The 50,188-nt window shown below is 42.8% G+C and carries 47 protein-coding genes and 3 pseudogenes; 39 read left to right on the forward strand and 11 right to left on the reverse strand.

The features are described 5' to 3' along the window. Positions 1-351 precede the first annotated feature (351 nt). From AC1DVJ_RS21665 to AC1DVJ_RS21675, 3 genes and pseudogenes are all read left to right on the forward strand, one after another. Positions 352-559: pseudogene (locus AC1DVJ_RS21665) on the forward strand (GNAT family N-acetyltransferase); the annotation flags it as partial. Positions 560-625: 66 nt separating this feature from the next. Further along, positions 626-1,042: a GNAT family N-acetyltransferase gene (locus tag AC1DVJ_RS21670; protein ID WP_477593284.1), complete on the forward strand. Its 417-nt coding sequence runs from the start codon at positions 626-628 to the stop codon at positions 1,040-1,042. 367 nt (positions 1,043-1,409) lie between these two features. Continuing rightward, positions 1,410-1,679, forward strand: a pseudogene (locus AC1DVJ_RS21675) (hypothetical protein); the annotation flags it as partial. A 452-nt stretch (positions 1,680-2,131) separates the two neighbouring features. Here the strand turns inward: AC1DVJ_RS21675 and AC1DVJ_RS21680 are convergent. Then, complete coding sequence (locus tag AC1DVJ_RS21680) at positions 2,132-2,695, reverse strand: HNH endonuclease (RefSeq protein WP_477593239.1); 564 nt, start codon at positions 2,693-2,695, stop codon at positions 2,132-2,134. A gap of 280 nt (positions 2,696-2,975) precedes the next feature. On the opposite strand from AC1DVJ_RS21680, the gene AC1DVJ_RS21685 reads away from it, so the two are divergent. The 6 genes from AC1DVJ_RS21685 to AC1DVJ_RS21710 all read left to right on the forward strand — a co-directional run bounded on the left by AC1DVJ_RS21685 (position 2,976) and on the right by AC1DVJ_RS21710 (position 7,431). After that, positions 2,976-3,884, forward strand: a complete 909-nt coding sequence (locus tag AC1DVJ_RS21685) for an alpha/beta fold hydrolase (protein WP_477593240.1) — start codon at positions 2,976-2,978, stop codon at positions 3,882-3,884. Positions 3,885-4,009: 125 nt separating this feature from the next. Next, positions 4,010-4,522, forward strand: coding sequence for a YiiX/YebB-like N1pC/P60 family cysteine hydrolase (locus AC1DVJ_RS21690; RefSeq protein WP_477593241.1), 513 nt, complete (start codon positions 4,010-4,012; stop codon positions 4,520-4,522). A gap of 24 nt (positions 4,523-4,546) precedes the next feature. After that, complete coding sequence (gene desB / locus AC1DVJ_RS21695; protein WP_477593242.1) at positions 4,547-5,626, forward strand: Delta(10) desaturase DesB; 1,080 nt, start codon at positions 4,547-4,549, stop codon at positions 5,624-5,626. 334 nt (positions 5,627-5,960) lie between these two features. Continuing rightward, positions 5,961-6,392 carry a hypothetical protein gene (locus tag AC1DVJ_RS21700; RefSeq protein ID WP_477593243.1) on the forward strand — a complete coding sequence of 144 codons (432 nt, stop codon included), beginning with the start codon at positions 5,961-5,963 and terminating at the stop codon, positions 6,390-6,392. A gap of 31 nt (positions 6,393-6,423) precedes the next feature. Then, positions 6,424-6,816 carry a DUF2569 family protein gene (locus AC1DVJ_RS21705; RefSeq protein WP_477593244.1) on the forward strand — a complete coding sequence of 131 codons (393 nt, stop codon included), beginning with the start codon at positions 6,424-6,426 and terminating at the stop codon, positions 6,814-6,816. 267 nt (positions 6,817-7,083) lie between these two features. Continuing rightward, on the forward strand, positions 7,084-7,431 hold the full coding sequence (locus AC1DVJ_RS21710; protein WP_477593245.1) for a DUF3139 domain-containing protein: 348 nt from the start codon (positions 7,084-7,086) through the stop codon (positions 7,429-7,431). Between the two features lie 260 nt (positions 7,432-7,691). Here the strand turns inward: AC1DVJ_RS21710 and AC1DVJ_RS21715 are convergent, their stop codons facing one another. Next, positions 7,692-8,093 (reverse strand): VOC family protein, encoded by a 402-nt coding sequence (locus tag AC1DVJ_RS21715; RefSeq protein WP_477593246.1) that lies wholly within the window; start codon positions 8,091-8,093, stop codon positions 7,692-7,694. 288 nt (positions 8,094-8,381) lie between these two features. Here AC1DVJ_RS21715 and AC1DVJ_RS21720 point away from each other — a divergent pair, with 288 nt between their 5' ends. Together AC1DVJ_RS21720 and AC1DVJ_RS21725 are read left to right on the forward strand one after the other, a co-directional pair. After that, positions 8,382-8,810, forward strand: coding sequence for a hypothetical protein (locus AC1DVJ_RS21720; protein ID WP_477593247.1), 429 nt, complete (start codon positions 8,382-8,384; stop codon positions 8,808-8,810). Positions 8,811-8,967: 157 nt separating this feature from the next. Further along, the gene (locus AC1DVJ_RS21725) at positions 8,968-9,747 is read left to right on the forward strand and encodes an Hcp family type VI secretion system effector (RefSeq protein ID WP_477593248.1); all 780 of its coding nucleotides are present in this window, start codon (positions 8,968-8,970) and stop codon (positions 9,745-9,747) included. Between the two features lie 229 nt (positions 9,748-9,976). Here the strand turns inward: AC1DVJ_RS21725 and AC1DVJ_RS21730 are convergent, their stop codons facing one another. After that, positions 9,977-10,663 carry a nuclease-related domain-containing protein gene (locus AC1DVJ_RS21730; protein WP_477593249.1) on the reverse strand — a complete coding sequence of 229 codons (687 nt, stop codon included), beginning with the start codon at positions 10,661-10,663 and terminating at the stop codon, positions 9,977-9,979. Positions 10,664-11,495: 832 nt separating this feature from the next. Between AC1DVJ_RS21730 and AC1DVJ_RS21735 the strand changes: the two genes are divergently transcribed. The 5 genes from AC1DVJ_RS21735 (at position 11,496) to AC1DVJ_RS21755 (ending at position 16,569) form a co-directional block, all read left to right on the forward strand. After that, on the forward strand, positions 11,496-12,704 hold the full coding sequence (locus AC1DVJ_RS21735; RefSeq protein ID WP_477593250.1) for a branched-chain amino acid ABC transporter substrate-binding protein: 1,209 nt from the start codon (positions 11,496-11,498) through the stop codon (positions 12,702-12,704). Positions 12,705-12,795: 91 nt separating this feature from the next. Continuing rightward, positions 12,796-13,782: a branched-chain amino acid ABC transporter permease gene (locus AC1DVJ_RS21740; protein ID WP_477593251.1), complete on the forward strand. Its 987-nt coding sequence runs from the start codon at positions 12,796-12,798 to the stop codon at positions 13,780-13,782. A gap of 23 nt (positions 13,783-13,805) precedes the next feature. After that, on the forward strand, positions 13,806-15,083 hold the full coding sequence (locus AC1DVJ_RS21745; protein WP_477593285.1) for a branched-chain amino acid ABC transporter permease: 1,278 nt from the start codon (positions 13,806-13,808) through the stop codon (positions 15,081-15,083). Continuing rightward, positions 15,080-15,865, forward strand: coding sequence for an ABC transporter ATP-binding protein (locus tag AC1DVJ_RS21750; RefSeq protein ID WP_477593252.1), 786 nt, complete (start codon positions 15,080-15,082; stop codon positions 15,863-15,865). The genes AC1DVJ_RS21745 and AC1DVJ_RS21750 overlap by 4 nt, the downstream gene beginning before the upstream one ends. After that, positions 15,862-16,569 carry an ABC transporter ATP-binding protein gene (locus tag AC1DVJ_RS21755; RefSeq protein WP_477593253.1) on the forward strand — a complete coding sequence of 236 codons (708 nt, stop codon included), beginning with the start codon at positions 15,862-15,864 and terminating at the stop codon, positions 16,567-16,569. The genes AC1DVJ_RS21750 and AC1DVJ_RS21755 overlap by 4 nt, the downstream gene beginning before the upstream one ends. A gap of 310 nt (positions 16,570-16,879) precedes the next feature. On the opposite strand, the gene AC1DVJ_RS21760 is transcribed toward AC1DVJ_RS21755, so the two are convergent. Then, entirely contained in the window at positions 16,880-17,968 is a 1,089-nt protein-coding gene (locus tag AC1DVJ_RS21760) for a Gfo/Idh/MocA family protein (RefSeq protein WP_477593254.1), read from the reverse strand. A gap of 241 nt (positions 17,969-18,209) precedes the next feature. Here AC1DVJ_RS21760 and AC1DVJ_RS21765 point away from each other — a divergent pair, with 241 nt between their 5' ends. The 11 genes from AC1DVJ_RS21765 (at position 18,210) to AC1DVJ_RS21815 (ending at position 28,573) form a co-directional block, all read left to right on the forward strand. Next, positions 18,210-19,382, forward strand: a complete 1,173-nt coding sequence (locus tag AC1DVJ_RS21765) for a DUF4317 domain-containing protein (protein WP_477593255.1) — start codon at positions 18,210-18,212, stop codon at positions 19,380-19,382. 181 nt (positions 19,383-19,563) lie between these two features. Continuing rightward, complete coding sequence (locus AC1DVJ_RS21770) at positions 19,564-20,229, forward strand: class I SAM-dependent methyltransferase (RefSeq protein ID WP_477593256.1); 666 nt, start codon at positions 19,564-19,566, stop codon at positions 20,227-20,229. A 108-nt stretch (positions 20,230-20,337) separates the two neighbouring features. After that, entirely contained in the window at positions 20,338-21,585 is a 1,248-nt protein-coding gene (locus AC1DVJ_RS21775) for a hypothetical protein (protein ID WP_477593257.1), read from the forward strand. Between the two features lie 59 nt (positions 21,586-21,644). Next, complete coding sequence (locus AC1DVJ_RS21780; protein ID WP_477593258.1) at positions 21,645-22,370, forward strand: ABC transporter ATP-binding protein; 726 nt, start codon at positions 21,645-21,647, stop codon at positions 22,368-22,370. Next, positions 22,357-23,109, forward strand: coding sequence for an ABC transporter permease (locus tag AC1DVJ_RS21785; RefSeq protein WP_477593259.1), 753 nt, complete (start codon positions 22,357-22,359; stop codon positions 23,107-23,109). The genes AC1DVJ_RS21780 and AC1DVJ_RS21785 overlap by 14 nt, the downstream gene beginning before the upstream one ends. Positions 23,110-23,121: 12 nt before the next feature. Next, the gene (locus AC1DVJ_RS21790) at positions 23,122-24,546 is read left to right on the forward strand and encodes a sensor histidine kinase (protein ID WP_477593260.1); all 1,425 of its coding nucleotides are present in this window, start codon (positions 23,122-23,124) and stop codon (positions 24,544-24,546) included. Between the two features lie 18 nt (positions 24,547-24,564). After that, entirely contained in the window at positions 24,565-25,260 is a 696-nt protein-coding gene (locus tag AC1DVJ_RS21795; protein WP_477593261.1) for a response regulator transcription factor, read from the forward strand. 165 nt (positions 25,261-25,425) lie between these two features. After that, entirely contained in the window at positions 25,426-25,908 is a 483-nt protein-coding gene (locus tag AC1DVJ_RS21800) for a DUF2975 domain-containing protein (protein WP_477593262.1), read from the forward strand. A gap of 9 nt (positions 25,909-25,917) precedes the next feature. Further along, positions 25,918-26,139, forward strand: coding sequence for a helix-turn-helix domain-containing protein (locus tag AC1DVJ_RS21805; protein ID WP_477593263.1), 222 nt, complete (start codon positions 25,918-25,920; stop codon positions 26,137-26,139). A 12-nt stretch (positions 26,140-26,151) separates the two neighbouring features. Beyond that, positions 26,152-27,399: a DUF4153 domain-containing protein gene (locus AC1DVJ_RS21810; RefSeq protein ID WP_477593264.1), complete on the forward strand. Its 1,248-nt coding sequence runs from the start codon at positions 26,152-26,154 to the stop codon at positions 27,397-27,399. Positions 27,400-27,526: 127 nt separating this feature from the next. Further along, positions 27,527-28,573 (forward strand): YkvI family membrane protein, encoded by a 1,047-nt coding sequence (locus AC1DVJ_RS21815; protein WP_477593265.1) that lies wholly within the window; start codon positions 27,527-27,529, stop codon positions 28,571-28,573. Positions 28,574-28,836: 263 nt separating this feature from the next. Here AC1DVJ_RS21815 and AC1DVJ_RS21820 read toward each other — a convergent pair whose 3' ends face one another. Further along, a complete protein-coding gene (locus tag AC1DVJ_RS21820; protein WP_477593266.1) occupies positions 28,837-29,619 on the reverse strand; it encodes a hypothetical protein in 783 nt (260 codons plus the stop codon). A gap of 416 nt (positions 29,620-30,035) precedes the next feature. On the opposite strand from AC1DVJ_RS21820, the gene AC1DVJ_RS21825 reads away from it, so the two are divergent. The 3 genes from AC1DVJ_RS21825 (at position 30,036) to AC1DVJ_RS21835 (ending at position 33,783) form a co-directional block, all read left to right on the forward strand. Further along, on the forward strand, positions 30,036-30,665 hold the full coding sequence (locus AC1DVJ_RS21825; RefSeq protein ID WP_477593267.1) for an immunoglobulin-like domain-containing protein: 630 nt from the start codon (positions 30,036-30,038) through the stop codon (positions 30,663-30,665). Between the two features lie 163 nt (positions 30,666-30,828). Further along, the gene (locus AC1DVJ_RS21830) at positions 30,829-32,808 is read left to right on the forward strand and encodes a stalk domain-containing protein (protein ID WP_477593268.1); all 1,980 of its coding nucleotides are present in this window, start codon (positions 30,829-30,831) and stop codon (positions 32,806-32,808) included. Between the two features lie 390 nt (positions 32,809-33,198). Continuing rightward, positions 33,199-33,783 (forward strand): 5' nucleotidase, NT5C type, encoded by a 585-nt coding sequence (locus AC1DVJ_RS21835; protein WP_477593269.1) that lies wholly within the window; start codon positions 33,199-33,201, stop codon positions 33,781-33,783. On the opposite strand, the gene AC1DVJ_RS21840 is transcribed toward AC1DVJ_RS21835, so the two are convergent. The 3 genes and pseudogenes from AC1DVJ_RS21840 to AC1DVJ_RS21850 all read right to left on the reverse strand — a co-directional run bounded on the left by AC1DVJ_RS21840 (position 33,739) and on the right by AC1DVJ_RS21850 (position 34,962). After that, a complete protein-coding gene (locus tag AC1DVJ_RS21840; RefSeq protein WP_477593270.1) occupies positions 33,739-34,104 on the reverse strand; it encodes a DoxX family protein in 366 nt (121 codons plus the stop codon). The genes AC1DVJ_RS21835 and AC1DVJ_RS21840 overlap by 45 nt on opposite strands. 238 nt (positions 34,105-34,342) lie before the next feature. Then, positions 34,343-34,450, reverse strand: a pseudogene (locus tag AC1DVJ_RS21845) (zinc ribbon domain-containing protein); the annotation flags it as partial. Positions 34,451-34,482: 32 nt separating this feature from the next. Continuing rightward, positions 34,483-34,962 carry an SRPBCC family protein gene (locus AC1DVJ_RS21850; RefSeq protein ID WP_477593271.1) on the reverse strand — a complete coding sequence of 160 codons (480 nt, stop codon included), beginning with the start codon at positions 34,960-34,962 and terminating at the stop codon, positions 34,483-34,485. 306 nt (positions 34,963-35,268) lie between these two features. Here AC1DVJ_RS21850 and AC1DVJ_RS21855 point away from each other — a divergent pair, with 306 nt between their 5' ends. Continuing rightward, entirely contained in the window at positions 35,269-36,549 is a 1,281-nt protein-coding gene (locus AC1DVJ_RS21855; protein WP_477593272.1) for an ankyrin repeat domain-containing protein, read from the forward strand. Positions 36,550-36,605: 56 nt separating this feature from the next. Further along, positions 36,606-37,220, forward strand: coding sequence for a zinc dependent phospholipase C family protein (locus AC1DVJ_RS21860; protein ID WP_477593273.1), 615 nt, complete (start codon positions 36,606-36,608; stop codon positions 37,218-37,220). Here the strand turns inward: AC1DVJ_RS21860 and AC1DVJ_RS21865 are convergent. Beyond that, positions 37,201-38,364, reverse strand: a complete 1,164-nt coding sequence (locus AC1DVJ_RS21865; RefSeq protein ID WP_477593274.1) for an FAD-dependent monooxygenase — start codon at positions 38,362-38,364, stop codon at positions 37,201-37,203. The two genes, AC1DVJ_RS21860 and AC1DVJ_RS21865, sit on opposite strands and share 20 nt — an antisense overlap. Before the next feature lie 184 nt (positions 38,365-38,548). On the opposite strand from AC1DVJ_RS21865, the gene AC1DVJ_RS21870 reads away from it, so the two are divergent. Beyond that, positions 38,549-38,980 (forward strand): hypothetical protein, encoded by a 432-nt coding sequence (locus tag AC1DVJ_RS21870; protein WP_477593275.1) that lies wholly within the window; start codon positions 38,549-38,551, stop codon positions 38,978-38,980. 22 nt (positions 38,981-39,002) lie between these two features. After that, positions 39,003-39,557, forward strand: coding sequence for a QcrA and Rieske domain-containing protein (locus AC1DVJ_RS21875; RefSeq protein ID WP_477593276.1), 555 nt, complete (start codon positions 39,003-39,005; stop codon positions 39,555-39,557). Positions 39,558-39,609: 52 nt separating this feature from the next. Here the strand turns inward: AC1DVJ_RS21875 and AC1DVJ_RS21880 are convergent, their stop codons facing one another. Next, positions 39,610-40,053 (reverse strand): DUF4395 domain-containing protein, encoded by a 444-nt coding sequence (locus tag AC1DVJ_RS21880; protein ID WP_477593277.1) that lies wholly within the window; start codon positions 40,051-40,053, stop codon positions 39,610-39,612. 204 nt (positions 40,054-40,257) lie between these two features. Here AC1DVJ_RS21880 and AC1DVJ_RS21885 point away from each other — a divergent pair, with 204 nt between their 5' ends. The 5 genes from AC1DVJ_RS21885 (at position 40,258) to AC1DVJ_RS21905 (ending at position 49,528) form a co-directional block, all read left to right on the forward strand. Continuing rightward, positions 40,258-41,067 carry a phytanoyl-CoA dioxygenase family protein gene (locus tag AC1DVJ_RS21885; protein ID WP_477593278.1) on the forward strand — a complete coding sequence of 270 codons (810 nt, stop codon included), beginning with the start codon at positions 40,258-40,260 and terminating at the stop codon, positions 41,065-41,067. Positions 41,068-41,237: 170 nt separating this feature from the next. Next, positions 41,238-42,266: a LacI family DNA-binding transcriptional regulator gene (locus AC1DVJ_RS21890; protein ID WP_477593279.1), complete on the forward strand. Its 1,029-nt coding sequence runs from the start codon at positions 41,238-41,240 to the stop codon at positions 42,264-42,266. Positions 42,267-42,721: 455 nt separating this feature from the next. Then, the gene (locus tag AC1DVJ_RS21895; RefSeq protein ID WP_477593280.1) at positions 42,722-43,828 is read left to right on the forward strand and encodes a GntR family transcriptional regulator; all 1,107 of its coding nucleotides are present in this window, start codon (positions 42,722-42,724) and stop codon (positions 43,826-43,828) included. A 222-nt stretch (positions 43,829-44,050) separates the two neighbouring features. Then, complete coding sequence (locus tag AC1DVJ_RS21900) at positions 44,051-47,068, forward strand: alpha-mannosidase (protein ID WP_477593281.1); 3,018 nt, start codon at positions 44,051-44,053, stop codon at positions 47,066-47,068. A 96-nt stretch (positions 47,069-47,164) separates the two neighbouring features. Beyond that, the gene (locus AC1DVJ_RS21905; RefSeq protein ID WP_477593282.1) at positions 47,165-49,528 is read left to right on the forward strand and encodes a helix-turn-helix domain-containing protein; all 2,364 of its coding nucleotides are present in this window, start codon (positions 47,165-47,167) and stop codon (positions 49,526-49,528) included. Positions 49,529-49,977: 449 nt separating this feature from the next. On the opposite strand, the gene AC1DVJ_RS21910 is transcribed toward AC1DVJ_RS21905, so the two are convergent. After that, the coding region (locus AC1DVJ_RS21910) for an IS3 family transposase (RefSeq protein ID WP_477593283.1) at positions 49,978-50,188 on the reverse strand (211 nt) is incomplete at its 5' end.

Consider the following 50,188-nt stretch of genomic DNA (forward strand, 5'->3'; position numbering starts at 1 on the left):
AGCAAGCAAATATCTAAAAAGGTTCAACAAGTTACTGCAAATACAGGTAAGTAAGTTTTATTAAAATCCATAAGAAACCAAGATTTTCCTCGTTAGTTGAAAGCTATTTATTCAACTAACGAAGAACTATAGTTCCATCACTACATGACGGCAGCCGRCACATGATCGGCTGCCGTTGTCCGTTGAAGTAACGGGCAATCTGCATCGCATGACGAATGAAGGGTAACCAGATCCAAATTAACTATAGCCATACTATCCATTGATCTCGAGATCAAGTTCAAGGTATGGTGAATGAGATCTCTTTATTATCGTGAAAGGGTGGTAGTCAAGTTGTTGATTAAGGAATGCATTATGCATGAAGTGCAGCATCTCATTCAAGAATATGTTCGTACGCTATCTTCACCTTTTGATTCTTATTTGGAGGAGCATATTCGCGGGTCTACTTTTTATTTGTTAATGGATGAATTAGAAGAAGTCGGTTATTATGCGATTCACAACAATCAGCTGCTTACTCAATTTTTCATTCGGCCAATTTATCAAAACCTGTGATGAACTTTTCATAAGTCTAGCTTTAGATAAGGATTTTACCATAACTAAGCAGGCTTATTTTTTTCAAGATACTCGGGTGAGTATACCCGAGTATAAGGTATTCGAAGGTGATATTTTCGTTCTTGCTAATCTTAATGACCATTTACAAATCCAGCAGATTTGCGGAGATTTCCTCGATCATTATGAAAGAAGGATTGAGAATGGAGAAATCTTCACATATTATCGTGGGCCCGAGTTGCTTGGTATTGGCGTTCTTGAAAAAAGTAGTATGCTCGCGGGAATGGCGAGTATAGGCATGTTTACGAAAGAATCTTATAGAAAACAAGGCATTGGGCGCAACATTATTCTGAAATTGAAAGCATGGTGTTATGAACGCGATTTAACACCGATGTGCGGATGCTGGTATTACAATGAGGCGTCCAAACGGACATTAGAAAGTGCAGGTATGTTTACCAAAACCAGGTTGTTAAACATAAAGGTAAMGCAGACGTGAAAAAAGACATAAGTCACCGCGATCTGATTCTTACACTAAAGAGACACTCTTTTAGCTRTCRAGGAACTATAATATAGCGCAGGAGCTGCAGTGAAGCAGCTCTTTTTTTTCCATAAAAGTAACGGGCAGTAGAGCGCGGTGATAGCATATGTTCAAACTACCGCTTTTTTGAGCTGTTTGGAAGTGATACGCAACTATCAATGTCTTTGAAGCGTTTTAATATATGGGATTATTTGTTAGCAATGAGTTGTGTGTGGTTAATGTAGAGAGCAATCTGAGAGGTGAAATATAATGCAGAAGAGAGTGCGAAAAGGAGTAATATTGGGATTAGCCGGTGGGGTTAGTTTGGCAGTAGTTAACTATCTTTTGTGCGGGGGTCAGCCCGCTCGATGAGCCAGAAGACCATTCCCTCTACGCGTATATTACAATCATAGCCTCAGAGCAAGCTGAGCAATTCATACAATTGACCATGAAGCGTATGAGCCATCGAGTATTGGTATCCTTTGAACCAGCAAGGAATCGATATGACCTTTCATCCTTTTACATAGGCCACAACCGTTCTTTTTGCCTACTAGTTCAGGAAAGTGCGGAAACATTTGAATTTAAACCGTTTAACTACCCTGAAAATCTCACATAGTAGAGAACTAAAAATGGTAAGCTTATCGGTAGCCTATTCAACTAAAGGGCATATGTAAATTTGGGTGAAAACTAAAGGAGGAATTCCGTGGATATTTTATTTGCATTAATGGCTTTTTTCTTTATGTTGTTATTCCTAAGCACACTTCGTGCGTTGATAAATAAGGATGAAGTGAATAGTACACTACTTACTATTGCTYCCTCTGTTCTGTTTGGAGGTTTGTTTTGGGTGTGTATATTTATTTTTGCACGGTAGCTATTAGTTAAGCTCCCGGTGAACGATAGTTCAATTAATCGCCTTTATCAAGAGGCGGTTTTTCGTTTTGTTGAAAATCAAATTTATAGAATAACAAAGCCTTGATTTGAAAGGTAGGTTTCGATCCGCTAAACAATAAATTCCTCGAAAACAGGCAAAAGATAAAAACCGCCTCAAGGTGGTGAAGAATACTTACATCAGTTCGATCGACGATGGTTATGTTTAGCTTTAATGATGCGGTAACAGATCTTTATAGAATTCGGCACGGAAAGTGCTTTTTCTAAAAGATATGAGAACGCTGAACGGTTTCCTCGTTTCGTGTTGCATTCAATGCAAGAAGCAAGTAAGTTTTGGGGAAGATCTGAGCCCCCTTTGCTTGAAGGGACAATATGATCTACAGTCGTTGCGGGACGTCCACACCACAAACAAGTGTAATGATCCCGTTTTAATGCAGCTTTTCTATAGTCTCGAAATGAAAATGGGTTGTAAAGTAATTGGATTGTCTGCTCGTCGATCCAGACGGCACGGGCTCGATTAACTTCCCTCCAAGCCCGGTGAAGTAAACATGGGGTTAGTATTTGGCCATCCACATTGAGCACTCTTATCATAGTCAATCGCCTCCTAAGGCTAAAGTTAGTATAACCACAGACAATTTGATTATTTGATACGTGGTTATGTATGTTGGAGACGAGAGGAGTATCAGATATCTTTAATACCTTAACAGTTCGATAACGTCGAAGAAGCCTTGTATGGGAAAGCATCCCTGCAAGGCTTTTTTGATTTTGGCTCTGTTAATACCCGATGTTGATTTTATCATTAAGCTAAAGGGAGGATAGTACGAAAATCTGACTCCAATAAACACCATTCATGGTAAGTGGAAGAAAAAAAGGGGGGTCAAATTGGAAGTATAAAAGCATTTCGGACAACCCATGTTTACTTATATAGGTTTGTCGTGCATTGTCAATGAATAAGGGACAATATCCCTCGAATATGTATTACTGATTAGAGCCCTACTCATTTCGAATTGGAGCCGTGATGCGATTGAAGGAAACAGCGCAGCACCAAGAGATCGAGCTTGTCATGCACGGATATCGATATTTTGCACGAATGATCAAATGCGATAAAGAACTTATAGATCCTATTTTCTTTCTGGGCGGAGCTTTTCAGACCATGGATTCCTGGATTAAGTTCGTTGAGTTTTTTAAAGACAAAACTACCTTGATCTTAGTGGATTTGCCCGGCGGCGGGAATTCCGACGTCCTTCCCGAGGAGTATGGTTTCGATTTTATGGTAGAAAGCGTCGACAAGGTGTTGAACCACTATACCATTCCGAAAGTAAATCTGCTATCGGCATCCTATGGAACTCCGATCGCTTATGAATATGCCAAACGTCATCCTCATCGCGTATCTCATCTACTGCTTGCAGGAATCATGCGCGAGTTTCCCGATGACTTGGTCTCGGATGTCATCCCTACGTTTGCGCTGCTAAGAGAGAACCGCATGGACGAATTCGCCTCAGTTATCATTAACGGCATGCTTTGCGTGGATCCACTTAAAGAGATCAACAAAAGAAATTTTGTCTTGAAATTATTCAGAAAACAGCTGATGAATTTAAATTCCGATCAAATCGACAGGTATATCGGGAATACGCGGCGATTGTTTCGGCATAGTCCGTTAAATACGGACCATTCGCCCGGTATGCCCGCATTGGTGTTCACCGGCGAATATGACGTTTTTACCAAACCGGCATATTGTAAAGAGATTGCCGCTACGTTCAAGAACGCCGCGTACACGACGATCAAGAACTCCGATCATTTATTTCATCTCGAACAAATCGATACCGTGCTTCAGTTATGCTGCAGCTTCTTTTTCGATGAATCCTTGGAAGATATTCCGGGATGCAATGAGGTTGAATATTTCGGCGGTAAGAGCTCATCCGCTACGCCGTGATGAAATTGTTTAATAGAACGAAGTTTTACATAGTAAAAAATGACTTTGTTGATACTTTTAATGCCCATTTTAAAGAAACTAATTATTTGTGTTGCATCACTAATCACAATTAAGGGGGATGAGTAATGCGTTTTCAAAAAGGTGATGCTATTTTTATTTTAAATAAGTCATCATTGTTTTCGAAAACAGTTGCTTCTTGGGGGAAGAGTAAATATTCTCATGTAGGCATGGTGATTGAAGATGCAAACGGAGATATTGTATATATGGTAGAAGCTAGACCCTTTTTAAAAATAGGCACAAGGCGATACTCGGTGCAAAATCAAGAATATGGGTGTTATCGGATAACAGGCAACCAATCCCAAAGATTGAAGCTAGCGGTTACATATGCCAAGCAAAAGATTGGGATGCAATATGATTACTTGCACTTTATTAGTCTATTTTTTTATGGCGTTTTTAATTTTAACAAAAAGCGGGCATTAAATCTAAATAAAAAACTGGTTTGTACTTCGTTAATGGACATTTGTTATTTCAATGCAGGGATCAAACGAAGTGATACAAAGGATATTGGGAATATTACTCTAGAAGAATTATTAACCAAGTATGATTTCGAGAAAGTGGATTCGCCATCGCATGTGTAGATTCACAATGGAGGGAGTCTATTTATGAGGGAACTTCATTCACTTGGATGGTATTCAGCGCGAATATCCCCACATTTGCCAGAAGAGGCATTTAAACCTGTCCCTGCTCGCCTATTTGGCGGTCTAGCCTATTTGATGGTCGTTTTTTCGGGGATTCTTAGTATAGGTTTATTTGATTTGAATCTATGGATAAGTCTGATAATTGCTCTTCTATTAGGAGCCAGTTTTGCTGGAATGGGTATCCTAGGTCACGAGATTTTACATCATACAGTTGTAAGAAAACCTTGGCTCCAAGACATACTGGGTGCGATTGCTTTCTTTCCTTTAATAATCGGACCGAATCTCTGGCGAAAGTGGCATAATGCAACCCACCACGTTCACACTCAAAAAAATGAGCAAGATCCCGATTCATTACCAACCTTGGAAAAACTCGCTAAAAATCGTTTCTTGAGAAGGGCTTATCGACTTCCATTGTTTGTCCGGTCATGTATCAGTTTTGGTTATTTGATGATTGGGTTCAACGTCCACTCCAGCCGAATGTTTATTCGTTTTATTAAACAATTTAATCCAACGACACAATCAAAGGTTTGGTTTCAGTTCATTATTCCATTGGCGACATGGATTACCTTACTATTCTTAATGGGATTTGAAAAATGGTTTTTTGTATTTTTGCTTCCCTTATTCATTGGAAACTTTATATTAATGGCTTATATTTCAACACACCATTTTCTAAACCCGCATGTACCAATTAATGATCCATTGGCCAACAGCCTTACTGTAACAGTTCCGAAGTGGGTAGATGTTCTTCACTTTAACTTCTCATATCATACGGAGCATCATATATTCCCCGGTATCAGTTCCAAGTACTATCCGCTTGTCAAACAACACATTAAAACGATGTGGCCAGATCATTACCATGAAATGCCAATGGGTCAGGCGCTAAAGGCCCTTTGGGAAACCCCTAGAATCTACTATAAGAACAATGAGTTGATCGACCCTAGAGAAAATAATGTTTACGGCTCATTAGGAAATGGCTTAGATCCGGCTTTTATTCGATGTCGTAAAATAAATCTTGATGAAGAAAAAGCTGCTCCTAATAAATGAGCTCCTCTTGTCGAGCAGTGGGATAGTTCTGAATAAATACTTAGGCCTCCCAGTTTAGGGAGGCCTAAGTATTTATCATTTTATGAAAAGGTGGGGGCTATGAATCCCAGTAGAGACATGTTGCTAGTAAAGCATAGGAGCATACGGACATTGAATCTAACGGATAACGTTAGTGAGGGAGCCTGCCTCGGCGGCAGCTATTTTTTTGTTCATTCAAGTAACGTGCTGAATAGTTCAACAACCCAAGGTCTTGGTAAAAAGGGTAATATAGGTTTTTGATGCTGAAAGAGGGATATAATAAGAGAATTATTCTAGGTAAGGGGTAAATTGTTAGATGGACAGAGGCAAATTACAAAGCAAGTTTTTAAACGGAGAGATAAATGAAGTAGAAATAAAAAAGATTAAAAACGAATTCGTTGAGGCGATTAAAGAAATTGGATTTGAATTTGATCAAGACATTGTACTTTATGAAGAACATGAAAATATATTTAGATATATTAAAGATGGGAGTTTTTATATACGACTACAGACGTCCGCTTCCATTTATGAAGATGAGTATACTCCGCCTTTAACTAGCTGGGGTGAATGGCAAATAATTGACGATATTTCTAATTTGCCGGTATCGTCTATAGCTTATTATATTTCTCCAGCCGAAAAGACGAATGTCACATCGCCTGAAGGAGATGCAACAGCTTGTTATGGTTTTTGGATGGAGGGTGTAGAACAAATACCTGAATTCATTAAAAAATATAAGCAGTTCAAATAGGGTGTTTCATAAGAAAAAGGTGGCAACATACGTGCAAATACAGAAAAACCTAGCGGGAATCAGAGGCTGGCTTCTATTCTATGTGAGTTACTCAATTGTTGGAGTTTCGATCAATCCATATTACATTTTCAAGATGATAGAAGAGGTCCTAGAATGGGATGTTGAAAGTGTGTATGATGTTGTTTCTTACATTTTACTAGAAGTTCTTATTATCATGTCTCTTTTTAATTTATTAAAGAAGAACAAAAGTGCGCCATTGATTACAATCATAACTGAGTTAATAACAATAATATTTGCAATAATTGATTTCTTTTTCTCAAATAGAAGACAATATGATGTTCTTGAGTTGATGCTAATTATCATTGTAGGAGTAATATGGATTTTATATTTTAGATATTCAAAACGAGTAAACATAACATTTTAAAAGTGTCTCAAGAAGGCATTAATATCCGATAACACCGTATTCACGCTTCTGGCTAGCGCCCTTGGTCTGCCCGTGGTATTTCGGGGATGTAGAATATCAACTAACCGCATCGCGGCTTATGCGAGGAACGATAGTTCAATTTCGAAAGGGCTGCCGTGTGGCAGCCCTTTGCTCCGCTAACGGGCAATTATGCGAAATAGCCAGATTGGCGGTGGCAGCTCTGTTATTATTATATGAAGAGATATTTTCTTTATTAGGAGGATGGCAATGATTAAAAGGAGAGGGCTCTGGGGTAGCGTTTGTATAATCTTATTGTTAATAAGCTCGATATATATTTTTTTTGAAGTAAAAAAAAGCAAACTTGAGAAGGAATTACAAGCATATCTAATTAACGAAAAGCATTACGAAGTATCTGAAGTTTCTGAGATTAAAGCATATTTTGGGAAGGTGCCTCAAATGGGAGTATATGTACTTTTTAAAGATGAACCTGGCGTTTACTATACGTATACGGATAGAGGAGTAGGACAATGGATTCAGATTGGACCTAGTGACGCGGATATAATGAGAGGATTAAAATTCAATCATCTAGAAGAAGGACGTAAATATTTGCAGTAACGGGAAAGGATAGCATAAAAACAACACCTTCTGACGAGATACTGGGCAGCCTGTTCAAGTAATGGGCAGGTTAGTTCCAATATGTGTTAATATAGTTTATGTAAGGCTAATAAATTAACAGGGGCTAACCCAAGTGATTTGTATAGTTTAACCCACKAATTTTTCATTCTAAGCAACGATTTTGATTTGAATGACAGATATGAGATTATACGAGGTGTAAAAAAACGCCGGTGACCCTAAGCAGGTGACCGGCGTTTCCATTAACGTTTCGGCATTTTACTCTCATCCATGTACAGTAGGTTCCAGCGATGACCGTCCAGGTCGGCAAATCCTGCGCCGTACATCCAGCCGTCAATTTCACTCGGCTTGCCAAAGATGCTTCCTCCGGCAAACTCTACTTTTTGAATAAAGGCGTCTACTTCTTCTCTGCTTTCAGCACCAATGGAAAATATTACTTCTGCGCTATGGGAAGTATCTGCGGTTTTTGAACCTGTAAATTTCTCGAACACCTCATCCGGGAACAGTAGAATCGTTGTTTGGCCTATGGCAAGCTTGGCTCTCTCGTTACCAACGCTCACCGCATTGAATCCAATCTCATTGAAAAAGGCGGTTGACCTCTCAACATCTTTGACCGGCAGATTAATCCAAATTTCCTGTGACATGGCTGTAGCCTCCTGGAATATATTTTTAACTACTCCTACTATACTCTACTTCTGGCATCAGAATCGAATCTTATAAAAGAAACCGCAAGGAATTGTTTCAGTCAAGGTATCGTTCTTAACGGCCGGAAGTCCTTGCATGACGGACTTTTGAACTCACAGAATGCTAAGCTAACGGGTAACGATAGTTTAGGGGCATGCTTCCTGAGGCAGCTCCTCATTATTAATTCAAGTAACGGGCAAGATAACATCGGTAGACACCCATATATAAAGTGAATTGGAGCAATTTTCATGAAAAGAAAATATATTTTTATTTTAGGATTTTTGGAAATGGTTTTTGGTTTACTGGGTTTTATTTTCCATATTTATCTAAATTTCTTTACTTTCTCTTCATTTTTAGGAATTATGGTGAGTACTCATTCATTCTTAAGCGGGTTATTGATTTTTATCGGTAATAAAGTATCATTTAAGTGGTCAATTCTTACTCAATTAATTCAAATTGTAAGTATAAAATGGGGCTTTTTTTCATTTGCGTTATTATCAGGCGTGGGAACCTATCTCTCACTAAATATTGATATTTTTGAATCATCATTTAAAATCAAAGCGAGCTATGAAGTATTAAGTAAATTTTCTTTTGGTTCAATAAATAGCGAGTTTACATTAGGAATTAATATTATACCTATTGTTTTGCTGTATTTACTTATGAGAGAAGAGAGATGAACTAACGAAGAACGATAGTTGAATAGTACACATGAAAGCAGGCACGCAGCGGTCTGCTTGTTTTATTTAGCCAATGCCAAGATATTTAAAAACATAAAATTGTCTTCAGTTAATATACATAGAAATTGCATGCATTAACTAGGGGGAGCGATGTGTATTGTATATCAGCAAAAAAACGTTTGTGATTTTGTTTAGCGTCATGGTTCTGATTTTCTCATGCATTACCGTGTATGCGGCCGTAAAACCCGATTTCAGCGGTCAAACTATCTATGCGTGCGCTAAAGACAGCGGCCAGATCACATTGACAGATGGAAGCACATCATGCGGAATCAATGAACAGAAAATTTCATGGAATGTTGTGGGGCCGCAGGGACCGACTGGACTAACGGGTCCGCAAGGGCCAGCGGGCAAAGACGGTGTTAACGGCAAAGACGGTGTTAACGGCAAAGACGGAGCCGATGGCGCTGTCGGGCCTGCAGTTTACGGAACTGCTGTTAATAACTACGATGTATATATGAGAATAGGCGGCGTTAAAGGGGAGTCGACAGCGGAGCATTATGAAAATTGGATTGTACTTTCTGGCGTTCAAATTGATGCTTCTCAAACGGTAACGATAGGAAGCGGCGGCGGTGGCGGCGCTGGGAAAGCCGAATTCAATGAGTTTGTGGTCAAGAAACTATTCGACGCCTCTTCAATCCCTCTATTTATGGATATGCTACAAGGAAAACACTTGGCAGATGGCGAGATTGTGTTCGTATCTCGTGGTCCATCCCCCGCGCCCATTTTGAGAATTAAGTTAACTGATGTGTTGATCACCCATTATAACTTTGACAATACGAACGAAGCCATTAGTTTGAATTTTACAAAGATAGATTTGACTTACTCAGGTATAACGCCTCCGATTCAAGGCATTTTTGATATGAAATTGAATAAATAATTCTAATGAAAAAATAATCCCTTGCCTGTTGATCAGGTTCAGGGATTATTTTAGCTCATTTCTTCAATACCAAGAACACCTTTAAACTCATCTACGAACTAATAGTGATTATTAGGATTCGAAAGGTTGCCCAACTCGAAAAGGTGCATTAGCAGCTCAAGCCGATCCTCGCCAAGCTCGAGAGCGAAAAGGTGCCCACATCGAGCCTCTCGAGTAAATCAGTTATAGGTTATTGCTTCATCGAAGAAATCTGCATAATATGATTCGTTTTTATTTCCTCCGATACCATTGAAAACAACTTCAATTCATTATGTACACGATCTATTTCTTCTTTAGTCATTCGCTTTGGGACATCCGAGAGCAATTTCTTCATCAATCCTTTAATGTCTCCACGCTTGCGCACATAAACATTTGGGGACGTAACTTCAATCTTTTTCAGTTCACATCGTTCGCTAAATACTATCACCGATGTCATAGGTACATCCAAAGATACCTTTTTCTGCAGTGCATCCATATGGGTTTTGTTCTGCTTAATTGGATTATAAAAGAACTGCTTCTTCCCTCTTGGGAAAGATTGACACCATTTATAGTTTTCTTCGTCACCAAATATCCAGCCACTATAATTCTTCGATTCCATCACATAGATGCCTGTTTCATGAATGAAAATCAAATCTATTTCAGTCGTCTGTTCTTCACCTGTAGGAATATAGCAGTTGAGAACCATGCGATGATAACCAGGAACTTTTTGCAAGATGGAAGCCGTAAGATATTCTCCATAATCCCCCTTGTTTTTTCTAACTTTGAAGAAACCCTTTTTGGTTTCTTTGCTGTACTCGCTTGTGTAAAATTTGCTGATTACCCATACAAAGCTTATGATGATTGGCGAACATAAGATCAGAAGCATCAAAAGAATCATATTGAGCGCCCACTCCACTCCAATTTTTTAATCATGTTCAACATTTTTAATCCCCTTTAAAAATATTAATTTCACATTAAAGCTGAATTAATGAACTGTCTTCCAGCATACTTGAAATCAATTGTATTAAAGTGAAGTAATACCCGCAATAATGCATGTATAGTATATTCCCATTCACGTACTCATATATAATCCACAAATTCAAGGTGATGTGCTGGAAAGTGTCGTAGTTAAAGATGAAGCGATGATCTAAACAGTTATTAGAACAAGTAACAAGCATCATCATTAGATGGTGCTTGTTTTATGCCAATCTAACTCGCCACAGCTTCCTTACAAGAGCTTGGTCGTATACTAGGAAATAAGTAACCAGCCCTCGTTATCATTGCAACTGATCATGCCAGAATCACCTATAATGGTCATTTCTAAAGAAGGAATTGGTCCATTCCCTAATAAAGCCTTTTCCACATAGCTACCGATGAACTTCTTGATCTCTGGAATATTACGGTTAGTCAGCCGGATATTGCGGTTGGCTTATTTTTCGAGGTTATTTCTAAAATTAAAAATAATAACGGATATTTTGTCGATTTATGATAGATTATATATCAAAGTATGTCATATAAAATAAAAAATCAGAATAAATTCATAGAAATATATTATTTATGTCAGCTATATTGACATAAATTTCCGATTTCATTATTATAATTCTGTAAGGTTCATGTTATTCAAAAACGCCGATAGAGTAGATTTGTATGAACTTCGTCTCTTAATAGAAGTTCTGAACGCTGCGATATCGGGTATTTTTGCGTAATAAACTATCTGAGGGGGTTGTATCATGATTTTGAAGAAAACGTTTAATATGATCTCATTATCGGCGCTTGCCCTAGGTTTGTTGGCGGGGTGCGGAACTGGAACAAGCACAACTACGAGCACAAGTGCAAGTCCTCAAACAGCCAGTAAGAAGGTCATCAAAATTGCGACCCAATCCCCATTATCGGGAGGCAGCGCCGTTCAAGGGGAAGCAATTAAGCTAGGTGCTCAGCTGTCATTAGATGACCATAAAGCGGAATTTGAGAAGCTGGGTTTTGAGTTGCAACTTGTCCCTTATGACGACCAAGGAGATCCAAAGAAAGGCGTAGCGAACGCCGAGATCATCAGCGCTGATCAAGGGATCCTCGGTATCGTCGGTCATATGAACTCTGGTGTAGCTATTCCTTCCTCCGTCGTCTATGAGAAGAACAATATTGTCATGGTTTCGCCGTCCAACACGGCAACGGAAGTAACCGACCGTAATCTGAAAGTGGTAAACCGAATCGTTGCAAGGGATGATTTCCAAGGACCTGCCGCTGCTGATTATGCGATTAAAACCGTGAAAGCCAAAAACATTTTCGTCATTCAAGACAAAACAGCGTATGGACAAGGCTTGGCAGAAGCATTTAAAGACGCTGCTACGAAGCAGGGGGCAACCGTTGTCGGTTATGAAGGCATTACCGTTGGCGAGAAGGATTTCAACGGTGTGCTTAACATTGCGCTTAGCAAGAAACCGGATTTTATCTTCTTCGGAGGATTATATGCGGAGGGAGGTCTACTCATCAAACAGGCCCGCGACAAAGGAATCATGGTTCCATTCATGGGGGCTGACGGATGGGATACGCAAGGTTTGGTTGATGTAGCCGGCGATAAAGTTAAAGATGCCTTGTACGCTTCCATCTCCACGGATATTACCAAAACAGCAGACGGCAAGAAATGGGCCGATCAATACAAGGCCAAATTCGGCAAAGCTCCGGATGGTTACTCCGCATACGCTTATGACTGTATGACGATCATTCTTAACGGCATTAAAACGGCAAGCAGTGTAGACGGTGGGAAAGTCCCTGCCCGCGACAAGGTTCGTGATGCGGTGCGCGCCACCAAAGACTTCCAAGGCGTTGCCACAAAGGTTTCCTTTGATGGGAAAGGCGACAATACATTCGCCAAAGTATTTATCTACAAATTTGAAGGTGCGAAATATCCGGGTACCATGATTTCCGAAGTAGGGAAGTAAACCTGATCTCATTATAACTTAAAGGTAAAGAGGTATGTGCTTCATAGATATACCTCTTTACAGTTTGTTCACCTACGAAAGGAGAAGCTTCATGATCCTAAACATCCTGCACTCACTTCCCCAAGTATTGATCGACGGGCTTGCTTTAGGAGCTATTTATGCGGTCGTTGCCTTAGGCTATACCATGGTATACGGTATTCTTGAATTGATCAATTTTGCGCATGGCGAGATTTTTATGACGGGAGCGTTCGTCGGGACCGGGGTATTGTTCCTTTTTCATACGACAGGGTGGCTTAGTGGCATGCCGGGATGGGTTGCATACCTACTAATCCTCATTATTGCTATGCTGTTTACGGGATTGTTGGGGGTCGGAATTGAACGTATTGCTTATAAGCCTCTTCGAAATGCGCCTAAGCTAATTACATTGATCTCCGCAATTGGTGTTTCATTCGTGGTTCAAGATCTCGTACGCTTTATCTCCGAATTGAGAACAGGAAACTACATCGTAAGCGGTATTACTTTATTTGATAAAAATATGACCATCAGCACTTCTTCTCTTGGACCATGGATGGGAGACGCTTCTTTGAAAACCAATACGATCATCATCATCGCAGTGGCTATATTATTGATGATCAGTCTTGATTTTTTTATCAATCGTACCAAATGGGGAGTAGCCATGCGTGCGGTTGCGCAAGATCGTGAAACGGCGTCACTGATGTCAATCAACGTGAATAAAATCATTATTCTAACCTTTTTTATCGGTTCAGCTTTAGGCGGTGCTACTGGGGTATTATTTGCGCAGCAATACGGTACGATCGATCCATATATCGGTTATATATTAGGGTTGAAAGCGTTCACTGCAGCTGTGCTTGGTGGTATTGGAAACATTCGCGGCGCCATGTTCGGCGGACTGGTGATTGGAATATTAGAGATGTTCGCTTCTTCTAATCTGGGCTTACTAACGAACGGAAACTTCGGTTCCGAGTATAAAGATGTGTTTGCTTTTATGGTTCTAATCATCGTATTGATTTTTAAACCCGAAGGTCTGTTTGGCAAAGCTGTCAAAGAGAAAGTGTAGGTGACCCGCCCAGTATGGATAAAATGAAACAGGCATTAGCGCAAAACTCTTACATGCAAGCCCTGATCCTTGTCCTTCTTGTTTCGGTTACAGCACTAAGTGTCTATATGACGGCTAAATCGGTCATAGCCTTTTTATTATTGCTGGCATCGTTACTTTTGCTTTACTACACCTCATTCTCCAATAAAGTCAAATGGATGCTCGGCGGAGTCATGCTCATTCTAGTTATTCCGTTTGCTTCATCGGGAGGTCCTGCCTACGAGTCTTACATGGAAGTTGCAACACAGAGCGGGATTTATATCGCGATGGCGCTCGGGCTGAATATCGTGGTCGGTTTCGCAGGGCTGCTAGACCTCGGTTTTGTCGCCTTTTTCGCGATTGGAGCTTATACCTATGGGATCTTCTCTACGGTTCAGGCGAATTACTTCCTTCCAGGGGATTTATTTCCTCTTTCGGGCTCTACGTTTTGGGTGTTTATTCTAATCGGTGGCTTTATAGCTGCGCTGTTCGGAGTCGTTCTCGGCCTGCCCGTCCTCAGGGTGAAAGGAGATTATCTGGCTATCGTGACCTTGGGCTTTGGGGAAATGATCCGTATCATCTTCAACAACCTGGAGAAGCCGGTTAACATTACCAATGGTGCCAAAGGTATATCCTCGATCAATCCTCCGAATCTGTTCGGATTTGAATTTACGCATCCTCATCAATTTTATTTCATTGTGATCGCGATCTTGGCCTTTGTGATTTTCGGAGTAAAAAGATTTGAACATTCCCGAATAGGTCGCTCATGGAAAGCTGTACGGGAGAATGAAATTGCTGCACAATCCATGGGGGTTCCGTTGATTCGCACGAAGTTGACCGCATTCGCAGTGGGGGCTTCCTTCTCCGGGATGATGGGAGTTGTCTTTGCAGCCAAGCAAACATTTATTGATCCGTCGAGCTTTACTTTGCTGGAGTCCATTACGATATTGGTCATGGTGGTGTTAGGAGGAATGGGGAGTGTTCCCGGCGTTATACTTGGAGCTGCACTCATCACGATTCTCAACATACAGGTGCTTACGGAACTTACCAATTGGCTAAATCAATTAACACAACAAGGTGTTGTTCGCATTCCTTATGCCTTATCTCCATCCAAGATGCAGCGGTTTATTTTCGGGGCAATTCTCATCCTCTTTGCCGTATTTAGGCCGAATGGATTGATTTCCGCGAGGAATCGTAAAGTGAACGAAAAGCTCATTCAGGACCGGGCTTCATCAACTGCCGTGCAGCAAGTAAATCCTCATAGCGGAGGGATCGCCAAATGACCGTTTTGCGTGTCCATAATTTGGTCAAACGCTTTGGCGGACTGGTAGCCGTTAACGGTGTTCATTTTGAATTTCAAAAGGGTAAAATCTCTGCTGTTATCGGTCCGAACGGTGCCGGGAAAACAACTTTTTTTAATATGATCACCGGTATTTATTCGCCTGATGAGGGTGTTATTGAATTGGAAGGGAAATCGCTCCTGAAGGTGAAGCCGGAACGAATTACAGCCATGGGCATAGCACGTACTTTTCAAAATATTAGACTGTTTGGAAATATGACTGTTCTTGAAAATGTGATGGTCGGCATGCACATTCATCTAAAAGGCGGAGTCGTAAGCACGTTACTTGGTCTTCGTAAAATTCGGATTGAGGAACAAAATGCGATGGATGAAGGCTACCGATTATTACAATATGTGGGTCTCGAGTCTCAACTCAATGAGAATGCAAACAGCCTTTCTTACGGCGCGCAGAGACGGCTTGAAATCGCAAGAGCGCTTGCCGTTAAACCGAAAATACTACTGCTGGATGAACCCGCCGCAGGAATGAATCCGCGTGAAACCAATGAACTGACCGAGCTTATTCGCAGTATTAGGCAGGAGTTGGGCATGTCCATTATATTAATTGAGCACGATATGAAGCTCGTGATGAAGATTTCCGATCACATTCTAGTTCTGGATCACGGCGAAAAGATAGCGGAAGGATCCCCTGATGAGATTCGTTCGAATCCGCGTGTGATTGAAGCATATTTAGGGAAAAGTGCCTTAAGTCAAGAGGTGAAATCATGAGCTTACTGCAGCTTCTAGAGGTCCAAGCTTACTATGGAGGTATTCAAGCATTAAAGGGAATTTCACTGCATGTCAATGAAGGGGAAATTGTCACGTTGATCGGTTGTAACGGAGCGGGGAAATCCACAACACTTAAATCCATATGCGGTCAGGTGAAAACGAAGGGCTCCATCCTATTTAATGAGCGCAACATATCGGCTTGGCCGCCCCATCAAACAGCGCTGGAAGGCATTGCGCATGTCCCGGAGGGCAGGCGCATATTCCCGAGGCTAACAGTTAAGGAAAATCTGGAAATGGGCGCATTTTCAGTTAAAGATAAAAAAGTGATTAAAGAGCGTATGGAACAGTCCTTCGAATACTTCCCGCGTTTGAGAGAACGTCTGCACCAGGCAGGTGGCACCATGAGTGGAGGCGAACAACAAATGCTTGCCATAGCACGTGCGCTCATGATGAAGCCTAAGCTGTTGTTGCTCGACGAGCCGTCGATGGGCTTGGCTCCAGTCATCGTGGATCAAATCTTTGAAATCATCCAGGAGATGAACCGCATCGGGATGACGATTCTGCTTGTAGAACAGAACGCCTACCAAGCGTTGCAAATCGCCCACCGCGGCTATGTCATTCAGACCGGTGAAATTATTTTGGAGGACGATGCCCAGACATTGCTTGTTAATGATCAAGTGAAGGAAGCTTATTTGGCGGGATGAATCCGGGATGCTTTCTTGCATCCTATTCATCGTACCCTCAATCATTTTTATATTCAAAGAATGCATGGTTGGTATGGGACATGAAACTCACTCCTTTAGATGATATTTTTTTACTCGCTGAGGGGTGAGAAAGACTTAGAGAAGTCTGGGGAAATTGGAGCGATAACTTCAAAATGTTAGATCGGAAATCAGGTTAGAGGTTACACAACAACATTTTAGAATGACTCTACACGATGGGGGAAGTGAAAAGTGACCAGTACCACTCTAACGGCCAAATGTAATGGCACCCGAATGGGGGTGCCATTACTTATCATTCGTTATCAGCCCATGGTTGTCGAATCGACATTACTGTCTTCCCGGATCTAATAGCCTGCTCAATCAGCATGCCGATATAGTGGTCCTGAGAAGCTTCCGGAAGACCATAAAATCCGGGTCCTCCCGCGGCATAAACCGCCATCTTCTTCAAACAGACTGCAATAGCAATTTCATCGTCATATAACCTAGCAGGTATGTAGGGATTTTCATATACCCATTGTTCTCCCGCCATAATTCCTTTAAGGAAATAGCCTTCCGCGTTCTCATACTCACCTTTATTGATGCGCTTTAATTCCATTTGAATCTGTTTACAGAATGGATCTTGTATGCTAATCCGATTATCGAATATTTCCCCCCGTTCCCCCCTAATACATAGATGGTTTGAACGGGTCCATGAACGATGTTGATCCTTGGTGAAATCGTAAATCCCCAGCTTTCCACCAAAATCCAACCAAGCTAAATCTCTCTCTGACTTGATTAATTTATCTTCTGTAGGCGGACCACTTCGGTTCGGCCCAGCGACCCAATCGGATTCAAATCTCATTCCCTTAATACTGACTTCTTCAAAGCGCACTCCTAACATTTTCCGTATTAAGCTTACTGCATGATAGAACTGAGATATGGATACTGTCACTTGATTAACATTGCCTAATTGTCCTGACATAATAATCTTATGTCGGGCTTCTTGTATAGGATGAAATTGGTATTGTTCAGCAATTTGAATTCGCGCGCCTTGACGGGTAAGGTTGTTGTGCAGCTGCAGCAAACCATCCAGATTAGGTGCAGGAGGTGTTTCTGTAAGTACAGGAATTCCTCGTTTCGCCAGCTGCAGCATATAATCGATAGCGGCCGATGCATTGATAGATAGTACAACAAAGTCCGGTTGTTCATTTACTAAGAGCTGATCCAGTGTCCGATAAGTAGTCACTTGCCATAAGTCTTCCATCGCCCTGCCCTTGGATTCGTCACGAATTACCATTCCGCTAACACAAAATTGTTCTGGAAGAGCCTTTGCAATTCTTAGAAAATACTGTGCGCGAAAGCCTCCACCACCTATAATGCTGAATGTTATTGGTTTCCCCATCAATTACACCGCCTTCTTTAGTCGTAGCATCGTTTTATCAAATATAAATTTCTTAGTCAAGCTTTACTCTTCGGATACAGACATGTTTGTTTGTCACTTTCTACTCGCCACATATTGAAAGTGTTGCATACTTGGCTTGAAGACACCATAATAAAAAAGTAAAAAGTGAGATGCCCTTCTCTGAAGGGCATTTGCTTTTGTGACCGTTTCATAAAACTAGTTGGGGGTTGTCTGAAGGACCATGAACAAAAAGGAACTCGCGCATATTCGAAAGCAGCTTAAGTTGGACCACGAATTGTTAAAGATATACGATATCCTTAACGTATATATCATGAAGGATAGCAGCGAGATTTATCATCACGAACGTCAGCCGTTTGCGATGTTGGATAGGGAAAAGCAGGAGCTATATATGGGCAATTTCAAGAAACTGCTGACTGGCGAATTGGATCAGAAGATGATCGAGTTAGAGTTCCAGCACGAAGCGGAGGAGCCTTCGCGTGAACTACTTCATCAAGCGCTGGTGACCGGTGATCCGGAAGAATGGCAAGATCTGATGATCCTGTTGGTAGAGAAAATGCTGAAGGATACCAAGTATGAACGAGATATGGTGGTTACTTTTGTTCGCGGCCAAGTGGCCCGTCCGACCAAGAAAAGGAACGAAGCTGCCGAGGAGAGCGAGAAGGACGAGATGTTCTCGCATCTGTTCATTTTGTGCAGCGTGAATTCCACGGAGCAACAGCGTAAAATCCTCATGTTCGATTATGTCGAGAGGGAATATAAGTACAATGTCTTCGTCGATCCTATCATCAAATTGAACACGCCGGAGCAAGGATTTTTATATCCAAGTGTGACGGACAACTACTCTGACGTGAATCGCATATTGTATTGCATGGGGAAAGCCAATGAGCCGAATTGGCAGTTCATCGATCAAGTATTGAATGCCGAGAAGACTGTGACGGCGCATGAAGAAAGAGCTATTTTCGAGGAAATCGTGAAGGAAGTGGCGGGAGCACAGCTTGATGCCTCCACGATCGCTCATGTGTACGAGGCAGTACATAAAATTGTAGAGTCTAATGAGGGGGAAGAGCCTCCGAAGCTGGATTATGTCGACGTGGAACGCATGCTGACGGCGAGTGGCGTAGAGAACGTGACGAAGGAAAAGGTGGAACAAGCGTTCCAGACGGTCGTTGATGACAGAAACTATGAGTTCAAAGCGAGCAGTGTTATTCCCAAGTTTACTTCGAAATCGATAAAGATTGATACGAAGGTAGCTACGATTTCGATCAGTCCGCAAGACTTGAAGTACGTGAAACAGGTGAATTATCAGGGGAAACGATGCATTTTGATTGAGGTTGACGAGGATGCCGTGATCGAAGGCTTTACGCTTAATACGGAGATGTTGTTCCCAGGTTGAGTGCAGAATGACAATCAATTTAAACACTTAACGATGAACTATAGTTCAATCACGACATGACGGCAGCTGGTTTATCGGCTGTCTTTTTCCATTGAACATCCGGATAACAGATTTGGTACGTAAATTTATTTCGTGGATAAAATACCCAAAAATGAAACTTTATAAGAATTAAAGTGTCTATATGGAGAGGCTTGAGGTAAACTACGATCGAAATAGTAGGGGAGTGAATATAGCACTGGAGAAATATTGGAATCACAATACTGTATTTCACGAGGAGTTAGTGGAAGACGCAAAGGTACGCGGTGGACGAGTGCTCGACATCGGGTGTGGTGATGGATTGCTACTTCAACGTCTCGCACCTTTCGCTCAACAGGTTATCGGTATCGACCCCGATACGATAGCTATTGAGCGCGCGCAAACGCGACTTGCTGCAGCATCGAATGTGTCGCTCGTAAACACGGACTTCCTCGCCATGCCAGTCCCCTCACAAGAGGAATGTTATTCTACGGTCATCTGTGTAGCGACATTGCACCATATGGAACTGAGAAGCGCACTGTTACAAATGCGCCAAGTTCTCGCACCTGGCGGTCGGCTCCTCATTGTTGGTATTGCAGCTGACAAATCTATTATGGATTTGGTCATCTCCGGACTTTTTCTTCTCCCAATCCGTATCGTGGACCGACTCCATGGCGGGATGCAAGATCCTGGTGTTCGGATGACAGATCCTAAAGAGTCACTAAATGAGATTCGCCAATTGGCACATGAGGTACTTCCCGGGGCAATTATTCGACGCCGATTTTATTACCGTTACTTTATTTCCTGGGATAAACCGATGGTTAACGGGTAAAAAGAGTTAATACTTTGTTAATAATCCATTCATATGGATTCAATAAGCTTGTATTAGAATAAAAGTAAGGAAACGTTTCCCGAAAATTGTGTTTAAAGGAGCAAAGAGATGAAACTTAGCAAAAAATCAATTACTGTACTTTCATTTACGGTTGGAGCCTGTCTATTCGTATCTACCGCTTTCGCTGATGCGCTGCTTGGATCTGGGTATGACCGTTTGAAGGATTCAGCCAAAAATACGGCTGCAATGATGGAAAATGGCTTGAACAACTTTACGGTAGAGACGCTGTATACTTTGAAAGATAATGATCAAACCTTGCTTCAATCTTCCTCGTTCTCGAAAATGGACACGGTAAACCAGGTGTCAGAGAACACCGAGGTAACTAAAAATGCCAAGGGTGAGACCACATCCAATTATTCGTATTCCGACAAGCAGCAATCCATTAATAAAAACGCATTGGATAATACATATTACGTATTTGAAAATCCGGCTTATATGAACCGTGACCTTAAAGGTCCAGCTGAATTCAGAAACCCTTTTAAAGAAAACGGAGCTGCAGAGGTAGAGAAAATTGTTGACGCTGTGGTTGGCTCTTTGAAAGATTATGTACAAGTAGAGGAAGGGACGGATGGCGGCAAAGTGTATTCGGGAAGTTTGTCCGAGGCACAGGTGCCGGCCATCGTGAATGCTGTCAGCTCATTCGGCATCAAACAAATGCTTGATAATGAGAGAGACTTACCGGCCATCGAGAGCGATATTTTCGTGAAAAAGGTTGTAGGTACGGCCTCTGAAAATAAAGCAGGCTATCTGGAAAATCTGACGGGTGATATAACGCTGTCAGGAAAAGATAAAAATGGTGTTCAGCATGACTTGAACCTAAATATCATGGTTAAGCTTTCTGAGATTGGCAGTACGAAGATTACGAAGCCTGACCTAGCTACTGCAAAAGTTGAGAAAGTTAGCCGTACAAACGGATTCAGCAGTAAATATGTGGGAACCTATAAGAATGATATCGTTTTGGACAAAGACGGTAAGTTCGTGAAAATTGGCGAGAGAACCGTTGAAATCACAAGTGTAGAAGGCGACAAAGTAACAGGAAAGTATTCCGAATCTGTAAAACCAGGTTTTGAAAGCGAGTATCCAAACAAGGATGCCTTTAACTTTGAATACAATCCAGCGACATCTCCAACATTTACTTACACAGATGCGAAGGGTGAGCAAAAAAGTGGCATGATTCATCCAAACCCTGCTGGCAAGATTTATTTGAACATAAATATAGGTAGTGCGGATGGAAACATGATTAAATCTAGCGTAAAAGCTTCGTATGACGGAGAATTTACACGCGTATTTGAATAGAAATGATTCTCAGGAGGCTGCTGATGCGGCTTCCTGAGCATTTTTAGGGAGATGATGAATTGACAGTCAAGGCGATTGAAATTAAAGGCTTAACCAAGTCATTTAAGAATGGCCGGGGTATCAGCGAGTTGAACTTAGATGTAGATCAAGGGGATATCTTCGGTTTTCTAGGACCCAATGGTGCAGGGAAGACCACAGCCATGAAGATGATCACAGGACTTATGAAGCCGGATCGCGGCGATGTGAAGATTTTCGGAGCGAGCGTCTCAGAAGACTATGTCAATGCGATGAAACATGTTGGCTGTCTGATTGAAACAGCAGAATCGTATCCCTATTTGACGGCTAATGATAATCTGAAAGTGTTTGCGAGATTCTATCCAGAAGTTGATCAGCGAAGAATTGATGAATGTCTTGAAATCACGGGGATGCTGAAATATAAAAATGAGAAATCACAAAAGTTCTCACTCGGGATGAAACAAAGACTGGGGATCGCGGCGGCGATTCTATCGAGACCGAAACTGTTGATCTTGGACGAGCCTTTAAACGGATTGGATGTCGAGGGGATGCTGGAAATGAGGAAGTTGATCAAACAACTTTCCCAGGAAGGCACGACTTTTTTTATTTCCAGTCACTTGATTCACGATGTGGAATTAACGTGCTCAAGAATCGGGATCATTTACGGAGGCAAGCTGGTCAACGTGGAATACACCAAAAATATATTGTCTGATTATTCGTCGCTTGAGAATTATTTTGTTAGTGAGGTGGACAGGAATGGTAGGGTTTAAAGCTGCGTTTATAAATGAAGCTGTGAAGCTGCTTAAGAAGAAAAAAATCATGGCAGCCGCGATATTGTCCATTCTTGCCGTCATCATTGGTCAAATTGCAGTAACTACGATCAAGCATGGCCTTGGACTAAGAGTTGTGGGCAGTGTTGAATTTCCTATAGCCGTACTGTCGTTTATTGCATATACACTGTTACCGCTGTTTGCTATTTTTGTGGCGATCGATATGTTTAACGGAGAATCCTCATCGAATACGATGAAAATAACACTGTTAAGACCAGTCTCCCGATTCGGTGTATTTAGTGCGAAGGTTTTGAATTTAGCGATATTTATAGCTGGGAACCTGTTATTTATCATGGTACTATCACTTATCGCTGGTTTTATATTTAACCCTTCGTCCRCCAGTCTGGTTGGGATTATTAAGGTCATTGTATCCTATGGCTTAACTTTCTTTCCTATCTTTGTGTTTGCGCTTATCGTCGTGCTGTTATCCAATCTGATTCAGGGCGGACTAGCCGTATTTTTCCTCTCCATTCTTGTGTTTATTGGCTTTAATTTTCTGGGCATTGTGTTCTCATCCTATTCGAGCTTTTTTATCACATCGATGTTCGACTGGTATACCCTCTGGATTTCTGAAACGATCAATTTCTTCAAAATATTCCGCCAGATTCTAATCATGTCCGGTTGTGGTATCATGTTATTTACTACGGGGTATTACTTGTTTGACAGCAAGGACATTTAGAAAGGAATCTACATGCACTTAACGAAACGTTTTTTCACGATGAATGCGCTGGCTGTGCTGCTTTCCATTGGTTTGACGATCCTGGCCGTCATTATTTTTGTTGCTGCGTATACGAAAGTGTTTGGCCGCGAAGTAGATATGAAGGCGTTTCAACAAGCGTTCGAGGTCAGGACAGTAATCAGTGAGATCAAAAGAGAAGCGCAGACCTTGAGGTTCGAGGAACTTTTGGATAAGAAATATCAACAAGAGCTCGCAGATCGCGTGGACGTTTTGGGTGCCAGTGCCATCATTTTAGTCAATAGAGAGGTTCTGTATGCCACTCACAATTTTAATAAAATAGATATCGAGAAAATCCTAATGCTCTCCAGTGGGTCGAATCGAGATCAGATCGAGCTGGGTGGCAATTCGTATATGTTTAACCGTGCGGATTATAAGCTTCCGTCTGGCGATACGGGGATTCTGCTGTTGCTTGCACCAATCAAGGTAAAAACAAGCTTATTTGTGCTGCTTGGCATATTTACGGTCAGTTTTTTCACAGTTGTTTTTTTGCTGATGAATGTTTGGATTTCCTATAAGTTCTCACGCGGCATTATTTTGCCGATCGCCAGATTAAAGGACGCCGCGATATTAATCAGGGAAGGCGATCTAAGCAGCGAGATTTCCGAAGAGGGCGAAGGCGAAATTAGGGAATTAAGCAATACCTTGGAGTTAATGCGGATCAAGTTGAAGGAGTCTGTCTATGTACAGCAAAAATATGATGATAACCGGAAATTTTTAGTTTCGAGTATTTCTCATGACTTAAAGACGCCAGTGACTTCCATCAAAGGATATATCGAAGGCATTATCGATGGGGTAGCCAACACGCCTGAGAAAATGGAGGAGTATCTGGAAACTGCCCGATCCAAAGCTATTTTGGTCAATGCGATGATCGATGATCTCCTTTTATATTCAAAGCTCGATTTGAACCAGCTCCCTTACCATTTTGAAAAGAGTGATTTGGCGAGTTATTTCGAGGATTGCGTTGCGGATCATAAATATGAATGTGAAAAGGCTAATTTAACCTTAGCGTTAATAAATGAATTACAAGAGCCAGTCCAAGTATTAATTGATCGTGAACGATTAAAAAGGGTTGTTCAAAACATTCTGGATAATGCGATGACGTATGCAGAAAAGGCAAATGGAAAGATTGATATTATACTCAGGGAAACTAGAACGTCTGCGATTATTGAAATTAAAGACAATGGACAAGGTATACCCGAGGACAAGCTTCCCTTCATATTTGAACGGTTTTATCAGGTAGACCCTTCAAGAAAGAGCGGTAGTGGACTAGGTCTAGCGATAGCTAAACAAATTATAGAAGGCCACGACGGGAAAATTTGGGCTAAAAGCGCTGTAGGTGAGGGAACCGGGATCATGATATCGCTTAAAAAGTTCTAAACAGGAATGGAGGTTATGATGAAAAGAATTCTGATTATCGAAGATGACCAAAGTATTGCCAATCTGCAAAGGGATTACCTGGAGCTCAGCGGTTATTCCGTTAAGATGGTGAACAACGGCTCAGCTGGTTTGAGAGCGCTCAAAGAGGAAGCGTTTGAGCTGATTATCTTAGATATCATGCTGCCAGATATGGATGGCTTTGAAGTGTTAAAAACAATTCGTGAGCAGGATGATATTCCCGTGCTATTGGTATCGGCGAGAGCAGAGGAAATTTATAAAATTAACGGTTTAGGCCTCGGTGCGGACGATTATATTACGAAGCCGTTCAGCTCGGGTGAGCTGGTAGCACGGGTTGGTGCCCATCTGAAAAAGTTCGAGCGGATGAAGGAACGGTTTGGAAAAGGAACGGAAGGAAGCACGCTCCAGATTCGGGGCCTTGAGCTTCAAAAGGATGCCAGACGCGTTTTTGTAAACGGAAATGAAGTCGTTCTGGCCCAAAAGGAATTTGACCTGCTGCTATTTCTTGCGCAATTTCCCAATCGGGTATTTGGCAAGGAAGAGCTGTTTGAGCGGATCTGGGGAATGGATGCGATGAGCGATGCCTCTACGGTAACGGTGCATATTGCCAGAATCAGAGAGAAGATTGAGGAACTCCCATCGAAACCCCAGTACATAGGAACGGTTTGGGGATCGGGGTACAGGTTTATGGTTTGATACAATGAAATTACAAGGAAGGAGCTTGCCTCGCGGCGGCTCTTTTTTCTATTTCAAAGTGATATAAACAATAGAAATTAATTCAATAACAATTAAAATATATTGCAAAACGATAAATACTGTGATAAATTCATATTAAATTTAAACATAAGCGAGGGAGTTTATATGGAACGAGGAACAACACTTTTTTTAAAGGCAGCTGTTATTCTTATTGGCATCCCAGTTCTTGCTTTGTGCATATTTTTGGTACCGGAGATCGCGAATTATGCAGCAGAATTGTATCCAGATCATACGTATTTGAAATATCTTGTTTTTATCGATTTATTTGCAACGGCGATCCCTTTTTACTTTGCACTGTATCTGGCTTTTAAACTTTTAAGGTATATCGACAAGAATGAAGCATTCTCAGAACTATCTGTAGAAGCATTAAAGAAAATAAAATACTGCGCAATCTCATTCAGCGGGTTGTATGTGGTAGGCTTGCCACTCTTCTATCTCATGGCGGAAAGAGATGATGCCCCAGGTATCATCGTAATCGGAATGGTCTTGATTTTTGTCTCTTTGGTGGTTGCTGTTTTTGCTGCTGTTCTACAAAAGCTTTTAAAAGAGGCTATTGATATCAAATCAGAAAATGACTTGACGGTCTGAGGTGACTACATGGCGATTATAATCAATATTGATGTGATGTTGGCCAAAAGAAAAATGAGCGTAACCGAACTTTCGGAGCGAGTCGGAATCACAATGGCTAACATTTCCATACTGAAAAATGGAAAAGCCAAAGCGATTCGCGTATCGACGTTAGAGGCGATTTGTAAGGCGTTAGACTGTCAGCCTGGCGATGTTCTAGAATACAAAATGGACGAAGACACGGAAGAATAAGGAGGTATTATCATGGACAATACCAATTTGATTATTGCAAATATGGCTAACCCCCATGAGCTGGAGCGAATATTTCGAAAAGAGCCCGAAGCTTTCAAAAAGTCATTCTCATACGCCTGGGAACAAAACCCTGATTCGCAGCTTCTTGCCGCGTGGTATGAAAGATTGCATTTCAAGGAGACGGTACATACCGACAAAGCTTCCTTTCTTCAGAAAGATTTCATTTCCATGGGCATTTTAGCTATTCTGGCCGGGATCATGACAAGGATCCTATTTCATTTTGTGGAAAATGAAGCTATAGCCCCAATTAATCTTGCGTTTGGTGTGCTTCCCTTCATTGCCATCTATTTTGTAACCAAGAATATGCCGAATAAAAAGGTGCTGTACACCCTAGGATTGTCATTCCTACTCTCTGTGATCATTCTCAATCTGCTGCCGCTAGAGCAAACAGACAGTATTATCCTGGCCTATATACACTTACCCATCTTCTTATGGGTACTCGTAGGGCTTGCATTTACAGGAAATGATTATCGCAATGGCAGAACAAGATTAGCCTTTCTTAAGTTTAACGGTGAGTTCGGCATACTCTACGCCCCCATGGCAATTTGCGGAATGCTGCTATTTGGAATCACGATGCAGTTATTTACATTTCTCGGCATGAATATAGAAGATTTTTATTTTAGAAATGTCGTTGTATTCGGTGCTGCCGGTCTTTCTATCGTGGCTACCTACCTGGTATCAAGGAACCTTAAACTTGCGAAAAGTATTATTCCCTATATAGCCAAAATTTTTAGTCCTCTTGTGCTGGTAACCTTGTTGGTTTATCTGATAACGGTTATTGTGGTTGGGAAAAATCCATTCTTGGATCGCGATTTTCTCCTATCGTTCAACGGAATACTCCTGGGTGTATTGGCCGTTACCATATTCTCCATTACCGAAAGCGGCACCGACGAGAAAAAGAGCATTTCGGATTATATTAATGTTGGCCTCATTGTTCTCGCGCTTATCATTGACAGTGTGGCTTTATCCGCCATCGTGTTCAGGCTTTCATCGTATGGGATTACGCCCAATAGACTTGCTGTCCTTGGGGTAAACATACTGATTTGGGCCAATCTTCTTTGGATCATGGTTTCCTATATGCTTTTTCTACGAAACAAAACAGGACCGTTGGCCATCCAAGATACCGTTACGAAGTATTTGCCGGTTTACGGGGTTTGGGCAGCATTCGTTGCATTTATATTTCCTTTAATTTTCGATTAGAGTTCGCCCAACACTTTCCTAGGAARGTGTTGGGCGATCTTTGTTAACACTCCTAATAAATGGCATATCCTGTCTTGTCTTACATACAATGAGATGGTACAAGATACTGCTTGACTATGGGGGAGCCATGAATCCAAAAACGCTCATGATCTTACAAATCGCAGCTACTTACATGGGGACTGTGGTTGGTGCAGGCTTTGCCTCAGGGCAGTCCATCATGCATTTTTTCACGATATACGGTGCATATGGCAGCGTTGGCATATTGATTGCAACGTTCTTTTTTATATGGATTGGTACGAAAATGATGATACTTTCACATAGACTTAAGGCGTCGTCCTATCAGGAGCTCAACCATTATCTGTTCGGGGATTTTTTTGGGAAAGTCGCGAATACCTTGACGTTTATCATCTTATTTGGCGTAACCGCTGTGATGATGTCCGGCACTGGATCAATTTTTGAGGAGCAGCTAGGATTACCGTACCAGTTTGGCATCATCATTAGTATTTTACTGAGCTACCTGATCATGAGGAAAGAAATGAACGGCATTCTGGCGGCAAATTCGCTTGTAATGCCTTTGATGCTATTTTTCATGGTTCTTGTGATCATCCGTGTTGTTGGTGTGGATGGTATTGGGGAAGCTGCGAATTGGCAAGCGCAGCAATCGGTGAACCATTTGAAATGGATCATCAGTCCTTTTACCTATGTAGCCTTAAATTTTACCTTTGCTCAAGCAGTCTTGGTGCCTCTAGGCAGTGAGGTGAAAGATGAGAGCATATTGAAATGGGGCGGATTATGGGGCGGCATAGGGCTGGGCGTTATGCTATTGATTAGCCATTTTGCCATACACTCACGGATGCCGGAGATTTTGAATGTTGAGATTCCGATGGCTGAAATTATACGAGGTTTCGGGCGATTCTTTCATGTTTTATTCATATTAGTAATTTACGGGGAAATATTAACGACGATCATTGGCAACGTGTTTGGCATCACCCGACATATTGGGCGTATCTATCCGCTCCCGCGAAATTGGGTAGTTCTGGCCACATTGTTTACCTGTTTGTTAATCAGTCAGGTTGGTTTTACATCGCTCCTTACTTATCTGTACCCGCTGTTCGGGTATATGGGGATGATTCTTCTTATTTTTCTTATAGTAAGACCTGTGCCTGGTAAGTAAAATGTATCTGAGTGGTAGATATATGTATACATTGATTTATTCTGGGCAATAATACTATTTATTGCGTAAAAATGAAACAAGAAGTAAACCTGTTTACCGGATAATGTTCGAATAACTAATGTATCCATAATGGAATTGAAAATTGATGAAGTATCGCCTGCAATATGTTTAATTTCTCTTTTCGGATAAGACGCAAGAAAAGAAGCTGTGATCCATGATCCAGCTTCTTTTTCGTTGTTTTTTGAAGAAGTCTGCTGCCTGACTTATTTATCAAAAATGATTTGGTTGAAATCGGTGCAGGTACGTAAAATGTCAATAGGTGGTCCGATGCATGCTCTACCGCCCAAGATAAGTCTAAAATGACCATGAGCAAGGTCTCCAAATTCCCCTCTGAAACTCAATTCTAAAACGAAAAGACCAAATTCTCCGCCCAAGCTGAATGTTGGATTCTTCAAACTTATCGTTCCGGATAAAACAGGTACCCCGAACGTTCTCACAGTGATTTTAATACTTGGGTCGCTGGGATCAATATCTAAGTCTAGTCCTAACCCATCAATCAAGCGCACAGACACACATTGATGGCCCGGAGGGCATGAGACAATGGGTGGCTGAATTAAGCCATCAACAATACGTTGACTAAGAATAAGGTTCTTACTGATTCTTTTAAGTTGGTTATTAATCTTTCTCAATTGCGTTTTAATCTCGGCATTGTATTTCGTGCACGCTAAGAGACGATCAATCATCCTTTGATTCATAAGAACATTTCGGTTGATGGTTTGAAGTTGAGTTAGTATCCTTCTCAAGGCGACTTTATCGAATTTTTTCTTGGAGAGAACGAGTTTAGTTCCAATTGTGTGCTGATTTATGAGAACTCGATTGTTGATAGCCCTCAATTGCCTTCTGATCTGTAATAAATTTTGCATAGCATTTCTTGGGTAAGTCTCTTTAAATCCAATTATTTTCTTTCTATTGAGAAGAACGGCGTTGTTAATAGCTATAAGTTGTCTATTAATCCTTACTAGAGCATCTTGGTTTTTCACTGCCAATGCTAGCACCCCCTTTGCGATACAATACTATATGTCAAGTTTCATATTCTGATATAGGACAAACACTCAAATTGCTAGAGATTACGAGAAACAAACAGATGTCTAGTATTTTCCATACAACATTCTTGAGATCTTCGCGTCTTACTATAATGACAAGATTCATAAATCAACGAGAGACTGTGAGATGTAGAAATGAAAAAGATAGTTATGGTATTTGTATCGACCATTTTTATTATTGGCTGTATTGAAATGCTTACACTAGCTCCCAAAGAACCTGCAAGTCAGGAAATAAAGATTTTGAATGGACAAATAAAGAAGTTGATGAGAAAACGGGACATCCATCGCTACACACAGGGGAACAACTCAGGGCTTATTTCCCTTCACAATTTAAGGAACCTTGGACAGAAACCATAGCCATGCATTCGAAACCAGGTGAAGAACAAGGTGCTTATATAGAGGAATTTCCGATAGGAAAGCAAATACGAGTGATCTTAACCGAAGTAGACAATAATCTCAAAAAGAGACGTGTAGTAGCAGAGAAGATGTATAAAGAGGATGTAAGGAGTGCGGATGAAATCAGGAGGAAAATCCCTTTTCAAATAAGTATAATTGTGCCTCAGAAAAAGGATATCTTGTATACATTGCTCACTGAATTGATAGAGGAAGATGGAAAAGCCAGTGATTCCATCATAGGCGTAATCTACGTGCCAGGTGACGAGATTAATGCGATGCTGACGACAGATAAGCAAGTCTATACATCAGACGAGTCGTTACAAATGAAACTGATAGACTATGGACCAACATGGTTATTCCACGGAGGAAGTTACCTTTTAGAGATAGAGGAGAATGGTGCGTGGGTGCCTTTGAACAACAAAGGGACTGCGACTCTGGAAGGACATACTACGTCTCCGGGAAGAGATTATACCCTAGAGATCAAGCTCGACAAATATGCTCATGGCAAGTACAAGATTTCTAAATCTGTCGGCGTGGAAAAAGGCGACTTTGGTGCTACGTTGACGGCTAGCTTTGAAATTGTTGATAAATAAATGATTTAAACTGTTGATAGGAACTCCTTCAGGCCCCAAATTTTTCGTTGCGTATCCCCCATTCGGGGGAGGCGCTTTTGCTATGCCTTGATGTACAATAGGTGATAGTGTGACCAAAAGTGGAAATCATGTATCGTCGCTATTTAAACTAGGAGGAATAAAAATGCGAATAAAAATTAAAAAAGGAATAACCATCTTATTATTGATGGTAATGGCAATGGTCGGAGTGCTTGTACCTGAAGGAGATGATAGAGCCTATGCAGATGTGCTAGACACTAAAGGAAAGATCACAATGTTTTACGTTTTAGTTCCAAATCAAGGAAATGCCTACGGAACGATTGACGAATCGAACAAGAAGATTGTAGTGGACGTGCCGTATGGGACGGATGTAACGCATCTTGATTCGAGGGTGTACACAAATGGTGTTGAGTTCTTGAGCGCAGTCGAGTATAGAAAAAGATTAATAAGTAATTATATTCCTGAAGAAGGTGATTATAAAATATTAGATGCATTGTATAATGATCCAGATGGATTGATGTTTAATGATTCAGATATTTGGTATAATAATGTACTCGATAAAGTAATTAATGATTATATGAATAATTCAATGAAAGATTTTTTTGAAAATACTGATATTAAAGATGTAGATGCATTAAAAAAATACCCTGATGTATTTGAATATATCCAAAAACCACTATCGGTGGGACCACGGGACTTCACGCATCCAGTCATGGTTGGGATCGTAGCGCCTGATAATAGGTTAGAATCCTATGAAGTAACAGTTAGAGTAGCGGAATCGAAGTCCCAAGAGAAGTCGATTACAGCATTTGGCTTTGAAGGATTGAATACGGAAGTTACTTCATTCATTGACGAAGCGAACAAGGTGATCACATTAAAAGTTCCGGGTGGCACGAATGTAAAGGCGCTTGTTCCGACGTTTACAATTACGGGGACCAGTCTGATGACGAATGCACAATCATCCTTTTTATGGAGCGTCCCAGGTTCAATTCCACATCGAACATTCAATATTCCAGTCACTATACCGGTAAAACAAGTGAGCGGAAAGACAGTTCAGGATTTCACGAACCCGGTTCAGTACGATGTTATCGCAGCTGACCTAAGTACGTCGACCTATACGGTAACGGTACTGAAGGGTGAAGAGGCGAAGAAGATCACTTCTTATAAATTCGTAGGCTTGAACCCGGTCGTTACTGGTGTGGTTGACGAAGAGAAACATATGATTAAATTGGAAGTTCCGAATGGCACGGATATAAAGACGCTTGTTCCGACATTCACAACAACTGAAGGGGGAAGCGTGAGAGTAGGCAATGAATCACAAGTGAGCGGAATGACAGCTCAGGATTTCACGAATCCCGTAACGTATACCGTAGAGGGCCCCGATTCTAGAACTATGAACTATGACGTAATAGTATTAACTATGACAGAGGAACGAGAGAAGGCGCAAGAGAAGGCAATTACGGCATTTAGCTTTGAAGGGTTGAATCCCGGCGTAACGGGCACGGTGGACGAGAAGAACATGACGATCGAATTGACTGTGCCGTATGGCACGGATGTATCTGCGCTTGTTCCGACGTTTACCATTAAGGGAACCAGTGTGACGTCATTAGAATTAACGTCCCGAAGATTTGTAGGACCATTGAGTAGCGGAACGACAGCACTGGATTTCAGGGAACCGGTCTTTTTCTGGGTATTCGCAGCTGACCAAAGTGTGACGGCGGCCTACACAGTAACGGTAAAGGTATTGAAAGAAGGGGAAAAAGGGAAAGAAGAGCAGGGTAATGCTTCTATGACGCTGTATATAAACGGAGAGATAAAAGAGTCACCGACAATTGTTAACGACCATGCCATGGTGCCGTTGCGTATGGTTTCCGAAGCCCTCGGCGCTAAAGTCGATTGGGACGCTGACACAAAAACCATCACGATCACTAGCGGTAATACGACTATAGGTGTAACCATAGACAAGGATGTAGCGACAGTGAATGGTACCGTGGTGCCGCTTCCGGAGAAGCCGTTCGTTAATGAATTAGGAACGAGCTTGGTGCCGCTTCGTTTCATTTTTGAGGCGTTAGAGGCGAAAGTGGATTATAACGAAGAAACGAGAGCCATTCATGTTACAAAATAAAAGAAGAAGTTTGGTAAAGTTTCTATAAAAACAAAACAACAATGGAGTTGGTTGCTGCCAACTCCTTTCGCATTTTTTGCTGATATGAACGTTTAGGTGAACCTTACCATAAGTAACGGCAAATTTTATTCGAATTCAATCCATTAATTTACATATTTTACTTAAAATGATTGATGGCAAAAACATTGTCCGAATGCCGACAATTAAAAATGAACCGCTCAACTAAAGCAGAAACTATAGCTAATTGATTTTACAGGAGAAGGCTGCCGACAGCAATTGTTTCGGCAGCCTTCTCGGTTAACGGGAAGCTTATTTTATTAAGCTGCTTACCGAAATTGACTTTACATGGTAATGTAAGCTTATTACAGATTAATAGTAGGGGTTGTTATATTGCATATTGGAGTAGATTTAGATAACACAATTCTTGATGCGACTTCATCTTATTTGCATTTTTATAATAAGGCTTCTGGTTTATCGTTCACCCCTGAAGATGTCAACGATTTTTACTTTTATCGATTATATGGGTGGGACGATACGGAACGTGAAAAAATTTATCATAAATATGGTCATGATATTCATTGGAATTCATCACCTTACACGATGGCGGTAGAAATATTACGGGAATTGTTTATTCAGCATCATATATCCATTATTACTGCTCGTCCCTTAYTGTTTCGTGACGTTACCATGGGTTGGCTTGAACATAATGGGGTTAAATACCATAATCTAGTTTTTACTGAGAATAAATTGCAAGAATGTATGGACTCCAAAGTAGATGTGTTAATTGATGATGCTCCTCATTATGCCAATGAGTTTAAACTTAGAAATATGCCAGTTATTTTATTTGAGCAGCCATATAATGCTTCAGTTAAAGGGGACTTGGTTTATCGTGCTACCAGTTGGCTGGAGGTAAACAATATCATTACTGAATTAGATGTCGGTTTGAAAACGACTGATAGCAACAAATACAGCTAACGCGAAGAAGACAATGTTCACGCCGATCTCCCGGTATTCCTTACGTGTAACATGGAATAAGGCGCCGAAAAGAACGACCGCGGCAAGTCCCGTAGCGGCAATTGGCGTTAATATAGGTGTGATATTCAACGCTTGGGGCAGAATGAGTCCAAGTGCCCCCACTAATTCTGCTAACCCGATAAAGACGACGAATCCTTTTGAAACGTCTTTTACCCAACCCCAAGAGGCCTTGGCTTTATGATACTGAAACGCCTTCAACCACCCTGAGTAGACAAAACCTAGTGCTGCAAGCCCTTGAATGATCCATATTGTGATAGTCATGAACGGTGCCAACCTCCTGATTACTTTTTCGACATCCTCTACAGGTATAATATACACGCAGGTATTCGATTTCAGCACTTTTTCTAAACATAGTAATTGAACACTCCCCCACTTAGCTAACGCTTGAAGTGGGGGATTCTTGGGTAATCGAATCTCATCGAAGTTGACCAAGCGATCTCTGTGGTTCCCACAGTTTTACGTAAAAAATCGTTAGAATTTTCAAGCAGTCGAAGTGTTCCTACAGGGCAACTCTTTTAATATTGTGTGCGGCATTTTCGTCTCGATCATGGTGTGATTTGCACGAGGGACATTCCCACTCCCGCACACTGGGGTTTTTTAGTTCTTTAAATAAATCTAGGTGAACCATTGTCCTATCTCTTATTTTGAAGACATACTCGCCAAATGCTCCTCCAGACGATCCATGGTTTGTTCGGCACCTGGGACGGCATAGGTTTTCACCTTATCGAATACATCGGCACGTTCTTCAAAAAATGAGCTATACGTGAGTTTGGTCTTTCCGTCCAGATCTTCAAAGATCGCTGTCGCCTGAAAATGCGGAAACACATCATGCTTGATGACGATTCGCTCGGCTTTAACAACCTCGACAATGATGTTGGTGTTGGGGTAATTAACGCCATCGGGACCGTGCATGATAAACTGCCATGTGCCGCCCGGTTGCATATCAAATGTCTGAAACGTGGACGTAAAACCTTGAGGTCCCCACCACTTCGACAGGTGTTCCTCTTTCGTCCAAGCTTCAAATACAAGATCGCGCGGCGTATTGAAAATGCGGGTGATTACAATCTGGTTTTCACCTACTTGTGTTGCGATTTTGTTTGTTGTGTTGTTTTGGTCCATGTCCAACCCTCCAGAATGATTTGATTTTGACTTGTGCAAAATTTCTTCGTAACATTCAGTGCCCGTCCGGAACGTCACCGAGCTTGTCCAAGAATAGTTTCGTTCCGTGTTCCCGCTGTTCGGGCGTATCATGGTGCTAGCTTGTTACCAGTTTATTCAATATATACCGTTACGTATCGTAAGGGTCAAGTTTTTTAACTTCTTTATTCTGCTGAGGGGCAGATTACTTCAATAGAAACTGTACAGGAATCACGAAATCATCCTCGAATTAGTAGCATATACGATAGTTGAATGGAGAATACAGACATGAACGAGCAAAAGGCTATTGAACAGTTCAAACTGGCGATCATGAGCAATGATCCGGACGCAACGAGCCGATGCCTAAATGAGAACCCCTTTCTCGCCGAGAAAATTAACGAGCCGTGGTTTGCCTTCGATACGCCTGCGATCGTCGCCGCAGCTGCAAAGGGGAACCGTGAAACCGTGGACGTGCTGCTGGGGTACGGAGCCGATTTGCATGCGAAAAGCAGCTGGTGGGCCGGGGGATTCGGGGTGTTGCATCATGACCATCATGAGCTTGCTAGATACTTGATTGAACGAGGAGCTCCCGTCGATATACATGCGGCAGCTGCACTGGGAATGTTGGATACTTTAAAAGAATTGGTCGAGATGAATTCCGACGCTGTCAATCAGCGCGGACCCGATGGACAGGTTCCGCTTCATTTTGCCACTGAACATGAAATCATTGATTTTCTGCTCGCTCACGGCGCCGATATCGATATGCGTGATATCGATCATGGCAGCACGCCAGCTCAATGGGCGATCGATAATGCAGATAAATGCAGGTATCTTATTAAACGTGGCGCATCAGCTGATATTTTTATGGCGATCAATATGGGAGATGTGGAGCTGGTCCGCTCTCTAGTTAATACCACACCCGAGTGCCTTCAAGCTCAAGTCGGGCGGGGCAGCTTCACTTCTGGCGATTCGAATGGTGGACATATCTATGTGTACAAAATAGGCGCAAATACGCGACCGATCTCTCTTGCAGCGCGCCGTAATCATCCCGAGATCGTGGATCTGATCGCGAAGATTAGCCCATTAAAGCAGCGTCTGCTGCTTGCCTGTATGCTGGCCGATCCAGCTGCCGTCCGAACGCTGCTTAAGGAGGATTCGAATCTGGTACAGTCGCTCTCGCTAGTGGATCTAAGTTTAATTGCCGATGCCGCATGGGACAATGAGGTTCAAGTCATTCGTACTATGCTCGAAGCCGGCTTCCCTGCAGATTCCCGTCGCGAGTACAAGGATTTTACGGCGCTCCATAACGCGGCAATGCGAGGAAACAGCGAAGCGGTACAGTTACTGCTTTCGCACGGCGCATCCGCTCATCTTACCCACGGGCACGGCGGCAATGCATTGGATACCTGCCTGTGGGGGTCGGTTCACTGTCGAGATTCGGCCGGGGATTATCCAGCGGTCGTGGAGCTCCTCATTCATGCCGGCTCTCCCTTACCCAGCCAAGTGTCTGGCAGCGAAGCCGTAAAGGAAGTACTTGTGCGTCACGGAGTAGGGAAAGGAACCAAATAAAGAGACGCTTATTATTCATTAATCTGGACTGAATTGGTGAATGGGAGGACGATGATGTGGGTTCGAGAATTATGCACGTAATTATTGCAAATAGAATTGCAGAGCGTTTGTCGATCGAAGACAGAACACTTTTTTTACTTGGAAGCATTGCGCCAGATGCTGTTTCACCTAAAGACGCGTCGCACTTCTTTATAGGTGATATACGCGATTATTCAAGAAGCGTTGATTACCAAGGTTTTTTATATAAATATAGCTCGCAAGAAGAGAGTCATTACATATTGGGGTATTTTACACATTTAATCGCTGATCATATCTGGTTGAAAGGTTTTTATTTGCCTTGGTTGAGAAACAGAATGGAAGCGAATAAAGAAGTATTGAATTTATATCATAATGATTTCAGATTACTAAATGGCAAATTATTAGAGTACTATGGTTTTAAAAATGAATTGAGAAAAACGCTTTGTTATATGCCAACAATCCTTGATTTACAAGAGGTTAAGTCCAAAGATGTCGAAGATTTCATTCCTTATGTATTAGGCGATATGGAGTATGATAGTGAAGTCATGAATGAACAATTAAACGTATTTACACTAGATCAGATCGTTGGTTATATCGAGACTTCAGTTGAATTGGGGTTAAGGCATATAAAGCCTATACTTCATAGCCAATGATCGGATCGAAGCGGCTTATATATCGGGCATCAGACAAGGAAGCCAGCAGCTTATTGCGGCCGTAGATAAGGAGAGGGTTCTCCAGTTGTACCATTCGTCCCATCGACCTGGACATCCGCACGATCCGGTACGCCCGAGCCATTCGCTCCTTCTCATAGGCTGAAAGTGCAGCCGGAATATCCGGATGTTGCAGGCACCTTGCCAGGACGACAGCATCTTCAATCGCCTGTGCACCGCCCTGTCCCAAATTGGGCAGCATCGGATGTGCCGCATCGCCGAGGAGCGTCATTCTGCCGGAGCTCCACCTTGGTAAGGGGCGGCGGTCTTCGATGTTATGGGCCAGAATGGTCGATGCCTCCGTTGCTTCAATCGCAGACACGACCGGGCTGTACCAACCGTGAAATTGACGCAGCAGCTCCGTTTTTCTCTTCTCTACCGGCGGTATGCTCCCTTGAGGCGCATTAATTGCGGCAAACCAGAATACACGACCGTTGCCGAGGCGCGAGAGTCCAAAACGTTTGCCAGGTCCAAGCGCCTCGAATCCCCCGCCATGATTAGCATCGCCCGCCTCCTCAATTGAACATACACCTCTTAAAGCGATATATCCCGAGTAACGGAGCGGGCTATGACCGAAAAGTCGTTCGCGTACGGCGGAGTGAACCCCATCAGCACCGATAACGACATCCGCCTCTTCCTGCCTACCGTCTGCGAAAACAGCGATTACGCCTTGGTCACTCTGTTTCCCATCGACCCATTGTTTATTGGTATGAATAGGTCCTGTCGCCGTTACTGCTTGCACTAGAATGGATTGAAGGTCTGCTCTATGTATGACATAGCTTTGCGTGCCGTATAATGCCGCTTGTTTGGCAGCCGGAAGACTCGTAATGATTTTGCCATCCCAGGTTCGAATGTCAGCCTGAACGACAGGTGCCCCTACGTTCCTGACTGTTCCGCCGAGGCCAAGCAGATCGAGTGCTTTCATCGCGTTGGCTGCTAGCACGATTCCCGCGCCGGCTTCTCTCAGTGAGGCTGCCTTGTCATAAACCGATACTCGCCATCCCTGCAGCTGAAGCGACAATGCCGTGCATAATCCACCTATTCCGGCTCCAATTATGATCGCCTTCCGTCTCGATACTGTACCCATGTAGTTGACCTCCAACTTCAATAAATTGCGATATTTTACTTAGTTTCATCATACACAAAGAGGTGGGACGATGACCATCAACAAAGTGGCAGAAAAAGGATCTTTTCAATCGGCAACGAATTGTATTATTTTGGTATAAATGGACATAGGAATTTGAGGTAGAAGACAATGAGGGGGACGAAGAATGAGACATAACATCCTGCTATCATTTGTATTCCACATTCTGATCCTAGTAATGACGGGTATTTTATTTGCAATGGGGAATCACCCTGTATGGATCATTTGTGTGCTGCTGTTTGTCCTAATTGGATATATAACGCTTGGGAATGTCTTCCTTAGACCCATGAAATCGGCTGTTACTAATCTTTTATCTGTGTCATTGGTTAGCGTAGTCGGTTTCTTAGTTGGGTTATATGCTTGGATATTTCCTAGTATGATGGGATTTAACTGGATGATATTTTTGGGATATTACTTGTATATATTTGGATTTACAGATGCGTTTAATATGGATCCAGGACCACAGGTTACGTTTTGGTTTTTTATAGTTCCTACTTTATTCTTATGGATCGGTCTACAGCTAAAAGCATCTGGATATAACATTAAGCGTTATTCATAGTCTGAAGGAGTTGACCGTCTATATGACTGCACGTTTGCCGCGAAAGATCACAAGAAGAACCTTTCTGAGCTCATCTGGAAAATTGGTATTAGGTATATCTGGTGTATTACTTGGGAATACGACGTTGTTTTATTACGGGGCAGTCCATGGGAAAAAGCAAGAAGATCAGGGGCTTGGCGCCACTAGGGAAATTCCGAGTAGCTTCGTTAAGGTCGGTGAATTAGAGCAGCTGCATGCCATGACTAGCTACGAAAAGGTTAACTATAGCGCTACGATCGAGGACGCCTGGGTTAAGACGCCTAAACAAGGTTTCGTATATGTGACGAAAGACGAGAGCGGCGCGCTTGTCATTCTTTCATCGGCCTGCACACATCTGGGTTGTTCAGTGGAACCGGCTACAGAAGCGCAACGGAATAGAAAAAAGGAGCTTTTCTTTTGGTGTCCCTGTCATGGAGCTGAATTCGATATTGTAGGAAATGCTGTCGGTATTGTGCTGCCGGGATTGGAAAGGTATGAACCAATCATCATTGAGGGTTATGTGTATGTAGATATAGCGGCTCCTGAAAAGAGAACGTAATTGCAAAACAAAAAACCACAACCGCAACGGTTGTGGCTATCAACTTATGGGCTTAAGCATTTCTTCGCGCCCAATATTGCTTCCAGTGAAAATACATGAAGCATCCAAAACAAAATCCACTTAAAGCCAGCACGACAGCTATTGTGAGCATACATAGTGCGATGTAAGCAAGTGTCGTTATATTTAAAAGAAAAGCCGTTATAGTTACGATGAGAAAAAGAATGGCTAACATGTTGTTGAAACGCAAGAGCTCGCGGCTTTCGGTTCGTGTACTGACAGGAAAAAGCGGAGAGAACAGCCGGACGAATGGATTGTATTTTACACCATACGTTCGACTAATCAGCTGGACGATCAAAGGCAGGAGTAGAATCCATAGCTGCTGACTGAGAACACTGGCAATTATACTTAACAGGATTCCTAGTTGATTCCCCCGCACACGATGCAAGGGCACCTCGTCTACACAATCGTAATCACTAAGCAAAAGTTGGTTCGTCATGGTCATCCCTCATTCATGATGAATTGTTGTTATCATCATTATACGCTAATTCACAGTATTCTGATAGGATTAAAATAATATTTTTTTATGCTCTATGTAATAGCAGGATTGTAGGAATAATAAGCAAGATTATTACTTCTAAGTAACCGGTTATTCCGATATGCTAAAGACATAGAAAACAAGTTGATTACGGAGGTAAGAGCGATGTCGAAAGCACTATTGAAACTGACGAAGGAACAAAAACAGCATTTTGAGTCAGAGGGATACGTGATTGTGAAAGGGTTATTTTCGGAGGGGAATCTGGCAGAAATTGATGAAACCTTTGAACTGATCAGCCGTCAATCGATTCCAGGCTATTTCGAGCCTGAGCTGACGACCGAAGTCGTGGATCCCTTGAAACGCTACCCGCGTGTCATGCACCCGCATCGGTTTAATGAGACGGCTAGAACTTATATGCTGCATCAGCCTGTGTTAGACGTACTAGCAGATTTGTATGAGGAAGAGGCGCTGGCTGCTCAAAGTATGTTTTATTACAAACCGCCGGGCTCCAGGGGGCAAGCGCTTCATCAGGATAACTTTTATCTGAAGGTGGAACCAGGCAATTGTATTGCAGCATGGACGGCGATCGACGCGGCTGATGAGGAAAATGGGGGCTTGCTCGTTGTACCGAAAACGAACGCACTCGAAATTTCATGTCCCGACATCGCAGATGCGAAGGAATCATTTACGACCCACTATGTGAAGCCGCCTAAGGACGAGAAGGCGATGCCAGTCATCATGGACCGAGGCGACGTCCTCTTTTTCAATGGAAATTTGATTCATGGTTCTTATCGAAATAAGTCCAAGGATCGCTTCCGCCGTGCGTTCATCTGCCATTACGCCAATGCTTCTGCGACGCATATTAGTAATCATTACCGACCTTTGTATCGATCAAACGGGGAGACTGTCTCCTTAGAGATTAACCCAAATGGCGGTCCATGCGGCGATGAGTTTGAGACGGTGTACCCACATTAAACAGGAATAACCGATGACAGGAATCGTTTCTAAGGCAGCATTCATGGCCTGGGAACGATTCTTTTTTAAAATAGTTCTGGCCTTCCATCGTATTCCGCTTGACAGGCTTAACGGTTCAATTTAATCTGGAGGAGCATGTTAAGCGTTTAACTAATGGAGCTGAAACACATATGAGTAAACCGAAACAAGTCACCATTGTAGATGTTGCAGCAGCAGCGGGGGTATCGATTGCCACGGTCTCCAATGTGCTGAATCGCGGTGGGATTCGTTCATCCCAAGAAACGATTCGCAAAGTCGAATTGGCGGCAGCGCAATTGGGGTATCGACGCAACACCATGGCAGCAGGGTTAAGTCGGAACAAAACCTTCGAAATTGGCTTCATTGTTCCTGGGTTAACGAGTTATTACGGACGGTTAGCCGAGTTCTTACAACTGGAAGCTCACCATGCGGGTTATCATTTATCCGTCTTTTCCTCAGGTGGATTCGACCCGACGATTGAACGAAGGAATTTAGAGGTTTTGCTGCAGCGAAGAGTGGATGGACTCATCTGTCATGGGTTAGCAATGGGAAAAGATTCCACACGTGAAATCGTCAATAGCGGAACGCCTCTAGTGCTCATTAATGGCTGGGGTTGGCCGGAGGATATTGCCGTAGGGGCCGTAAATTTAGGTTTTGCCGAAGCTTGCCGACAATCAACGAAGCTGCTAGTGGATCGTGGCTGTGATTCACTTATTTATGTGGGCAGTAAGTACTCAAACGTGATTGATGAACAGCGCCGAAATGGCTATACGATGGGCATACAAGAGCTAGATGTGGAAATCCCCCATCGCATCGTTGAGATGAAGGATTTGGACTTGGATGTATTTCTCCAAGAGGTGATGGCTGGTCAGGCTCAGCGGACGGGGCTCATTGCTTTTGATGATCATGTTGCGCTAAAGCTGCTTTCAGCTGCCAATAAAGGTAAGATCGACATCCCAGGCCGACTTCAAATGATCGGTATTAATAACGATTATATTGCTGAGCATAGCTACCCTGGCATTTCAAGCTGGGACATACCTTACCAGCTTCAGGCCCAGATGGCCATCAATAAATTGCTTCATAAGTTTGGACATGACGTAAACACGGGTGAGGACCGAGAGTTTGAAGTTCCGCTTTCTTTCATAGAACGAGAGACAACCAAATTGACGGATATAGAGTGAGAAGAAATACGTCGCAGTCTCCTTTTGTGAGAGCTTGCGGCGTTTTTTGCTTCTCCGGTACCCATTAGTCCGAAATTATCGAATTAATCTCACTGTCCGCGACAACAAATCTTATTTAGTCCTAAATCGCCGAACTAAATCGCCTCAAACAACCTCCACGCAGTGAAAAGGGGTAATTAATTCGGCAGAATCGGACTAATTGTCCTTTTTAGAAAGGAATCCTCGTTTTAATTCGGATATATCGGACTAATGTCATGTGGAGAAGCCTACATGAATGGGCGTAAGGGGCGCCCTCCAGCCCAGAAAGAGATTGATGTGTTTAAGTGTGCTGAGAGCTGCAGATGTCGGTATAGAGCTAGGGTGGCAGAATGCTGATCAGTTATTGATCACCATTTGACACAGTTAATACAATTCCCCTATAGTCAAAGTATTCTGATCCAAAAGGCAGGACTACGATGACAACTTATCCCTATTCACGTATCAAGGATGAAATCAAAAAGCGGGTCATGGAAGGCGAATGGCTAGGCGACGCAAGGTTGCCATCTTCGCGGGATTTCGCTAAATACTATAGCTCCAGTGTGAATACGGTGGAGAAAGCGATCAAGGAATTGTGCACGGAAGGTTTGCTGAAGCGGGATAACCGCAGGGGCACTTATATAGACAAGGGTGTTACTTTCCCAGGCGACCAGATGAACCGCTCCGGGTTAGTGGCGGCATCCGTCATCGGGATTGATAATCCGCTATGGGCGACAGCCTTACGTGGTATTGAAGATGTGCTGCATCTGCATGGCTTCCATTTGTTAAGCTACAGCGATGATCGCAACTTTGATAAGTTGGAAGCCTTAATGAAAGGCGCGGTTGCCAAACGAGTAGATGGCGTGATCCTAAGCCCGATTTTTGATAAAAAGAATGAAGAACGCAATCAACGACTGTATCAATTACTGCAGACCAACGGCATCAAGGTTGTCTGCCTCGACCGCCATTTATATAACAGCGATCTCCCTTACGTCACTAGCGATAATGTGGCTGGGGCGTATAAGCTGACGAAAATGCTGCTGGCAAAAGGGCATAGACGTATTCTTTTCATACGTAATTCTGACGTGAGCACGTTTTTTGAACGTTTACTGGGCATGAAGCAAGCGTTCATGGATGAGGGTCTCCCGTTTGATGCGGATCAGGATGTGCTGATTGCAACTGCGTTTGAGGATTTTGAAGATGAGCTTGAAGCTTATAGTCATAAGGTTGCCGCGTTGATCAAAGAAACCACATGCACCGCTATTTTTGCGGCGAATGATCAAATCGCAGAGGCGGTTATCGCAGCCACAGAGCTGCTAGCTTTGTCTGTTCCACAGGATATCTCGCTCGTTACCTATGATGCTGTGAATGTGAATCGCAAATTGAAGCTCAATATTACGGGGGTCAATCAGCCTGTCTATGATATGGGTCGAGCCGCTGCGATGCAGCTTATGCACGATTTGAACGGGAAGAATCAGTACTCTGTACAGGGGCAGATCTGCAAGGCGGAAATCCACGAGGGAAACACAATTGAGACAGTGAAGTGATAGTATGAAGGGTTCTATTCATGGGATAGGGCTCTTTTTGTTGTGGATTTGCTGCGATTTAATTGTATCATCTGTATTAAAATAATGGAGATATTAAATATTTTATTGACACAGATTCAGGATGAACTTATTATTTAATTATATGAATAATACAGTTATTCATATCTGTATCAATAAAATTGATACAGATAATCATTGCTAATCGGACGGAGGCCCCCCATCATGCCAGCTAAAGAATTGCTTTTTCACATAGAGAAGTGGCTCAAAGAGAAAGATCAGCTCATCTACAGACCGATTGCTGATGTCGATTTTACATATACACTCGTTAACCAATGGCTTCCCTACGAGGAAGCTGTTCAAGGCTCGTTCCAAGCCATTCAACCAGGCACTCAATGGGGCAAAAGCTCGCACTACGGCTGGTTCAAAGCCACAGTGAGCATAACGCCAGCCTGCGCTGGCAAACGCGTTGAACTACATCTCAATATTGGCGGAGAAAGCACGATTTATGTCAATGGGAAGCTGGCGGGCGCAAGCGATTTGCAGCATACTGGCGTCACGCTATCAACGAATGCTGTCGAGGGGGAAGTCTACGAAATCCTAGCTGAGGTTTATGCAGGGCATGATCGTGCACTACCCGTTTACGGCACCTCAGATGTCGTAATCGTTCATGAAGAACTGTATCAGTTCTTCATCGACCTGCAAACCTTACTTCAACTCCGCAACGGGATGGAGCCTGCTTCCTTACGAGTTAGCGAGATTGATAAAGGCTTTCGCAAGCTCATAGCTACATTGGATTGGGGAACCTTCGACGATATCGAATTAGAGAAGTTAGCCCATCAAGGCCGACAAATTCTGAAACCGCTGCTAGAATGCGTTAACGGATCAACAGCGCCTAAATTATATATGATGGGCCAATCCCATTTAGATATCGCATGGTTATGGCCGATTGAAGAGACGAAGCGAAAGATTGCCCGCACCTTATCCAACCAGATGGCGCTTCTGGAGCAGTATCCAGCGTATAAATATGTGCAGAGCCAACCGTATTTGTTTCAAATAGTCAAAGATTTATACCCTGAACTTTACGGACGTATTAAGTATTACGTTGCGGAAGGCAGAATCATCCCGGAGGGCGGGATGTGGGTTGAACCGGATACGAACATCCCAAGCGGCGAGAGCCTTGTTCGTCAATTTCTATACGGCAAAGCATTCTTCCGCGAACAGTTCGGTGTGGAAAATGAAATGCTGTGGCTGCCGGACGTTTTCGGCTACTCAGGGAACTTGCCGCAGATTATGCGAAAGTGTGGAATTCCTTATTTTGCATCGGTGAAAATGTACCAGACCTATGACAACGTAGTGGATCCATTCCCATACAATACGTTTACTTGGGAGGGGATCGACGGCTCGACAGTTAGCGTTCATTTGCTGGATTATGGCCCGTTCCCGAACCCAACGGATCCCGCTTATGTCCTCCTCCAGTGGAATGAGCGAATCCAAAAGCAGGACATTTCCACCCGCCTTGTTCAATTCGGATACGGCGACGGCGGTGGCGGAGCAAACCGTGACGACCTTGAGTTCCTGCGCAGAATGGGCAACTTAGAAGGGCTGCCACAGACGGTGATCGCTTCGCCGATCGACTATTTTGAAGATTTACAGCAGCGAGGCATGCCGGAAAGTCACTATGTCGGTGAACTCTACTACCCTGCGCACAGGGGAACATTCACCAGCCAAGCGAAGATGAAGAGCGGCAATCGCGCAGGCGAATTTGCATTAAGAGAAGCGGATCTCTGGAACGCGGTAGCTTCCAAAACGCATGCGCACACCTATGCCAAAGAAGCTTTAGCTAAAACATGGCGCAGTCTGCTGCTGCTGCAGTTTCATGATATTTTGCCAGGGACCTCGATTACGAGAGTGCATGTTGAGGCTGAGAGGGCTTTTGAAGAAGTGTTAGATTCAGCGAAAACATTAACGGGTGAAGCGTTAGCAGCACTCGTATCGCGAACTGGCGAAGGACAGACGCTTTTCAACTCCCTAGCTTGGGAGCGGTCGGCGATCGTGGAGCTTCCTTCAAGCAGCAGCCGAGACGATAAGCTTCCTAATATGCAAGTTCATGGCGACAAAACCTATATCCAAGTGCGGCTTCCTGCTATGGGATATACTACATTGGATGAGGCTTTAAAACGAAACGAAGTAATCAGTAAAGAGCTTTCTGCATCACCTACATCATTAGAAAATCAATGGCTAAAGCTCAGCCTCAATGAATTCGGCGAAATCACCAGCCTCATAGATAAAGAAACGGGCGAAGAATGGTCGAACGGACTATGTAACCAGTTCCTCTTGTATCGTGATCAAACGTCCAATTTTGATGCGTGGGAAATCGACCGCAGGTACGCGGATTCACCGATTGAGCTTAACGAAAAAGCGCGTATTACCGTGCTAGCTGAAGGCCCTCTTTTCGCATCATTACTCGTCGAGCGCTCGTTAAATCAATCTACGCTTACCCAAGAAATCCGTTTAGAAGCGGACAGCAGACGTGTTGATTTCCGTACGAAAATCCTGTGGAAAGAGAAACATAAGCTGTTGAAGGTCGGCTTTCATGTGAATCTGCACAGCCAAGAGGTTCTGAATGAAATCCAATTTGGTTATGCCAAAAGGCCAAATCATTTCTCACGCCTCCATGACGCGGATCGCTACGAGGTTAATCAACACAAATGGTCAGCCTTCGTGGAAGGAGACCGGTGCTTCTCGCTTTTGAATGATAGCAAATATGGGATGAATGCTGCTGGTAAGCATATGAATCTTACCTTGCTGCGCGCGCCTACATACCCGGACGATCGAGCGGATGAGGGTTTGCATGAGTTTACCTATGCGATGCACATTTGGAATAAAGGCTTTATGAGCAATCCGGTCATTCAGGAGGCTTACGCGTTGAACAGCCCAGTCGTAGCTGCTGCCGGTACCGTGTACCAACCGTTCAGTCTAATGAGCTGTGATCGAGCTAACATCATCCTCGATACGATCAAGCTTGCCGAAGATGGCTCCGGCGATTGGATTGTAAGAGCTTATGAAGCCAAGGGGGCAACTACACGTTGCTCACTTCACTTGGGTATCGAAATCACAAGGGCTTATGAAACGGACATGCTGGAACAGAATGTTACAACTGATTACGGAGATCGTACAGACGCGAGTACCCTAGCCTTATCCTTTACACCTTTTGAAGTGAAAACGATTCGAATGAGATAGACATATATGCCGAGAAAGTCCCTATGATGCAAATCAGTAGGGACTGTTCCCGTTGAAAGGGTTATAATATGGTTTAGACATAAGGGGGGAACTGGAATGAAGCTTTGGCGAATTGTTCAGGAAAAGAAGTATTTGCTGCGCATTTTTCTATGGATCAACGGCATTATCCTGCTCATCTTGCTTTCATTTTCCAGCCTTATTTACGTGAATGTAGAGAGAAATGTGTTTCAAAGTGAATACGAGGGAAGCCAAAAAGTCCTGTCCCAAATGAAGTATAATATCGATTATTTGGACACGATGATCAGCAAGCTGACCTTTTCTACATACGGAAATAATGATGTGAAGGCGCTCATGTACTTGAATGACGAAGAGACCTATGATCATATGAATACGATTAATAAGCTGAACGCGACCGTGGTTGCTAACTATCCGTTCGTTCAATCGGTCTATGTCTATAACAATCATAAGAAGATGTACTACTCTACCTTCGGTGATTTGTATCATAAGGATGCTGAACTAGATAAGGTTCTCGCGGAGAATCCTCATATTACGCCGTTGAAAGCGATTGTGCGGAAAATGCAAACCGGCGGAAGCTCGGCCAGCCCAACGTACGATACCGTACTGAGTTATGTCATGTTCGAAAATGTGGATGAAAAAGGTGTGATGGATGGCGCCATCATTCTCAATGTGAAATTGGATTGGCTCGTCGATAACATTCGAACGATTAACCAGTTTGATTCGCGAACGCAAAGCGATTTATACATTTTAGACAACAAGAACCAGTTCATTGAGACGGATACCAACCATGTAATCGCTGAAAATGTCTCAACAGTTACGATTAAGCAAGCTTTCGAAACTTCGGTTTCCCAAGAGCGGATGCATGAGGGAGAGTCGGCTGGATTTTTTGAGTCCAAAGTGAATGGCGAAAAGTTCATCGTGTCGTATATCTATTTGGAAAATACAGGATGGACGCTGTTAGAGGCGAAGCCATATAAAGAAGTGTACGCGAATCTGAAGCAGCTGATGGATACGATTTTGTTAATCACGGGAGCTGTTTTTGTCGGGGCGCTGCTCTTAACGCTATCGGTTTCGAGAGGGATTTATAAGCCAGTAAGAAGGCTCGTGGAGCAAACATCTTTGGGCGGTGCGGCGAGGGATGGTTTCCTGAAGCCTGGCGTGAAAGACGAGTTTTCCTATTTGACCGAGGTGTATCGGAAGTCACGAGAACAGCTGTATGAGTACAATCTTGAGAAAAACAATAATACGAGCATCATGAAGATTTACTTTTTGAAAAAGCTGTTGGCCGATAGCTACAGTGTGAATGAAGCTGAATTTGAAGATGTTTTGAGGTCGTTGAACGGCGCTTTAACGAAAGACAAACCCTTTATGATTTGTGTTCTCCGCATCGATGAGTATAAAAAGTTCCTTAGCCACAAAAGCTTGGCTGAAAGAGAACTGCTGCGCTTCGCGATCGCCAATGTCACGACAGATGCATTATCGACGATGTTTGTCGCGCAAACCGTGGATATGAAAGACGATTCGTTCACGATTCTTTTGAATATAGCGGATGTCCAAGATGAGTCCGTGGAACATGTGGAACAAGCGCTTCGGGAGGCGCGGAACTACATTCAGAAGCATTACCATATCTCCTTTTCGGCGACGGTCAGTGATGTGATTACGGAATATACGGCGATTGCGGCTGCCTATAACCATACCTTGGCTAATAGCTCTTATCGGTATGTTTTTGGAACGAAGTCCGTGATTACGCAGAATCGTATCGACGCAAACTCGGGGAACGTGGACATTGAGTTGGTATTGGAAATGGTAGGGAAATTTATCGACGCCGTGCCTAAAGGGAATGCTGCCAAAATAGAAGAAAGGTTGCGCGACGTATTCGGCCAGATCCGCAAGCTGGACTATGGCAGCATCATGCTGGTCAGTATGCAGGTGGTTCACCATCTGAAGAAAACGATTTTTGAGATGAATCGTACGAGTAAGGAACCGATTGCTGTTCCCGCCAGACTTATGAGCAGGGAGCTGTACGAGGAGGAAACGATTGAACAATTCGAGGGACTCCTCTTGGAAGCGGTTCGTGCCGTTCATAGCGAAGGTGAAGAAAAAGGCATCCAAGGCAACCAAGTGGTCGCCGATACGATCAAGGAAATCATCGATTCCAACTATTTCGATTCGTCCCTTTCCGCTGCAAGCATTTCAGAGATGATGAGACTGCCTGCATATAAATTGAGCAAAATATCCAAGATCCACCTAGGCATGTCCATTCCCGAATATATTAATCAGGTCAAGCTGCATAAAGCGGTGGAATGGATGGAGAATTCGAAGCTCAGCATCCAAGAGATCATGCAGCGTGTGGGTGTTGAGAACGAGAGTTATTTCTATAAACTGTTCAAGGCAAAGTTTGGGATGACGCCGAGGGAGTATATGGCGAAGCGGGTGCGGTAAAGTGGAGCGGTTGGCGATTTTCGCCAACCGCTTTCGTATGCACCTGTACTTCGTACTCGTACAGCGTATCTGCAACATCTTCAACTCATGCAATAACAGCAACTCCAGCAACTCTGCAACTCCAGCAACTCCAACAACTCCAACAATTCCAGTAACTGCAACTCCAACAACTCTGCAACTCCAACAACTCCTACAACTCAATCCTTGAAACCCCTATTAGTAGGCTCGCACTCGCTGCATTAACTGGAAAACATCCATCTATTTTCAGCAAATTAGGCACTTTGAGAGGAATAACTGGAAAATATGTAGCTAATTTCGAGCATTTCACCTAAATTCAACAAAATCGAATAAATTAACTGTACAATTTCCATCTATTTACCATTTCAGGGTTTATCACAGCAAATTAACTGTATGTTTGCTCCTCTGTCAAGAAAGTGGACGTCGCTTAGTTAAACCACCCGTTGGTAATACAGCTGCTCAAAGAGCGCTGGAGATATGTAGCCAATCGTGCTATTCGATCTTGTCCGGTTGTAAAAGAACTCAAGATATCGGTACAGCTTCTGCTGGGCTTCTAGTTTCGTCTTGAATTTGGGGTTGCTGTAGATGAATTCACGCTTCAAGATGCTATGAAAAGCCTCGATACAGGCATTGTCATAACAG

Source organism: Paenibacillus sp. P4_A9 (assembly GCF_056402415.1).

Coding starts and splice junctions, on each gene's coding strand:
- AC1DVJ_RS21680 (WP_477593239.1), bottom strand. CDS start 2,695: ATGCTTTCCCATACAAGGCTTCTTCGACGTTATCGAACTGTTAAGGTA.
- AC1DVJ_RS21690 (WP_477593241.1), top strand. CDS start 4,010: ATGCGTTTTCAAAAAGGTGATGCTATTTTTATTTTAAATAAGTCATCA.
- desB (WP_477593242.1), top strand. CDS start 4,547: ATGAGGGAACTTCATTCACTTGGATGGTATTCAGCGCGAATATCCCCA.
- AC1DVJ_RS21700 (WP_477593243.1), top strand. CDS start 5,961: ATGGACAGAGGCAAATTACAAAGCAAGTTTTTAAACGGAGAGATAAAT.
- AC1DVJ_RS21710 (WP_477593245.1), top strand. CDS start 7,084: ATGATTAAAAGGAGAGGGCTCTGGGGTAGCGTTTGTATAATCTTATTG.
- AC1DVJ_RS21715 (WP_477593246.1), bottom strand. CDS start 8,093: ATGTCACAGGAAATTTGGATTAATCTGCCGGTCAAAGATGTTGAGAGG.
- AC1DVJ_RS21720 (WP_477593247.1), top strand. CDS start 8,382: ATGAAAAGAAAATATATTTTTATTTTAGGATTTTTGGAAATGGTTTTT.
- AC1DVJ_RS21730 (WP_477593249.1), bottom strand. CDS start 10,663: ATGATTCTTTTGATGCTTCTGATCTTATGTTCGCCAATCATCATAAGC.
- AC1DVJ_RS21735 (WP_477593250.1), top strand. CDS start 11,496: ATGATTTTGAAGAAAACGTTTAATATGATCTCATTATCGGCGCTTGCC.
- AC1DVJ_RS21740 (WP_477593251.1), top strand. CDS start 12,796: ATGATCCTAAACATCCTGCACTCACTTCCCCAAGTATTGATCGACGGG.
- AC1DVJ_RS21745 (WP_477593285.1), top strand. CDS start 13,806: ATGAAACAGGCATTAGCGCAAAACTCTTACATGCAAGCCCTGATCCTT.
- AC1DVJ_RS21750 (WP_477593252.1), top strand. CDS start 15,080: ATGACCGTTTTGCGTGTCCATAATTTGGTCAAACGCTTTGGCGGACTG.
- AC1DVJ_RS21755 (WP_477593253.1), top strand. CDS start 15,862: ATGAGCTTACTGCAGCTTCTAGAGGTCCAAGCTTACTATGGAGGTATT.
- AC1DVJ_RS21760 (WP_477593254.1), bottom strand. CDS start 17,968: ATGGGGAAACCAATAACATTCAGCATTATAGGTGGTGGAGGCTTTCGC.
- AC1DVJ_RS21765 (WP_477593255.1), top strand. CDS start 18,210: ATGAACAAAAAGGAACTCGCGCATATTCGAAAGCAGCTTAAGTTGGAC.
- AC1DVJ_RS21770 (WP_477593256.1), top strand. CDS start 19,564: ATGGAGAGGCTTGAGGTAAACTACGATCGAAATAGTAGGGGAGTGAAT.
- AC1DVJ_RS21775 (WP_477593257.1), top strand. CDS start 20,338: ATGAAACTTAGCAAAAAATCAATTACTGTACTTTCATTTACGGTTGGA.
- AC1DVJ_RS21790 (WP_477593260.1), top strand. CDS start 23,122: ATGCACTTAACGAAACGTTTTTTCACGATGAATGCGCTGGCTGTGCTG.
- AC1DVJ_RS21795 (WP_477593261.1), top strand. CDS start 24,565: ATGAAAAGAATTCTGATTATCGAAGATGACCAAAGTATTGCCAATCTG.
- AC1DVJ_RS21800 (WP_477593262.1), top strand. CDS start 25,426: ATGGAACGAGGAACAACACTTTTTTTAAAGGCAGCTGTTATTCTTATT.
- AC1DVJ_RS21805 (WP_477593263.1), top strand. CDS start 25,918: ATGGCGATTATAATCAATATTGATGTGATGTTGGCCAAAAGAAAAATG.
- AC1DVJ_RS21810 (WP_477593264.1), top strand. CDS start 26,152: ATGGACAATACCAATTTGATTATTGCAAATATGGCTAACCCCCATGAG.
- AC1DVJ_RS21815 (WP_477593265.1), top strand. CDS start 27,527: ATGAATCCAAAAACGCTCATGATCTTACAAATCGCAGCTACTTACATG.
- AC1DVJ_RS21825 (WP_477593267.1), top strand. CDS start 30,036: ATGCATTCGAAACCAGGTGAAGAACAAGGTGCTTATATAGAGGAATTT.
- AC1DVJ_RS21830 (WP_477593268.1), top strand. CDS start 30,829: ATGCGAATAAAAATTAAAAAAGGAATAACCATCTTATTATTGATGGTA.
- AC1DVJ_RS21840 (WP_477593270.1), bottom strand. CDS start 34,104: ATGACTATCACAATATGGATCATTCAAGGGCTTGCAGCACTAGGTTTT.
- AC1DVJ_RS21850 (WP_477593271.1), bottom strand. CDS start 34,962: ATGGACCAAAACAACACAACAAACAAAATCGCAACACAAGTAGGTGAA.
- AC1DVJ_RS21855 (WP_477593272.1), top strand. CDS start 35,269: ATGAACGAGCAAAAGGCTATTGAACAGTTCAAACTGGCGATCATGAGC.
- AC1DVJ_RS21865 (WP_477593274.1), bottom strand. CDS start 38,364: ATGGGTACAGTATCGAGACGGAAGGCGATCATAATTGGAGCCGGAATA.
- AC1DVJ_RS21870 (WP_477593275.1), top strand. CDS start 38,549: ATGAGACATAACATCCTGCTATCATTTGTATTCCACATTCTGATCCTA.
- AC1DVJ_RS21875 (WP_477593276.1), top strand. CDS start 39,003: ATGACTGCACGTTTGCCGCGAAAGATCACAAGAAGAACCTTTCTGAGC.
- AC1DVJ_RS21880 (WP_477593277.1), bottom strand. CDS start 40,053: ATGACGAACCAACTTTTGCTTAGTGATTACGATTGTGTAGACGAGGTG.
- AC1DVJ_RS21885 (WP_477593278.1), top strand. CDS start 40,258: ATGTCGAAAGCACTATTGAAACTGACGAAGGAACAAAAACAGCATTTT.
- AC1DVJ_RS21890 (WP_477593279.1), top strand. CDS start 41,238: ATGAGTAAACCGAAACAAGTCACCATTGTAGATGTTGCAGCAGCAGCG.
- AC1DVJ_RS21895 (WP_477593280.1), top strand. CDS start 42,722: ATGACAACTTATCCCTATTCACGTATCAAGGATGAAATCAAAAAGCGG.
- AC1DVJ_RS21900 (WP_477593281.1), top strand. CDS start 44,051: ATGCCAGCTAAAGAATTGCTTTTTCACATAGAGAAGTGGCTCAAAGAG.
- AC1DVJ_RS21905 (WP_477593282.1), top strand. CDS start 47,165: ATGAAGCTTTGGCGAATTGTTCAGGAAAAGAAGTATTTGCTGCGCATT.